This is a genomic window from Lysinibacillus sp. NPDC059133, assembly GCF_042755925.1.
GTDB lineage: Bacteria > Bacillota > Bacilli > Bacillales_A > Planococcaceae > Lysinibacillus.
The window spans coordinates 179,727-237,397 of the sequence record NZ_JBHZDH010000002.1 but is presented as its reverse complement, the minus strand read 5'-3'; the positions used below and the strand labels follow the sequence as shown (position 1 = coordinate 237,397).

Here is a 57,671-nt window from a genome sequence, read left to right as displayed (position 1 = left end):
CAGTAATAGAAGAAGAAGCTGGTGGTGGAGGCGGAGCTTTAGCATGTTTGGAGGAAGGCTTCGTAACAGAAGGGTACATTTCGACAGAGCCACATAATTTGAATATGACAATAAGTCATGGGGGGATTATGTATTTCCGAGTGTACGTAAAGGGAAGAACAGCGCATGCTGGTTTAGCGCATGAAGGCATAAATGCTATTTCAAAAATGATGAAAATCCTTAGTGCGCTGGATGAATTAAGTGAATGGCGTGCTAAAAATGTTAAGTTTGATTTATTTGAAAAGGGGTCTGGACAGTCCGTTCACTTAAACTTAGGTGTACTAAAAGCTGGGGACTGGGTATCGACAGTTCCAGGGGAAGCGATCCTCGAAGGAAGAATTGGTTTTATCCCAGGGGAAACTCGCGAAGAAATTAAGCAACTAGTACAAGAAACGATTATGAAATCTGTCTTAGGCGATGAGTGGATGGATAAAAACCCACCTGTTATAGAGTGGTTTGGATGGTCAACGGAGCCATGGTACCAAGATCCTGAGAACCCTTTTGTAAAATTATTCATCGAAAATGCAGAAGATGTTATGGGACATAAAGTAATAATGGTTGGAAGAGCTGGAGGAAATGATGCACGATTTACTCAGTATTACGGAAAACAAGGATTGTGCTTTGGGCCAATTGGAGAAAATATGCATGGACCAGATGAATGTGTTCATTTAGATAGCGTAGTAGAAGTAACTAATGTTTTGGCAAATTATATTATTAAGTGGAGCGAGAGTTAATCATCGTTAACTTTTGGGAATATCCATTTCAAACTAATATAGTGTCTCTCATAATGCTTCTAGCTTGGGTAGCTGAATGATTAGGAATGTTATGGAAAAAGGGGGTAGGCTTAATGCAATTGGTATTAGAATAAAAACAAAATCTAGCATTAAAAATGACATAAGAAATGCAACAATCTTTGCAACTTCTATAAATGTCGTCATTTGAATCGCATGACTATTTATCGGACAAAGCGATCGAAAACCATTTAATAAATATTGAGAAGATGGTACTTATGAATAATCAACCTAGCACTGTTAGTACAACCAAACGAATAAGTGAGGAGTATTTGTACACTAAAAAAACTTTTAATCGGGAAATTATTAGTGTGGAAAATTATTTGATAAAACAAATCTCTCTTAACAATTAAATCGTCGAAACAATTCCTGTATTCGAAATTGATTGAAAATTAAATTAATTTATTTCCGAGATGTAAGTAAATCACATTTTAGTAGTTGGCAAGCTTATTGTTTAAAAACATTTAAAAGAGAGGATGTATTTTTATGAAAAGAAATTATTCTGTTGAAGAACTTAAAGTGTTAGACCAAAAGCATTTTCTACACCCTACTTCACCAGTAAAGACGGAAAATGGACCGGCATTTATTTTTACAGAAGGAAAAGGTGTTTATCTGTATGATATTACAGGTAAAAAAGTTATTGATGGTATGTCTTCGCTTTGGAATGTGAATATCGGACATGGTAGAACAGAACTTGGTGAAGTAGCGAAGGAACAAATGGATAAATTAGCCTTCAGTTCTTGTTTTGCAACGTTTAGTAATGAGCCTGCTATTCTATTAGCAAAAAAGTTAGCAGAATTAGCACCTGGTGATTTAAATACTACATTTTTTACGTCCGGTGGTTCCGAATCCAATGATAGCGCCTATAAATTGGCTCGTCATTATTGGATATTAAAAGGGGAAACTTCTCGAAAAAAAATTATCTCAAGATCGAGATCTTATCACGGGGTGGCAATCGGTGCTACAAGTGCGACGGGTTTAAAAGGATTTCGTGATTTTACAAATTCTAATGCACCGGATTTTCTATTCGTAGATCATTTCTCCTTACAGGCTTTACGTGATTTGATTGAAACTGAAGGTCCAGAAACAATAGCTGCTTTTATCACCGAGCCAGTACAAGGTGCAGGGGGGGTGCATGTTGCACCGGATAATTATTTCAAAGAAATTCGTGAAATTTGCAATGAGTACGGTATTTTGATGATAACTGATGAAGTTATCACAGGATTTGGTAGGACGGGTAAGTTCTTTGCGATGGAACATTTTAATGTGGTACCGGATATGATGTGCTTTGCAAAAGGTATTACTAGTGGATATGCACAATTAGGTGGTGTAATGATCTCAGAGAAAATACACCAAGAATTTTCTGAGTTATCAGAAGGAACTATATTGCATGGATACACTTATAGTGGTCATCCAATGGCCTGTGCAATTGGGTTGAAAAACATTGAAATTATAGAGAAAGATAATTTAGTAGCAAATGCAGAAATTCGTGGTCAAGAGCTATTAGCAGGGTTAAAAGTATTACAAGCGAAGTATCCATTTATTGTAGATGCAAGAGGTTTAGGTTTAATGGCAGGCATAGAAATCTCTTATGAAGGAAGACTCCTCGCTCCGCAAATAGTGACAGAGGCAGCAAAGTTGGGATTGATATGTCGCTCTGTTGTCCTAGATGCTCAAGATATTGTTGTATTTTCACCACCATTATCAATAAGCCAAAAGGAGTTAAGAGATTTATTAGATATTCTAGAAAAAGCGATTCAAGAAGTAGAGAATCAGGTATTGGCAAGTAAGTTGTAATACGAAAGGTGAGGTAATTATAATGAGGAAAAATTTATTTATCAATGGGGATTGGGTGGAAGCAGCAGAGTATACAGAATTATGCTCTCCATATAGTAGCGAGGTCATTGCAGAAATACCGAAGGCAAATGTCGAGGAAGTAGAAGCAGCTTTAGTAGCTGCCGATGCTGCACGTAAAACGATGGCGAATATGCCTTTGTATAAGCGTGCGATTATTCTTGAAAAATTAGCTTCTTTATTAGAAGCACGTGCTGAAGAAGCAGCAGAGCTAATAGCACTAGAAGCAGCCAAGCCTATTTCAACCGCCAAAGCTGAAGTTCAGCGTACAATTCAAACGTATAAATTTGCTGCTGAAGAAGCAAAGCGAATACACGGAGAAACAATTCCTGTGGATGCTGCCCCCGGTGGAGACGGGCGCATTGCCTATACGGTTCGTGAACCATTAGGCATCGTGGCAGCTATTACACCTTTTAATTTCCCAATGAATCTAGTAGCTCATAAAGTAGGGCCAGCAATAGCATCAGGTAACACGGTTGTATTAAAACCTGCAAGTCAAACACCATTAACTTCCTATTTTATTGGTGAATTATTAGTAGAGGCAGGATTACCGAAGGGTGCGTTAAATATCGTTACTGGTGCAGGTTCTTTAATTGGTAACAAATTAGTCACGGATAATCGCGTGAAAAAGATTTCTTTTACAGGTAGCCCCGCTGTAGGTATTGGCATACGCAATCAAGCAGGTCTTAAGAAAGTAACGCTTGAATTGGGTTCTAATGCGGCTGTTATTATCGATGAAAATGTTAATATTGATAAATTAATTCCACGTGTCGTTTCCGGTGCATTTGCATTCCAAGGGCAGGTATGTATTTCAGTTCAACGAATCTATGTTCACGAAAAAATGTATGATTTGTTTGTAGATAAATTTGTAGCAGCTACAAAAGAGTTGAAACTTGGTGATCCCCTAGATCCTACAACGGATGTTTCAGCCTTAATTAGTCCACAAGATGTAAAACGAACATTAAGTTGGATTGAAGAAGCAAAGGGGCAAGGGGCAATTATTGCAACTGGTGGAGAATCTGAAGGGAATATCTTACAACCTACCGTACTATTAAATGTAAAACCGGAGCAGAAGGTTTCCTGTCAGGAGGTATTCGCACCAATCGTATCTATTATGAAGTTTACATCTATTCAAGAGGCATTTGATCAAGTAAATGACTCCAAATATGGTTTGCAAGCTGGTATTTATACAGATAATATCCATGTTGCTTTACAGGCAACGCAAAAACTCCATGTAGGTGGTGTCATTATAAATGATATTCCTACATTCCGTTTAGATCATCTACCATATGGTGGCGTAAAGGAAAGTGGTATGGGAAGAGAAGGGCTGAAGTATGCAATTGAGGAAATGACAGAAATGAAACTTGTAGTTATAAACCAAAACTAATAAAAAAATAGGTAGGAGGAAATATAATGATAATTGGTGTACCTAAAGAAATAAAAAATAATGAAAATCGAGTAGGAATTACTCCAGCAGGTGTTGTGGCTTACAAAAAAGGTGGTCATGAAGTAATAATTGAATCGAGTGCAGGGCTAGGTAGTGGATTTACAGACCAAGATTATTTAGATGTAGGCGCTCAAATTACTAAATCGACTAAGGAAGCTTGGGATGTTGATATGGTGATTAAAGTGAAGGAGCCGATTCAGGAGGAGTACAAATATTTTAAAGAGAATCTAATTCTCTACACATACCTACATTTAGCTCCAGAGCCAGAATTAACGAAAGCTTTGCTTGAAAGTAAAGTTACTGGAATTGCTTATGAAACAATTCAATTAGATTCAGGTGCCTTACCGTTGTTAACGCCAATGAGTGAAGTTGCAGGCCGAATGTCTGTACAAATTGGTGCACAGTTTTTAGAAAATTCCAAAGGAGGAAAAGGAGTTCTCTTAGGTGGTATTCCTGGTGTTGCACCTGGAAATGTAGTGATTGTAGGTGCTGGAGTTGTCGGGACGAATGCTGCGAAAATGGCAGTAGGATTAGGTGCAAACGTAACAATTTTAGACGTTAATATTACACGCTTAAGTCAAATAGATGATATGTTCCAAGGACGTGTTCGTACACTTGCATCAAATACCTACAATATCGCTGAAGCAGTGAAAACAGCAGATTTGTTAATTGGTGCTGTGCTAATTCCAGGTTCACGTGCACCACAACTAGTTTCAAAAGAAATGATTCAAACGATGCAAAAGGGGTCTGTTGTAGTGGATGTAGCGGTAGATCAAGGGGGTTCTATTGAAACAATTGATCGAATTACTACTCATAGTAATCCTACTTATGAAGTATACGGTGTTGTGCATTACGCAGTTGCAAATATGCCAGGTGCTTGCGCGCGTACCTCAACAATGGGCTTGTCAAATGTAACTGTTCCATACGGTTTGCAAATAGCTAATAAAGGCTATCGCCAAGCTGCTTTAGATAATCCTGTTTTAGCGAAGGGGATAAACGTAGTAAATGGAAAAATAGTATATAAAGCGGTAGCTGATGCACATGGATTACCATATACGGATCTACAAGTAGAATTAGCAGCAGATTCAACTTCGGCGTTAGCAGTTAAATAGAATAAGAGAAATAATGTTATTTGAAATGAAAAGAAGGTGAAAATTGGTAGGGAACGTAATCTACCAAGCTTTCACCTTCTTTTCTATTTTTAAATTTCGACCTATTAATATAGTGGTGAATAGATATTAATATTAGCCTCTTGGTGGATAAGGGTCGTTTCCATAACTATTTTTTTCACGGATTCGACCTTGTTTATTGTGAAGCAATTCAGATTTTTGGTTTATGGCGATATCTCGACCATATTGAATAGCTTCATATTGTGTGTTGAATATTTTGGTCGCTTTCGAATTGCCTGCTCCTTTAACCTGATAACCGCCATTTGGATGCGGTGTAATATGTTGATTTTTCCCCATTACAATATCTCCTTTGTTTGGTTATTGTGGGAGGGGAACATATTAATTGAAATCCAACTAGCTAGAGGTGACCCAATAAGTGCCCCTATAAGACCGATCATAATCAATTATATATACTTTATAGTGTGTGCTCGCTCTGCATTATACCCTTTCACGAACGGAATCTCGTCTAATACCCTTACCATCTGCCTTACGTCTCCACGCTCCAGCAGCTTCTCTTAGCCGTTTTGTTTCACTATCTAAATTTAATACTTAGAGAAATAAGCACTTTCGCTTATGATTCAGTTTTCCAGTACTCGGTCAGTCGAGGTTCTGTACTAATGGATTGTATGTGGAGGTGCTTTTTTTTTTGTCCAAAAAGAAGGGAATATTTGAAATACAGCTTTACTATTCCGTTTTAAAATTGATACAACCTTATCAAACTTCGCACAGAAACATTCTTCCATTGCTACTTGTTCCATGTATTGATCTAGCCATACCTTATAAAGTAACGCAGAGTGACTTAATCCGCCATGTATATAAAACAATGTGCACCTTTTCGGTACGTACGACGAATCGCTAGCTACCTGAATTTTTCTAGGATAGCTGGATATTTAATACATGTTGCCTGGATGTTTTTTGACCAAGGCATGAAAGCATTTAAAAACTTTAGTTGTCGATGAATCGGTAAACTTGTCAGTTCTGTCATTAGCTTTATTAAGTATGGGTAGAAATTACTGTCGTTTGTATTAATATCAACTTCTATTTAATAATTTGGGATCAAATTGGTATTTTGGTTTTCTTTTATCCTTAATGTTGTAAATCCGCATAAATCTGACGAGACCCTATATAGAAAAAGTTTTGATTTTTTGGGGGATGTGATGTATAGTCTTTCTAAACTCTAAGGGAGGAACATTATGTTAAAAATAAGGATTAATACCTTTATTACAACACATCATCATATGTAATAGTCTTGCTATCTTTATTAAATTTTTAATATTGCATAGGAAGACTATTTTTCGTGGAATCGTATAAATAAAGCCGAATTGAGAGCTTTATGGTTATACGGTTTTTTTATTTGCCAAAAAAATAAGGAGGCTTTTTATGATAAAAAAAATGGATTATCAAAATGTACGAGGAACGCAAGATTATTTACCAGAGCAGGAGGCACTTCGTCGTAAAATTCGGAGAACGTTTGAAGATACATTTATCGCGTATGGGTGCAAACCGCTTGAGACGCCGATTCTTAACTATACAGATTTAATGGCTTCAAAATATGCGGGAGGCGCAGAAATTTTACAGGAGATATATACGCTAACGGATCGTGGAGAAAGGGACCTAGCATTACGCTATGATTTAACGATTCCATTTGCGAAAGTGGTCGCAATGAATCCGACGATTTCTATGCCATTTAAGCGTTACGAAATAGGGAAGGTTTTTCGTGATGGTCCAATAAAAGCGGGGCGTTTCCGTGAATTTACGCAATGTGATGTTGATATTGTAGGGGTAGAATCGCAGGCAGCGGAAGCAGAGCTTATGATGATGGTAGTCGATGCTTTTAAGAAGCTAGATGTAACAGTTACGATTCAGTACAATAACCGCAAGCTTTTGTATGGCTTACTACAAACGTTCGAAGTGCCTGAAGCACAGATGAATCGGGTCATTTTGATTTTAGATAAAATGGAAAAGATTGAACGAGCAACGTTAGTGAAGGAATTGACGGAACTAGGGCTTTCCGAAAAGTCTTTGCAGGACATAGTGCAATTTTTAGATGCAATGCCAACACTGAAGTACTTTAAATCGTTTGTTTCTAAAAATGAATTTGTTAGTCAAGGGCTACAAGAATTAACAGAACTAGCCGACTATTTATTCACATTAGGAATTGAAAAACAATGTGTGTTTAATCCGTTTTTAGCACGCGGGCTCGAAATTTACACAGGTACGATTTACGAAATTTTTTTAGCGGATGGCATGATTAAATCGAGCATCGGGAGCGGTGGTCGCTATGATAATGCGATTGGTGGACTACTTGGTACAAATGATTCATTTGCAACGGTGGGGATTTCATTTGGGTTAGATGTGATTTATACAGCATTTGAGCTAACAGGGAAAGCAGAGAAGCGAGAATCAGATATCGATATTTACATCATTCCAATTAGAACAGAAAAAGAGGCACTTGTTTTGGCTACAGCACTACGTAACGAGGGCAATCGAGTAGAGGTTGAGCTAAGTGGCAAAAAAGTCCGAAAAGCAATGGATAAAGCCAATCGAGAGGATATCCAAAAGACAATTGTACTTGGCGAGAATGAAGTAACTGCGAATCGTTATAAAATGAAAGATATGAATAGTGGAGAAGAACAGCTATTTAATTTTGTGTTTGATAAATAATGAAATGCCAGGCTTTCTATTTGATAGAGGGCCAGCGTTAAGACTACCCAGCAATAATATGTGTTCAAGATTTAAAGCAATTGAACAAACAACAATTAATAAATGAGATAGATGGGTTAGCATATACAAGACAGTTAAAAGATTTCAAGCTCGAAATATTCCTCCGAGCTCGTCGTAATAACTAGAGAACTAAAAGTATTTTTAACCAAATTCAAATTATAAAACTACTTTGAAAAACAGGTTTTTAACGTTACCTATAATTCATATATATATAGTAAAAGCTAATAGGGGTAGAAATCATTGGACAAACAAAATAGCAGATATAGATGGGTTGTATTTGTTTCTGTATTATTTACTTATTTGTTAATGGCGAGTCAACGAACCGCCCCTGGACTGATTACAGACCAATTGATGCGAGATTTTAATGTAACAGCATCAACGATTGGGTTATTGACGAGTATACAATTTTTTGTATACACGAGTTTGCAAATTCCGATGGGGATTTTGGCTGATCGATTTGGGCCCAATTTTTTTCTAATTATTGGTGCTACTCTTACAGGTTTAGGGACAATTGTTTATAGTCTGGGTACACATGAATTTGTCCTGTTTTTTGCCAGAATACTAACTGGGGTAGGGGATGCGACCATATGGGTTAACATGGTGCTAATTTTGGCCCAATGGTTTCAACCAAAGGAATTTGTTCGATTAATTGGCCTGGCGGGCATGACAGGAAGTCTTGGTTTTTTATTGGCGACAGTACCTTACTCCACGTGGATACTTTTATTTGGTTGGAGGGTAACATTTTTCTCAGTAGGACTACTATTATGTTTATGTGGCATTCTCCTTTATTTTGTACTTGTAAAAAAAACAAAACAAATTTTTGGGGATGAGCAAGAAGTTGATACAGCAAAAGTGCAACGTGAAAAAACATCCGTTTTACTACGAAGAATATTTTCAAATCCGCAAGCGTGGGCTCTATTCTTTTGCCATTTTGGGGTAGTCGGCGGTTATGTAGGCTTTATCAGTTCATGGGCAGTACCATATGGGATGAATATGTATGAAATGACTCGCTCAGATGCCAGCCAGCTGATTATGATCGGTCTTATCGGGGCCCTTATTGGAGCACCTCTAGCTAGTTGGATTTCAAGTCGGTTAGAAACAATTAAAAAACCGTATATTGTCGTTCATATCATTGTTTTATTAGGGTGGTTTTCTTTCCTTTTATGTAATGGGCATCCTTCCTTGTTCTTTCTAATTATTATTTTCTTTATCATTGGCTTTGGATATGGGGCAAGTGCATTAACCTTTGCAGCTGTACGTCAATCTTTTAAACTTGAAGAATCAGGAATTGTTTCAGGGATTGCGAATACGGGCGGCTTTCTAAGTGCTGTATTGCTACCCATCATTTTTGGATATATATTGGATCATTTTCAATCAACTTCAGGAAATCTATTTGATGGATATTACTATGGCTTCATCACGCCAGTTATCTTCTCTATCGTTGGTTTGATTGGAGTGATTTTATTTAAGGAAAACGTAAATAAGAATAACAAGCAGGGGTGAAGAGCATGGAAGCAAAGCAACCGTTCTCTGCTCCTGTTTTTTATTCCTTTATCATATAAAATCAGTAAGATGTTAGGTATAATTATTATTTAAGAAAAGAAAAATTATGATTAGATTAAATCTAGTATAGAAGGGGGAGAAAACTTAAATTGACAAATAATAATAAAACGGTTATCCGTTCAATGGATATTTTAAATTTATTTATCGATCATACTGAACTGTCATTTCAAGAAGTAATTGAGTTATCAGGAATCCCTAAAACCTCTGCTTTCCGCATGTTGAAATCTTTTGAGGAAATGGAATTTTTAGAAAAGGGAACTGATGCAAAATATAGGTTAGGTATTCTCTTCCTTAAATTTGGACATCTAGTATCAACGCGCCTAGATGTGAGAAAAATTGCGGATCCAATTATGAATGAGTTACATAATGATGTAAAAGAAGCAATTAATTTAATTGTTCGTGATGGGGACGATGCTGTTTATATCGAGAAAATAGATACGAAGCAAAAAGTTCGACTCTACACAGCAATTGGTAGAAAAAGTCCTCTTTATGCAGGGGCTTGCCCTCGTGCTGTATTATCCTTTTTACCGGATGCCGACATAAAGGAATATCTTGAATCGGTAGAACTTAAATCATTTGCAATGGGGACGATTACAGAAAAGGAAAGGCTTTTTGAAACGATTGTGCAGGCTAGAGAACTTGGTTATACAATCAGCCATTCAGAATTAGAAAATTATACATCTGCTGTTGCAGCACCGATTTACGATCATAAAGGAGAAGTCGTTGCAGCAATGAGTATTGCGGGACTAGAAACCACTTATCAAGGGGAAAACGTTGAAATCTTCGTCGATAAACTAAAAAAGGCTACCGCAATGATTTCTAAACAATTAGGGTATGAACAGCTTTAAAAAATGGGTAGTCTCAAAAGTCATTTGAGATTACCCATTTTGCGCTGGAGTTGCTAATTTTCAGGAAATATTATTATCTAAATATGCTATAACCTTTTTAAACGGAGCCCAAATGCTAATTCATTTCGTTTTCTTTCTTGATGTATTAATGCCAATTGAGCTTCTTCAAGAGTGACCTCTTTAAAATAGACTCGACCATTTGCTTGCATTTGTGCTAATGATGGTAAATCGGCAGAAATCACTTGAGCTATTTTAGGATATCCACCAGTTGTTTGACGATCTGCCATTAAAATAATAGGTTGCCCATTGGAGGGCACTTGAATCGTTCCAAATGTAACCCCTTCGGATAATAATTCAAATGGCTCTTTTAATTGAATAGCCTCTCCTTCTAATCGATAGCCCATTCGATCTGCGTATGTTGTGATGGTGTAAGGCGTTGAAAGGAATTTTTTTAAACTCTCCTCATCGAAATGCTCATATTCAGAGCCTCTTATAAAGCGGATTGTTTGCGTTTTTTTAAATGTAACAAAGGATGTGTAATCAGCTGACCAAGGAAGGTACGTTGGTTCTTTTTTTAATTGTTCAAAAAGAGCCTCTCCTAACTCTGATCGTCTATCTAATTCAAAGACATCATTCTTCAGCAATTTTCTTCCTTGAAATCCTCCAATTCCAGCACGTATGTAGGTGCTTTTACTGTTCATCACTTTGGGCACTTGAATTCCCCCACTAAACGATACGTAGGCTCGGCAACCACTAATTGCAGTAGTAAATTTTAAAACAGATCCTTTTTGAATTAAAAGTGGTCGCCACATGGGTGCTTCTTTTCCGTCTATTGAAGGTTGTAAATTGCCACCTGTAATTGCGATCAATTCATCAGTTTCAAATAAAAGGGTTGTTCCATAAAGTGTCACCTCAAGAGCGCCTTCTCCTTCCGAATTTCCAACAAGTAAATTCGCAATTCGTAAGGAAATTGAATCCATTGCTCCTCCGACGATAACACCAAACTTTTGTAGCCCATATCTTCCTAGGTCTTGTATGGTTGCCAGCACACCAGGCTGTAATACCTTTATGCCCATGTTTCCATCCCCCAATCGTTCTTATATTCTTCCAACGAGATTGGTACAAACTGAATTCGATCACCCGGTTGTAATAAGGTTGGAGGAGATTGTTCAGGCAGAAACAAACGAGAAGGTGTTCGTCCGATGATTTGCCATCCACCTGGAGTTTCTAATGGGTAAATCCCTGTTTGATTTCCCGCAATTCCAACAGATCCCGGAGTAATCGATAACCGTGGAGTTTCTTTACGAGGTGTTGCAATTTGTCTGTCCATTCCTCCCATAAACGGAAAACCTGGAGCAAAGCCTATCATGTAAACAAGATATTCTACAGAAGAGTGAATTTTAATGACTTCATTAGGTGTTAAACCATGATAAGAGGCTACAAAATCTAGATCTGGTCCCATTTCACCACCATATACTACAGGGATTTTTACGACACGTTCCTTCGTTGTTTCAACTATGTGAGATTGATTCATTAAAGAAAGAATTGTTGCTTTCACCTTTTCGTAAGGGATTTCGCCTCCTTTTCCTATATTTGAAAAGTATACTTCAATCGGATTGTAATAAACTGTCACATTATTATAGGCAGGCACAACCTCGATGAATCCTTCAAATGGATTTCTCTCTAATAAATTCAATATATTTTTAACTTTGTTGTGAATTGCCTCACTGATTCCTTCACCTACATGAATGACTAGTGCAGAATCACTCAAAGGTCTGATCTGTACATTCTCTTTTAAATTCAGCATAAAAACCATCTCCTGAAGTTTCATAATTCGGTATATAAGTTTTAAATAACGGATTATTAATATTATATTTAAACAATAAACGAAAATAAGTTTAATTTAAATGAAAATTTCAAAAAAAAATTTTTTTCTCAAAATTTTAAATTCACACTTTTCAGTAACAATAAAATATGTTAAGATTTTTTTAAATTTCAAAACTTAAGTTCCGAATATCGGTACAAACTATTTGTAAACGTATTCATTACTACTACTTTAGTGGGAAGAAAATGGGGGAAGAAGATGTTTCGAGTTGATTTAAACTGTGATTTAGGGGAAAGTTTTGGTCGTTATCGACTTGGAGAGCAAGAAGAAATCTTAAAATATGTAACCTCTGCTAATATTGCTTGTGGATTCCATGCTGGTGATCCAACAGTCATGCGAGAGACAGTTAAGCTAGCCATTGCTAATGGTGTGAAAATCGGGGCACATCCAGGATTACCGGATTTAAATGGCTTTGGACGACGTGAGATGAACATCACACCACAGGAAGCTTATGATATGGTTATTTATCAAGTTGGAGCATTGCAAGGTTTTCTAACGACTTACAATGAAACCATGCAGCATGTTAAGCCACATGGAGCACTTTATAATATGGCTGCTAAAAATCTAGCGATTGCTGAGGCAATCGCACAAGCCATTTATGATATTTCACCTTCGCTTGTGTTATTCGGTCTCTCAGGTAGTGAATTAACAAAAGCCGGAGAAAAAGTAGGGCTTCAAACAGCCCATGAAGTGTTTGCAGATCGTACTTATCAGAAGGATGGTTCTTTAACATCTCGTAAACAACCTGATGCATTGATTACCGATAAGGAACAAGCTGTGAATCAGGTTGTGAGAATGGTGAAAGAGGGAATTGTGCTGTCACAACAGCAAATCGAAATCCCATTACAGGCAAATACTATTTGTATTCATGGGGACGGGGAACATGCTGTAGAATTTGCAGAATATATTCATTCAAGATTAGCAGAACATCAAATATCAGTACGTGCAATCAAGGAGGGGTAAGCCAATGGTAGCAAAAAAATCAGAAGTTAGTGAAGCGGGAATTGAGCAAGAGAAAAAAGGTGAATTTGTTAAGAAAACAGCAAGTAAAAGTGTGTTAATAGGAGCTGCCTTTTTAATGGCTACCTCATCTATCGGACCAGGTTTTTTAACACAAACGACAGTATTTACACAGCAATTAGCGGCTAGCTTTGGATTTGTCATTTTAATTTCATTAATTCTAGATATTGTCGCACAGGTAAACGTTTGGCGAATCATTGCTGTTTCTGGCTTGCGAGGGCAAGAAATTGCCAATAAGGTGTTACCTGGATTAGGTGTTCTCCTTGCAATAATGATTGTTATAGGTGGTTTAGCATTCAATATTGGGAACGTTGCTGGAGCTGGATTAGGGTTAAATGCAATGCTTGGCGTAGATCCAATTATGGGTGCCATTGTAAGTGCACTTTTTGCTATTTTTATATTTATCTATAAAGAAGCAGGAAAGGCAATGGACAAGGTTGCGCAAATTGCTGGCGGTATCATGATTTTACTCATGCTATTCGTTGCTTTTAAAACTTCACCACCCGTAGGAGAAGCGATTGTGAACACCGTTTGGCCTAAAGAAATTAGCTGGTTTGCGATTGTAACTTTGGTTGGTGGATCAGTTGGAGGTTACATTACTTTTGCTGGTGGTCACCGCCTTTTGGACGCTGGCATCAAAGGACAAGAATCCTTGCCAGAAGTAACAAAAAGCTCTGTGACAGGGATTTTGATTACTGGCGTAATGCGTATTGCTTTATTTTTAGCGGTTCTTGGTGTTGTTACAAAAGGACTAGTCATTGATCCTGCCAATCCACCTGCATCTGTTTTCCAACTAGCTGCGGGTAATATTGGTTATCGCATGTTTGGTATGATTATGTGGGCTGCGGCGATTACTTCTGTTGTAGGTGCAGCTTATACATCCGTTTCATTTATTCGTTCATTCCACCCTAACATTGAGAAATATCATAATTGGGTGATTATAGCGTTTATCGTCATTTCAACAACAACTTTTACCTTGGTTGGAAAGCCTGTTAATGTGTTAATTTTAGTAGGTGCATTAAATGCACTGGTTTTACCATTAGCACTTGGCATTATATTAGTTGCTGCACACAAAAAAGAAATTGTTGGTACATATAAGCATCCACGTTGGTTAACTGTAACTGGAGCAATTGTGGTTGTACTTATGGGATATCTCAGCATTATTACATTAATTGAAGAAATTCCAAAAATTTTTAGTTAATCTAACAACCAACCATCCGTGAGCATCTTTTCATGGATGGTTATTTTATAAGGAGTGGATTGATGATGACAACGTATAGTGCTTTAGAGCCGAATGAAATCCGTAAACTTATTCGCAATCAAGAAATTTCTGGACCAACTTCTGGCATGTCGATTGGGTTTACACAAGCAAATTTAGTAATTTTGAAGAAGGAGCATGCCTTTGACTTTCTACTATTTTGTCAGCGAAATCCAAAGCCATGCCCATTATTAGACGTGACAGAACCTGGATCATTTATCCCTTCAAAAATTGCTAAAAATGCAGATATTCGCAAGGACATTCCGAAGTATCGTATTTACCGGAATGGTATTTTAACTGAAGAAGTATTAGATATTACAGAGTATTGGGAAGAGGATATGGTAGGTTTTTTAATAGGATGTAGCTTTACATTTGAAACACCGCTTCTTGAAGCAGGTATTCCAATAAGACATATTCAAGAAAACTGTAATGTGCCAATGTATAAAACAAATATCGCGTGTGAAAAAGCAGGTGTGTTTGAAGGACCAACTGTTGTCAGTATGCGCCCTATGACATCAGAGGATGCGATTCGTGCAATCCAAATTACTTCACGCTTTCCAAATGTACACGGTGCACCAATTCATATTGGTAGTCCAGAACAAATAGGGATTACGGATATTTCAAAACCAGATTTCGGTGATGCCGTGTCCATTAAGCCAGGAGAAATACCGGTATTTTGGGCTTGTGGCGTAACCCCTCAGGCAGTAGCGATGGAAAGTAAACCCTCTATTATAATGACCCATGCACCGGGTCATATGCTAATCACTGATATAAAGGAAACAAGCTTGAGCATACTTTAAGGTATGTTCGAAGACATCTATTTATTTTCTTCATAAGTAAGCGTCAAGAGGTTGGGACAAAACCAATCTCTGAAATCTAAAAAGCTGGTGAAATTTTACGACGAGTAAAATTTCACCAGCTTTGATTTTTTTCAAAAAAAAGGACTTACTTGGGACACCACAAAAACAAAAAAATGCCACGATGTCGTTCAATTCGTGGATCTTTAAGGTAAAGAAATACGTGTCGTGACAAGTTTAATGGATATCACTGCTGAAGAAATTGCCAACATGTATAAGTATTTGTTAGGTGATTGAAAGTTTTTTCCTTTGGATTAAACAAAGCTTGAACGTGCCTATTCTATTCAGGACAATAAAAAATGCAGTGTTCAATCAAAACTGTTCACAGCGCTTATTGCCTATGTTTGTTTGAAATTTCTTCATACACAAGGAATTAAGAAAAATAACACAAAACCTCTATCATTCGCAGGTTTCACACGCCGCATGTTGATGCCAGGCGTGAAACCTTAAATTATACTCGACCTCATACACGTAGCGATTGCCCATTAGATAATGATAGCGTGTGTTTAGGCTATAGATATACTAATCTTCAAGAATCAGTTGCAACATATAAGACGTTTCATTCTTTTTTTGAAAAAATACATAAATTTAGTATATGTTCATGTATAATTTTATTGTAAACATATCTACGAAATTTAAGTATTTTTTATTGGGAAGTGACGGTTAATGGTTAAAAATTTTTATGAAGGAATAAACGAAGAATATATATATGAATCAGCTGAAAGATTTAATAAATATGAAAATAAAAAAAAGTATAATACTGATAAAAATAATGCAATTAAGACTTTCGGGATAATAATTATAATCTTGGCTTTATTTAATTATTTTGGATTATATATTAAAAATGATTTATACAAGATGAAATTTCTGTTAGAACCAAATTTGTTTAATATAATTTTGTTATTAGCAACTAGTTTGCTTGTAATTTTCACATACATTATTATTACAGTATATATAAAAGGGAATCAAATAAAGGAAATATTAGGAGAAGATTATGAAGATAAGTTGTTTAAAATACAACATATATTTAAAAATAAAGAATTTCTATTATTTTTATCTTCCCCAGATTATTTTTACTCAAAAAAAAGTAAAGAATGTATTTTAAATTATGTAAAAAAAAATAGGAATACGAAATATAAAAGTAGCAAATATGAAATTGTAGATGAAAATGAGATTGAATTATCAAATCATGATTGGGTTAGAATTCAAATAGATAGAAAATTTTTAATTGAATGGTCCAATTGGTCAAATGTAAGTTTTAGTTTTATGAACTTCCTTTTTGTATTTTTTTTATATTTAATACAACTCTTTTTAGAAGATATAGTTAAATTATCCGTATTAAATTATATAATGCTGTATTTTTGGATAATATTATCGTTTTTTATAGCATATAGAATAATTTCTAGAAGTATTGAAATTATTATAGCTTTTTATAAGGATGTTGTAAGAGTGAGTGGAAAAGCGTTTTACAGTAAAAAGCAAAAAAGTAATAATAAATTTGAAATAATAATAAACTCTTCTGAATACTACAATGGATTCAAATATTCATTATTAAGACCGCAGGGAAGGTTATCGTTAGCCATACATACTTTAGTTGAGTTTTTTATTTTGTTTGCATCAATATATACTATTTTTTCTATAACTATTACTGGTTTTTTGGGGGAGCATAGTAAAATAAATATTTTGCAAACTATTATCTATAGTTTTTCTTTAGGAGTTTTTAATGTCTCATTTGATAAAAGTTTTATTCTTTTACAAAGTATTTTTCATTCATTGCAACTTATCTCAAGTTGTATTTTGATTTTATTGTCAGTTTCCCATTATTTGAATGGTAGTAGTGAATTAAAAGAAGAGTCTTTTGAATATAAGTTTTATAAGGCATTATTTAGGATTAAAGTTCAAAAAAACTTCGAAGAAAAATTAGATAATACCGTTACAAGTTGTATAAATTTAGATGGATTGAAAATTTATTATTATGAAAAAGATTTCATTTATGACAAGCAAAAAAAAGCATTTAAGTATAACGACGATAATATAGAACAGAGAATTATTATAAAAATAAGAAAAGTTGGGCATAAAATAAAAATAGACAATTATGATAATAATAATGTTAAATATATAAATGAAAATTGTATATATCTTTTTAAAGATAGTTCCACATAGTTATAAAAAGTTGTAAAAGAAGCGAATGGAAAGTATGTAAAACATATGTTAGTTATTGGTGAAATTGTATAAGCGAATAAAACACTATGTATATATGAACCCTGTAAAAGTTAGACACCAATCTAACTTTTACGGTTTTTTTATGGCAAAAATATGTGTTGAGCAACGTTTCAAGCGGTTCAGCAATACTTAAATGTGATGAATCTATGAAATTGAGAAAGATATAGGTGGCACAAATTGAGTTGTCAGTGAATGGGTTCGCCGTTATCAAAAACTGTAAAGAGAATTTCTTAAAGTCATATACAAAATATTCCGCTGAATACAAAATGAATGTACTACATTATATGAACGAAACAAGTCATCTTCAATTAACGCCGTTGAACTATTTAACATTTCATCTCATGGCATGATTCGAAATTGGAAAATGAAGTTTGAGGTGGATGGTTATGATGCTCTTGTTTCTAAGAAAAAGGGGCGCCCATCCATGTTAAAGAAAAGTGTTTGGACAACGAAGTCATTGAAAACTTCTTTGGCTATTAACACCTGTATCCTTCAAGAATTTCAATCCATGGCGTTTTTAAACAGGAGCTTAAAGACTATATTCACTATTCCAATCACAAACACCTAAGCCTGGTGGAAGACCGAACTCTGGTCTTAGAAGTTGCTTAACTAAATATGTCTAACTTTATTGGGTCAGATCAATAAGCATTTTGTATACTCTGTTTTTTTGTTGCTTTAGATTTTGTTTAGCAACAATCTTTAAGAAAACAGCCTATTATTTTGCAAAATACTTAAAGTACAACTCTACTAGTTCTTTTTCTTTAAAATTAGAAATTAATATTTGTTTCTTGATTTTATCTTGTATAAATTTATAAAAAGAACCCTTAAATTTATTTAGCTGATTATCAGTTAAGTAATACAACCATTTAATTTCTAAAGGATTATTCTTATAATCATAATTCTCTAGTTCAACTAAGAAGGTAAAAAATTGATTAATGTTCTTTATACATTTCATAATGCCCTTTGATTTGTTTTTTGAAAGAACAACAAAGTCAATTATATTTTGTCTATCATAATTATTAATATTCTTTAAAGAGTTTGAGAATACATTTAAAATAGCTTTTTCAGGAATAATAATATTTAAATCGACGGCTTTTAAAAATAAATCTATTTTAAAATCTTCTTCATGAATTTTTTTATTCTTTTTTTAAATATTTTTTTGAAACTATCATCAGATATTAAATAAAATTCAGAAAATATCAAATAGAGTTCCCGTCTATAATTATTCAGGTAGCTATAATCTATCTCTTTTAATAAAGTATCTAATTCCCATTGAACATTTTTTAGATTTTTTATTGAAGTTATGTCAAACAATAAATTAGTAAAGTTAAATTTTTTTAATAAGTTTATTTCAAAGCCTGTTTCTCTGTTCCATTTATTGGCTAGTTTTTTTAAATAATTTTCTAAAAAAGTTTTAAATAAATAAGGATTTATATCTTTGATTTTAGATTGTGATAAAATGAAATTTATATATGTCTCGTAAACTGAATCTCTTATAGGTCGTAATAATATTATTTTATTAAATTTTTTAAAAATTTCTTCTAAAAATTCAGCGGGAAATTCAATGTAAGATTGTATGTATAAATGTAGAATAAACATTCTTTCATTTTCACTCTACTCATTTTTTACACATCCTAATTGAAAACCCAGTAAAACTCTTTGGTACTTCGATAGAATAATAGAGGAATGTAGTCTATGAAATAGAAGTTTAATTCACGCTCATGAAACATTGGTTATAAAATAGAAAATGAGAATTGATTTTTATTTGGATGGCTAAAATAACAATAAAGTGGCTGGTTAATTACAATTGAAATAATATTAATATATTATCTTTTACAAGGAGTAACACTGCTAAAAGAAGAAAGCAAGATTTTAAGCAAGTTTGAAGGACATAATGAGGTGTGTATATGGATTGGAAACCTGATAGAAAAGCGAAAAAAGCTATCTATAAACAACTCGCAGAATATATTGAAAAGGGAATTGCAGATGGTACATTTCCACCTGATAAACCATTGCCGTCAGAGAGATATTTAGCGAGTACTCTAAATTTAAATAGAAGTACTGTCGTTCATGCATATGACGAATTAGAATCGATGGGGCTAATTGAAAGAAATAGAGGAAGCGGTACTACCATTAGTAAAGATATATGGGGTATAACAAAAAAGCGGATTCCTAGCTGGAATCGGTATATTGAGGCGGGTTCTTTTTTACCTAGTCAACCTGTAACGCTAAAAATAAGAAAAGAAGCGGTTGAACATAAATTAATAAATTTAGCTTCCGGTGAATTGTCAGAAGAACTTTTCCCAAAAAGATTTTTAAGCGAGATAACGTCAACACGTTCTTTTATTGGAAGTCTCGGATACGATCATCCACAGGGGAATGAAATCTTTAGAACTACCATTGCAAAACACGTAAAAGAAAGTCGGGGAATCGAAACAGATCCTTCTTCAATACTGATAACATCAGGAGCGCAACAGGCACTACATTTAATTGTACAATGTTTGTTAAAGCCTGGTGATGCTATAGCGATAGAAGATCCTTCCTACAATTTTAATCTTCCAATTTTCAAATCGGTAGGTATACAAATACATTATCTACCTGTCGATAAGGATGGAATAAACCCAGAAGATTTGCAGTCATTATATAAAAAGCACCGAATTAAAATGGTTTTTTTAAATCCATGTTTTCAAAATCCAACGGGCTCCTTATTGAACAAAAAGAAAAAGGAAGCGATTTTAGACATATCCTCAAAACTTGGAATTCCAGTAGTAGAAGATGATCCATATAGTTTAACAGCTTTTTCGGGAGATAAAATTTCTACCCTAAAATCAATGGATAGGAATGGCAACGTCTTATACATTAGTTCTTTGTCTAAAATTGTTGCCTCAGGATTACGAATAGGGTGGATAATTGGCCCAACATCGGTGATTGAAAGGTTATCTGATGCGAAACAGCAAATCGACTTCGGTCATTCTAGCTATACACAATGGGTAGCGAATGATTTTTTAGAATCAGAAAATTTTCATATTCATATAAAAAGTTTAATGAAGGAATTAGAAAAAAGGAGAGATAAAATTATAAAAAGCCTTGATACTTATTTAAAAGATCAGGTGGAATATTCTATTCCTCAAGGTGGTATTCATATATGGTGTAAAATACTTAAAAATTATAATGAAATCCAATTGCTTGAAGAATCCATTAAAAGAGGGGTCATTTATGTTCCTGGTTCTACACTGGGATCCAAAGATGGTTTTGTTCGTTTTACTTTCGCAAAGGAAGATGAAAATTCAATAGATGAAGGAATCAAAAGGTTTGCAGAAGCTATTAATAGTTTATAGACAATTGGATGACTAAAAGTGGATTAGATTGGATGGTCAAAAAAGCATCGAATTGGATGGTTATAAAAAATATAAATCCCTTATCATTGAGAGGTAGATGATAAAACATCGATATAGCCTAATTACTAATTATTTATTATGAAACAATGCGCAATGTAGGTAATACTATAGTAATTGCTACTAAAATGATTAAATTATTGAAAGAGTTGATATGATATGACAACGGGTTTGATTATTACGCTAGTGATTGGATCTATTATTAAATTGTTAATGAGCCCTCCCAGTATAGCTGTGGCATGGGGAGTTAGTAAATTTGAACTTCATAAAAAACTTGATTCAAAAGATGTTACGGTAACATTTAATGGAAAGAATTTAGAAGAGGAAGAAAAAAATAGATTTACAGACTATTTTAATAAAGCTTCCTTTTTGAAAAAACACTATATATTTCCAGGTAATGAAAAATTATTTTTACAGCCAGAGACTAATGTTACTCCATTTGTCATGAACGTAAAAAGAGGCAAAAAAGATGTTAATTTCTTTGTTTTTAGTTACGACAATCATGTTGATGTAGTCAAGAAGTGCGAGGAGAAGGTTGTTTCATATAGTATTAGTTCTGAATATCTACAAAATTTTACCGTTTTAACTACAAATGAAAACCATTGAAAAAAGTTTTCGAAAATTGGGGATTCGGTCACTGACGTAGAATCCCTTTTTATTACGCTAAAAGCATAGAAATTATCTTCCAATTCAATTGAATGGAGGATTTTTTTATGACCAAAAAGTCGGGATTATATTGCTACTCACCCCAGCAACTCAATACTTGATGAACGACTTCCTTTAACTTCTTTCAACACGTGTTCTATGTAACGTAAGTGAAACGTCAGCTACAAATGTCTTTTAGTCTGTTTCTACTATTATAAAACCCGAAGCTTTATCGCTTCGGGTTTTATTTTTCAAAAAATAAACATGATTTTATTCCAGTTATAAATTTCTATGTTTTAGAGAAACTCAGAAGTTGTTTTTGCTTGCATGTGTAATTGTAAGTAGTCTGGACCGCCTGCTTTTGAGTCTGTTCCCGACATGTTGAAGCCTCCGAATGGTTGGTAGCCTACAATTGCACCTGTACAGCCACGGTTGAAGTATAAGTTACCTACATGGAAATCTTCACGAGCTTTTTCTAAGTTCATACGATTATTTGTAATAACCGCACCAGTTAAACCGTATTCAGTATCGTTTGCAATATCAATTGCTTGATCGAAATCTTTAGCTTTTGCAATCGCTACAACTGGCCCAAAGATTTCTTCTTTCATAATACGCGCAGAAGGATCTACGTCTGCAAATACTGTTGGTTGGATGAAGTAACCAACTGAATCATCAGCTGTACCTCCTGCAACAAGGCGACCTTCTCCTTTACCAATTTCAATGTAATCTGTCACTTTATTGAATGCTGCTTGGTCAATAACTGTTGCCATAAAGTTTTTGAAGTCTGTTGGATCACCAACTGTTAACGTGTTAGTAAGCTCCATTACACGATTAACAACTGTGTCATATACATCTTCAACGATAATAGCACGAGAACATGCTGAACATTTTTGACCAGAGAAGCCGAATGCTGATTTCACAATTGATTGAGCAGCTAATTCAAGATCAGCTTCTTTATCAACTACGATTGTATCTTTACCGCCCATTTCAGCGATAACACGTTTAATCCAAATTTGACCATCATTTAATACAGATGCACGTTGGTTAATACGTAAACCTACATCACGAGATCCAGTGAAGCTGATGAAGCGTGTTTTTGGATGATCAACTAAGTAGTCACCTACTTCTGCACCAGAACCTGGTACAAAGTTCACCGCACCTGCTGGAAGACCAGCTTGCTCTAACACTTCGATAAATTTATAAGCAACTACAGGTGTTGTTGAAGCTGGTTTTAATAATACAGTGTTACCTGTTACTAAAGCAGCAACCGTTGTCCCTGCCATAATTGCGAATGGGAAGTTCCATGGTGAAATGACAATACCAATACCTAATGGAATATAGTCATAACGGTTGTATTCACCAGGACGGCTTTCTACAGGTTGACCTTCTTTAACACGTAGCATTTGACGACCATAGTATTCTAAGAAATCAATTGCTTCTGCAGTATCTGCATCAGCTTCAGCCCATGGTTTACCCGCTTCTTTTGTTAAAAGTGCAGAGAATTCGTGTTTATGACGACGGATAATTGCCGCTGCTTTGAATAGTACGTCTGCACGAATAGCTGGATCTACTTTTTTCCAAGTTTTAAATGTTTCGTCTGCAGCTTGCATCGCTTTTTCAGCTAGTTCTTTGTTTGCTTTTGATACGCGACCAATTACTTCTGTTTTCTTTGCAGGATTATATGAAACGATTTTATCTTCTGTTGTAATACGTTCGCCACCGATAATAAGTGGGTAGTCTTGACCTAAATAACTCTCTACTTTATTTAACGCTTCTAAATATGCGTTGTAATTTGCCTCTTGAGTAAAATCTGTGAATGGTTCGTGTTTGTATGTAATCATATTAATTTCCTCCTGTGAACAAAAGTGCCAAATGATTATGCACTATTTGGAATATTATTAATTCTATAATGCAATATAGTTTGGCATTAATCAACAATAATTTTCGGAATTTTTTAATTTTCATGTCTGCCCTTCATACATAATGCTAAAATATAGAGAGGGATAGGAGTATACAGGAGGACAAGATGGAAGATCATATTTTATTAACTATTTATAAATACGTTATTGAAAAAGGGGACATGGGCATTTGTGTTGTGGATACAGAGGGCAAATTGCTAATCTATAATAAAAAAATGCGAGAATTAGAAGGTGTAAATGAAGATGAGTTCGAGAAGAGACGAGCACACGAAATTATTGATTTTGAAGCGGAGAAAAGTGATATTTATAAAGTTTTAAGCTCTGAATCGCCAATTCCCAATGTGAAAAAAACGTATTGGAATAAAAAAAATCAAGAAGTCACCTACATTAGTAATATTTATCCATTGCACTATGAGGGAGCTTTAATAGGTGCTGTGGAATTTGCACGAGATATTACACAGCTTGAATATATGATGTACCAGCCATTAAGAAGATATGGTGCTCCGCTGACCTTTGATATTATTACTGCAGTATCAGAAGTGATGCGAGATGTTATTGAAAAAGCAAAAATTGTGGCGTTGAGTCGGATGCCCGCTGTGTTAATAGGGGAATCGGGTACAGGAATTGATATGATTGCCGAGGGAATTCATCATGACTTAAGGGTGCAAAACGATCTGTTTATTACATTGATTTGCCGCAGAGATGAAAACACCATTTTAAAGCAATTTGAAAAAAACATTGCTGGAAAAGAAAATATTACGTTCTTCGCAGAGCGGATTGAGTATTTATCCTTAGCGGCGCAACAAAAAATTGTAGAATTGTTTAACAATCATTCGAATCATCAGCATATGTTGATTGCTAGTGTGGGCAAAGACCCGATCGATTTAATTCAAGAACAAAAGTTATCTAAGGAGTTATATCGATTGTTTTCAGGGATTACGATTTATGTACCCCCATTACGAGAAAGAAAAGAAGATATCATGCCGTTTATTGATGATTACTTCCAGCGCCATCGTGATAGCTTTGGCTCATCCATTCAGGGGTTATCGGAAGAAGTCAAAGAGATCTTTTTGAAATATGATTGGCCTGGAAATTTAAAGGAGTTAGAAGTGTTACTTGATGAAATTTCCTCCCTTTTGACTAATGAAACCGTCATAGATTTACATATACTACCAGCTTATTTTAGATGGAAAATCCAGCAGATTTATGATGATGGAATGGAAGAGAATGCGGATTTATTTATTATTAAAGATCCAAATGATATTCGACCACTTGATGTCTACATGAAAGAGGTGGAAGAGTATTATATTTCCAAAGCATTAGATTTTCACCAAGGAAATATCTCGAAAACTGCGGCTACATTAGGCATACGGCGACAAAGTTTACAGTATCGTGTGAAAAACTATAAACTCAATAAAAAGAGCGAAAACATTGATTCATAATGTTTTCGCTTTTTCATTTAGTTTATGTGTTAAATTATTTGACCTTTTTAGATAGACGACCAAGAGCAAAGGCTGTAACACCTAGACCAATGGCTGTATTTGTTTTTTTAGTAAACACTTGTTTTGTGACAAGTGTTAGATTTTGAGGGCGCTCTGCTAGACGACGCATGAAATAACCATACCAATCACTACCGAATGGTAAATATGTACAGAAGTTATAGCCTTCTTTCGCTAATTCATATTGCATATCTTTGCGGAAGCCATACAACATTTGGAATTCGAATTTATCATTCGGAATATTATGACTTTTGACAAATTGCTTCACATGATTAATTACATTGTGGTCATGTGTTGCAATCGATGTGAACTTACCGTTTAGCAAATGTTGCTCGATTAGTTTTAAATAATTGCGGTCAATATCACCTTTTGATTGATAAGCCACTCTATCATCTTCTTTGTAGGCCCCTTTTACGATACGGAGGCGGAAGTTTTTGAATTTCTCAATATTTTCCTCTGACTCAAAGAAGTAAGCTTGAATAACCGTACCCACATTATCGTACTCTTGGTGTAGCTTTTCTAGTAAGTCAAATGAGCTGTGGAGGCGTGCGTAGTTTTCCATATCGAAATTTACAAAAATATCGTATTTATGTGCAAGTGCCAAGATTTCTCTTAAATTTTCATAGCAAAAGTCGATATCAATATCTTGACCTAGCTGTGAAGGCTTAAGTGAAATATGTGCATCCAATTGTTCATCATGAATAGCTTGTATCACGGCTAAAATATTTTGTTTTGCTGCTGTTGCCGCGGATTTCTCAAAGACGAATTCTCCAAGATTATCAACTGTACAAGAAATGTTTGCTTTGTTTAATTCTTTAATCGTTTGAACGACCTCTGGAATTGTTGTGCCTGCTACAACGCTTTGTGCGCCCATTCGTAAACCATATCTTTGAGCTGCACCATTAAGCATTTGGTTCTCTGATAAGTAAATAAAAAAGTCACGTAATGCCATATAAAATCCCCCTAAAATAATGAATTTAAATTTCTTGGCGATTATAACACTAAAAAAAGAAAACTGTAAAATTTCAAAAAATTATTTTACAAAGCGTTTTCGGGTCATGGATTATTGTGTTTATTGCATTTCTACAGACTTGAAAATAAGTAAAAATATTTTTTGACGAAAAAAAAACTTTTCAAACGAGTGATTATGCTTTATGTTGTGATGTATAGATTTATTAGAAAATTCCAAAAGAGGTGAATAGTTTTTAAAAATAGAATTTTTGTTAAATTTACTATTTTGCATATTTTATTATTATTTTAATAGTATTTTTAGATTTTTGGGGAGGGAATTATATGAGTCGTTATAAGTATGAAATCAAAACAATTGATACACATACTGTAGGGGAAGCAACACGTATTGTAGTGGATGGATTTCCAAAAATTTTTGGCGAAACAATGATGGAAAAGAAAAACTTCGTAAAGGAAAATTATGACCATTTACGAATGTTACTAATGAATGAACCTCGTGGGCACAAAGATATGTTTGGATCTATTCTAGTTGAGCCTATTAATCAACAGTGTGATATTGGCGTTATTTTCATGGATAGTGGCGCTTATTTGAACATGTGTGGACATGGAACCATTGGTACAGTCACTATGTGTATTAATACAGGACTTATTGAAAAGAAAGATAAAGTATTAGTGGATACACCATCAGGTATTGTGGAATGCTCTATTTATTATAACGGAGATGAAGTTGAAGCAGTTGAATTTAAAAATGTACCAGCCTTTGTGCTACATAAGGATTTAAAAATTGAATTGAATGAGCTAGGTACAGTTCAGCTTGATATTGCTTTCGGAGGAAGTTTTTTCGCTATAGTAAATGCAAGTGAGTTAAAGATAGTCGTTGATTTGCAAAATAAACAAGAAATATTAAAATACGCCAAAAATATAAGAGATTATATCAATGCGAACATTGATATTCAACATCCGTCAATTGACGCCATCAAGTCCGTGGACTTAGTAGAGATTTCAGAAAAAATTACAAATAGCCACTATAAAAATGTAGTTGTCTTTGGGAATGAACAAATTGACCGCTCTCCTTGTGGAACAGGCACATGCGCAAAAATGGCAACGCTTTCATTGGAAGAAGGAGAGGCCATTATTCAGGAAAGTATTATTGGTTCACAGTTTACAGGCAGAATTTTAGGCAAAACGAATGTAGGAGATTATGAGGCAATCATTCCAGCTATTCGCGGGGCAGCTTGGATTACTGGAGAGCATAAATTCATACTTCAAAATAAAGATATTTATCCAGAAGGCTTTGTTGTTTAAATAATATCAGGAAAAGGGGCGGTTATATGGGTAATAAGATATCCTTTGTTCAAATTCTAGTCATTGGATTCATGTTGTTTGCCATGTTTTTAGGTGCAGGAAATGTTATCTTTGCACCGATTGTAGGACAACAGGCAGGAAACCATACACCAATTGCAATGGCGGGCTTCTTAATTACAGGGGTAGGCTTAGTTCTTTTAGCAATCGTTGCATTAAATAAAGGTGGCGGTACAGTAGAAAGTTTAGCGAATCGCGTTTCGCCAAAGTTTGCAGTCGTTTTTTCTATTTTATTATTCCTTGCATTAGGACCGTTCTATGTGATACCACGTACAACATCGGTTGTTTATGAAATTGCATTAAAACAATTGTTCCCAAGTGATGCGAACCATACATTATTTTTACTCATTTTTTCAGTTGCCTTTATCGCGATGACAATCTATTTATCTTGGGAAACATCTAAGCTTGTTGAACGTTTAGGGAAAATTGCAACACCTATTTTTACAGTGCTTTTAGTTATTATTGTTACAAAATCAATTATTACACCAATGGGTTCTGCACAAGCGCCTGTAGAGTCTGCTGGCTATGAAACAACGATGACTGCTTTTTTAAAGGGCTTTACACAAGGCTATTACACAATGGATGTACTTGCAGCCTTCGTTTTTGGTGGAATTTTTATTAAATCAATTGAATCGTTGAATTTGAAGTCACAAAAAGACGTTTCCAAAGTATTTTTTCAAGCAGGGATTATTACGGTTGTTGGTTTAGTTGCTTTACAGGTATCTATGGCTTGGATTGGTGTATCGAGTGTGGATTCGGTTGGTTATGTATCAAATGGCGGAGAGCTTATTGCCTTAGCAGCGAAAACTTTATTTGGTCAAATCGGAATTTATTTAATTGGAATCGTGATTTTCTTAACAGGAATTACAACAAACGTCGCTTGTTTAGCTGCAACTGCTGAATATTTTGGCCGCATTATGCCAAGTATTTCATATAAAAAGTGGTTAATTGTTTTCTCATTACTAGGTGTGGTATTTACAAACTTTGGTTTAACAAAGATCTTATCGATGGCTTCACCAGTATTAATGCTTTTATATCCAATTGCTATTACTTTAATCATCCTTATTTTTACAGAAAAATGGTTCGGAGGTGCACAAAGTGTATATGTAGGCACGATGATAGGTACTGTATTTATAGCAATATTGGATGCATTAAAGGATGCTAATGTTATGGTAGAACAAATTAACTCTACATTTGCCTTTATTCCATTATTCACATCAGGTGCAGGTTGGCTAATTACTGGTCTGTTAGGTGCAATTATTGGCTATCTTTTTAGCAAGAAAAATGTTGTGCAGAGTAGTAGTAATAGTGTATCAAATTAAGAAAAACGATCGTATTATAACACTCTCATTTAATATGTTATTGAATGTGCCTTTTTATTTAAAAAGGCACATTTTTAATCTAAGATTCTTTAGCTTTTATATACTAAAGAATCTTAGATTAAAATTATATTAAAAAACTTTTATACTTTATAATATTTGTTCTAAATAAAAACAATAAATAGTAATTTTCTGTTATTAACGAATTTGTAAATTACGATTTCAATAGGGTAATAAGTAACTAAGATGTAACCTTGGAGATTCTATTTATGAGAAAGCTATGTTAAATAATACTGTTGATTTATTAAAATAAATAATGGGAACTCCGTTGTCGGGAATTCCTATTTTTAATTAAAGCTCCCTTATGTGGAATAAGTCTAACAATTCTTTATACCGAGCTTTACTGATAAACTTAATTTTTCTTTAAACTCTCCAGAGTTAGAAATATCAAGCAGGGCTTCTCTAAGCTCACGTTCAAATAGCTCGATGTTATTTCCAAGAAAACGTTTAGACCCATAGGATGTGGAATATAGATTTCCGAGTATTGACTCGATGGTCCAAGTTATTTCGTATGTAGGTAAATTGTGTATCTCAACACTAAATTTTGAATTTGACATTACTTCTTCATGACTCATAATAGGATGAGTATAGGTAGCCTTACCAGCTCTTCTATCTTTTCCGTACCATTTTTCTACGATTTCATTTATTTTTTCTTGCCATTGAGCTAACGATTGGTTTGGGTCATAGTTATCAATAATAGCTATTCCACCACCATCAGTTACCATATTGAATAGTTCATCTAAAACCTTTGGTCTATCCATCCAATGAAAGGCTTTTGCTATGGTTACGAGATTAAATTGTTCATTGTGTTCTGCTTTATATTGTTCTAATTTTCCATTAAACCAATGTATTTGCCCCATTCTTACCTCTTGATGAAGACGTTTTGCTTCTTTAATCATTTCTGGCTCAGTGTCTATTCCAACTATTTTATTACACCAATCCGAAAATCTCATTGTAAGTTGTCCTGTACCACATCCTAAATCAAGTAGGTTCTGCTCCCCATTCAAAGAGAATTTTTCTACCAAGAACCTTATTAGAGAAGAAGGATACATAGGTCTGTATTTAGAATAATAGATTGCTGAGCCTTTAAATAAATCCTGACCATACTTATTCAAATTACTTATCCTCCAATAATTTAATTTTAGGCTTCCAAGTCCGTTAAGCTACCCTTTAAAGGAAAATCGCTTTGACAACCAATTGTAAAATTCTGATAACTTGAGTTTATCATAGGTCACATCGGTTGAGAACAGACAGCTCACAATAATCATCTTGCTAATCGTTGTGTCATCATTCAGATGTCTAATTTGGTCTAGAAATTGAAACCAACTCAAATAATGGTAAAGGTACTTTGTTGCCACGCCATTAAACCGATTTATCCAACCCTATCTGTTATGATAATTATTCATATTTTGAATATGGTACACACCTCGAACACGTTCCTTACCATCTGATTTAAATCTATAATGCTCAAGTCCTTTTTCTCTTGCGTAAGTCATAAATGCTCGCCAAGCATCAGTACAAAGAACATTGGATGGAGAAAGTTTAGAGCCAACAGCTTCCTCTAATCGAGTTTTTACAATTCGTCTCTGACCAACCACTTTTGAGTATGTTACTTTCTGACGGTCTCTTGCAACTAGGACACGGTCCCGCTCTTTACTGATGCCTCTTTGTGAAGATGAACCACCACGTTGACGAGCCTTTCGACCTTCCACTTTGCGTTTTCCCTTTTCCGAGAACAGCAAATAAGTCTCGTCCATTTCCATGATACCTACGAATTGCTCAAAGTCCAGTATATCAACAGAATTGTTTAACATAGCTTATGAGAAAGAGCACATATTAGGCTAGTTAAAAACTGTCGACAAAAGGAATTTAGAATGAACTTCGCAATTCCTTTTTTCATTTTTTCTGTTTTGGTAGGGTAATCAATGACCAGATATTTGTTGGTCTAAAGCCCCGGCGGAATAGAAACAGAAATAGAAGTAAATTACTAATTTTTAGGAAATTACACGATTCATTATTCATCTCCCTAAAGGCTGGTAGTATAATTGTAGAATCATACATTCGTAAAGGGGAGAAATTAATGACAGCTCAACAACAAGCAGCAATGCAATCCATGATTGATTGGCTTGCAGATGAACGAGAACTTGGGCAACAACCTAGGAAAATAGAAATTGCAGGAGAGTTTGATTTACATGATATGCACTACTACATATTCAAGTATAAAAAAACAATGCTCGGAAAATGGCTCCTTGGCGTATGCGGTGGGTATGAGGACCCGTCTGACACCGAGCATTGCGGCCATATATTTAGCGAGATGCAACCTTATGACCCTGCGACTGCAGAGCAAGAAGCTGTAAAGATGGTAGAGTTAATCCGAGAATACTGGATGCAGCAGGCTGCAGGATATGAAGCTACTCAATCCATGGAGGACGAGGCGGAAACGCAAGACAATGGTTCTGGTATTTTTAACGGATTCGTTCTGCTTAACTCTGCAGAATGTGATATTGATCAGATAAAGGCCAACCTTTTGAATGATTGGAACATCACCTGCTCGTCAGTAGAAGATGAGGAAAACGCCGAAGAAACAGAGGAAGGAACCTTGGTCTTTGAAGTGGACGACTGCATGTTAGCGGTTAGTTTTGTCGAGGCTCCCGTACCAGATGGTGAGGCTGAGCATTATGCACAAGGAAACTACATGTGGAAGGAAGCCGTGGAGGTTACGCAAACGCATGTAGCTCAAATCATCCTGGCTGCATTTACCCGCTCCGGCTCACCATTGGACAGTGGCAGGCTATACACAAAGCTGGCAGCCAGTTGTTTAAAGCTTCCTAACGCAATAGGAATCTATACATCTGGCACCGTATTCCAGCCTGAACTTTTTCAGGATATGGCTGAAGTCATGAAGGATGACGACATGTTTCCTTTACTGAATCTTGTTTATTTCGGCCTGGTCGGAACGGAGAACGGGGTAGATGGATATACTTATGGTTTAAAAGCCTTTGGCAAGGATGAAATTGAAATTCTGGACAGTCAAGCAACTCCTGCCGAGCTGCGTGACTTTTTGATTACTATTTCCGGATATATTGTAGAGGAGAACGTCACTTTAAGGGATGGAGAAACGATCGGCTTCTCAGCAGAGCAAAAGCTGCTCATTTCCCGTTCCGAGGGAGTTTATGTCGATGGGGATACTCTCAAAATCAAATATTAGTCTCAGCAAAAAGACACCGTAGCAGGTGTCTTTTTATGCTGCATAATCAAAAATACTTTGTTTCACTAATAGCGAATTTCCAACCGTAAGTGAGGGGAGTAATACAATTTTTTTAGTCTTTAAGTAATAATGTTATAAAACCCTTGAATTCTCTAGTATCAAGGTATGACTGACTATATTTTCTTTCTATAACTCATTGCCATTCTGAACGGTCTCCGAACTTCCTCTTTAGCATCCTGAACTTCCAAACTCATTTATAATAATGGGGATACAAATCTTTATGCTGCCATATCCAGTTTTTCATCTCAAGGATCATGTCTTCATAGCTAGGAACAATAAATGAAAAATCTTTTCGTGTGTTGACTAGTGTTTTATCAATGTTTACGAGGGGATATGGCTGGATCGTACCTTTATTTTCCTTGAAATGCGTATTGAATAATTGCAGTAGCTCAAATTTTGAAATACTGCTATTGTTGACGAGGTGGTAGAGGCCAGTTGTACCTTCAATTGCTGCACGTTCAATTGCTTTTGCTAACGTTAGGGTAGTAACTCCGGTCCATATTGCACCAGTATAGCCCTGAATAGTATCATGTTGCTTCATAAACCAATTAAAGAGACCAATGCCATCCTTCTTCAGATCAGGACCGATGATAGAGTTACGAAATGTTAGGTGTTGAGTGCTTTCAATTTCTCCTAGTCCCTTCGTACGATCGTAAAAGGTTTCCCCGTCGCGAAGGCTTTTTTCATGATAGGGAGCTGCTTTTCCTGAGAATACACAATCTGTACTTAAATGAATAAGCTTAGTGTTACTGTTTTTTAATAAAGATTCAATGGCATGAGGCAAATAACTATTGAGATATATGCTTTTCTCGCGGTCTGTTTCACAGGCGTCATTTAAAACACCGATACAATTGACCACGATATCATAGTCGCAATCTAGTAATAGTGACCTTAAAAAATTTGTCTCTGTAATATCTCCGGTAATATTATTTCCACATGAAAAGGCTGTTCGTGAATAGGTTGTTACATTATGTCCTTGGGCGTACAAGTAGAGTGAAATTGTGTGACCAGCCATTCCAGTAGCTCCAAGTATTAAAAATTTCAAGATTTTCCTCCCATCCAATTTTGTAATTCCTCTTGAATGAGAGGAAGTTTTAATAATTTTTCTTTTATTTCAGCGACAGACAGTATTTTCGTGTTAGTAGAATTGTATTCATCCGTTAAAGTAATTTTAGGAGAGCCCTCATCAAGATATTTTCCGTAATTTAAATCTCGATTATCTGCAGGGATTCTATAAAAATTCCCCATATCAATGGCCTTTGCAGCTTCTTCTTTTGTTAATAACACTTCGTAAATCTTTTCACCATGCCGTGTTCCGATAATTTGTATTTTATTTTGAGCTTGAAAAATTTCTAGTAAAGCCTGGGCTAAATCTTCAATATAAGCAGCTGGGGATTTTTGTACCATAATGTCCCCGTTATCAGCGTGTGAGAAGGCGTATAAAACTAGTTCAACTGCCTCGTCAAGACTCATCATAAAGCGTGTCATTTTTGGATCTGTAATCGTTAAAGGCTTACCAGCTTTAATTTGTTCGATAAATAAAGGAATAACAGAGCCCCTTGAAGCCATGACATTTCCGTATCGTGTCCCGCAAATCAATGTTTTATCGGGATGAACCATTCTTGATTTAGCAATAAACGTTTTTTCCATCATGGCCTTTGAAATTCCCATTGCATTTACTGGGTAAGCAGCCTTATCAGTGGAAAGGCAAATAACTTTTTTCACACCTGCTTGAATAGCAGCCGTTAAAACATGATCAGTGCCAAGGATGTTCGTCTTAACTGCTTCCAGTGGGAAAAATTCACAAGAAGGGACTTGCTTAAGAGCGGCAGCATGAAAAACAAAATCGACATCATACATCGCATTATGAATGCTTTGGATGTCGCGTACATCGCCTATAAAAAATTTGATTTTTGGATGTTGATAGAGTTTACGCATATCATCCTGCTTTTTTTCATCTCTTGAAAAGATGCGTATTTCCTTAATGTCGGTATTCAAAAATTTCTTTAATACTGCATTACCAAAAGAGCCAGTGCCGCCTGTAATGAGAAGAACTTTATCTTTAAACATGTATTGTCAATTACACCTCCTGCATGCATGGAAATAATGGCGTTATTTTAATCCTCTACGATGTAAATCATATTCAGAATTTTCCCTTGGGAAGTTATACCAGTATGCCAATTCATTTGTATATTTACTTGTCGGGTTTTTATCCATTAAGGCACAATTAAAATCCCAATCCCCAGCAATATCTTTTCTTATAGTAAAGGTTGCATCACCTATAAAACTTCTTCGAATAATTTTAAATTGTCCCGGTAATGTGTATTGGTTCGATTCATCTTTTAAAAATGCATAGCCAGCCTTTGTTAGCATGTTGTAGTAGTAAATATCAAACTGACCATCTACTTGGGCTAAGACGTTTCGAATAGCGGGTAAGTAGTGATCATCACTATCAATGATTGCTACATAATCACCAGTAGCTTCTGCGATACATCGATTATAGGCTACACTAGCACCCAAATTAGTTGGATGATTAATTATTTTTAAAGCGGGGCAGTTTTTTTGATAGTCCTTTAATAGGGCTACAGTATTGTCGGTTGAGCCATCATCGCAAACGATAATTTCATAGGCGTATTCTTTCGGGATACTATCTAACATTGTCAATATCCATTCTTCACTATTGTAGGCAGGTGATAAAAAGCTAATTTTCATGTAAAACCTCGATTCTTTGTATAGTTATTAGAAATAGGCGTAAGTAGAAGTTTTATAAAGTCTATACTGTTTACTTTGATTGACATGAAGGATTCTTTATTACAATATGCGTTGCAAGAGTTGTTCTGTAGGCAATTGCTTACAATCGTTAGTTATTTAAAAGAGAGTACACTTTATAAATAAAGTAATTTTACTAGTGTATTCATGGTATTTATACTATTCTTTTCACGTTATTCAACGAGAAAACATAATTTAATGAAAGTACAGACTTTAAAAAGGGGGATGTTATGTCAAAAAAGATAGCCTTCATATGTAGTGTGGAATCGTATAAGCTCTCCGACTCACATATTTTCAAAGATTTGTGCCTTGTTCCTGTTTTGTTAGGTGAATATTTAGGCTACGATGTTAGTATTTTAACGACGGAAATGAATGAAGCATTATTGAAACAAACCTTTCCTTCTGTCACTTTTCAACATATTCCGTTTGAGGATGACTATGTTGCTAATATGAATAGTTATTTAATAGAGCATGCGAAGGACATCGATATTGCATTTGCGATAGGGCCGTATCCATCGTATTTGTCGATCTTAAAAACCTATAAAAAATATAATCCGAACGGGAAAATTTATATGAAGCTAGATGTTAATCGGTTTTGGTTAAATCGATTGAAAACTTATCCTTATTTTTTGGAGTTACTCCAGCTTTGTGATGTACTTTCATCTGAATGTGAATCCGTTCAAAACTCTATTCATGAATTTGCGAATTTAGATATTAGACGTATTCCTAACGGTTTTTATGAGCAGTTTCACACAGAGCCAGTTTCATTTAACGAGAAAGAAAATAGAATACTAACAGTTGGCCGTTTAGATGCTCCTGAAAAACAAATTCTTTTAGCAGTAAAAGCATTTTTAGCTGCACAGCTTTCAGATTGGGAGTTTCGGTTAGTAGGTCCAATGTCAGAGGCGTTTAGACAGGAGCTGTTGAACGTACTTGATGGAAATCCGTTCGCAGTACAGGTCGTTATTTTAGGACCGATTTATGATAAGGTACGATTGGAGGAGGAGTATAGAAAGGCTAAAATTTTTTGCCTAACCTCTTTAGTAGAGTGCTATGCTCATGTATTTGCTGAGGCCGCAAAGAATGGTTGTTATATCGTTACGACTGATGTCGATGGGGCTGCAGATATTACCCATAATCAGCGCTTCGGGACAATTCATCCGACACATGATTGGCAAAGTGTTGGACGGACATTACAGCAAGTAACGAAACAGGAAGCTTTATTGGCTAATACATGCGAACACCTCCAAGCTTTTGCAAAAACGGAATTAAATTGGAGATATATTGTGCAAAAAGTGGCCGAATATTTAGGGGAAAAGCCGAACGAATAAGAGGAGTATCATTTGCCATTCTATAACTTGATTGGAATGAAGGCAGGGCGAATACTTTTATATCAGTGTCATTAGTAGGGGAATAAAAGTTAAAAGTATCACGCGCCATCATGACTAGTATTGGCCTGAGAGTTTAATAAAAACCATTGAAAAAGTGCTTAGTTGGAACGGAAATAAACGCCGCGTTATAGTGAATAAAACACGAATACTTCAATAAAAAATCCCCTAGATTTTTCATCATCTAGGGGATAATTCTTTTACACCTTCAACCGAAAATTCTATCTTTCTACTACGTTTATTTTTCAGTCCAAGGGGTTGATATTTTATTTTATTTCTAGTGTATATGGTTGAGTACTAGCTTTGCCGTAGTATTCACTTACTTCAATAAAGTAAGTTCCTTTATCCAATGTGACTGTACCTACTTCAGCATCTCCAGCTCCGTAATAATCTAAAGTTTGTACTGTTTTTCCTTTTGCATCAATAATACGGATGACGCCATCTAGTGCTTTTTCTGTTTTAAGAGAGAAGGACACATCACGTTTGCTGTCGTTTTTAAACTCAAAATAGTCTTTATCACCAAACGGAATACCTGCATTTAGATATTGCTTAGCTACCCATTTACCGTCTTTTTTCGTAAGTACAGTTGGTTTTGTCGGCACACCGTTAACTAACTTGGAATCGGCATCTTCATCTGCATTTTTATGATCAAACAAAGTTAAAGTATACGGTTGGATTGATAATTGCCCAACATTGCTTCCGTTAAGGACAATAAAATATCCATGACCCTGTTTGGCTTTAAAAGAAGTATTCACATCTGTTGTCCCACCAAGACCCATTAGTATTTGAAGGAGATCTTCACCTTGTCCAAATTGTATTTCTGTTGCCATTTCTTTTGGATCAATTTTTCTATTGCCATTTGTATCTTCTATAATGGAGCCTGAAAACTTCAAGTCATTTTGAAGTTCTTTAGGTAATTGATCTAGCTGTTCTTTTGTATATGGTACAGAAGAAATAAGAAGGCTCATGACTGCATCTTTGTCATATTGTTTAAAATAGTAGAAATCTGTATCATCTTGATAAATGAGATGATCTTTGTAAGTAGTACCTGGTTGAATCTTCATAGCAGTTTTTGGTGTATTATGATTTGTTTTATCCTCTTGTGGAATAGCTGCCATTTTACTTGTTTTAAGTGTATACGGTTCAGAAGAACGGTCACCAAGATTCATTACTTTTACAACATAGGTTTTATCCTTTTTCAATGCAACTGTCTTAGCTTCGTTTTCATCAATTTTTGAACCAAGAAGTAGACTAAGTAACCCCATATCGTTAGTTAATGAAGAAACTGGTATTAGTTCCTTTGTTTCCTCATCGTATTCGAATATATTACCAGCTGGTGATTGATTTATACCTTTTTGAATGTTGAAACCATAAACGGCATTTTCTTTAGCTGTAAATGTGAAGTAATCTTCATCATCTTCAGTTTGGAAGTATGCTTTTTGATCTTGACCAATATTAAAACGAATCGCTTGCTCCATAATTTGCTCAACGTTTTCCGGTTGTTCCATAGCACCTGGATTCATGAACATATTCATAAAATCATTCATTTGATTACGTTTTTTTGTTTTATATTCATTAAAAGATGAAAGATCCTCTTGTACGTTGTTTTCTAGCATTCCTACTGATGTAAGGCCGTCTTCATCTTCAGGAAGGGTAACGACTTCACCTTTTAATGTGTAAGGAATGATGGATTCACTAACAGTTGCTTCAGTATCAATACCGCCGTTAAAGAACATTTCAAGTGTAGAATTGTTACTGTTTTCATTAGAGACGCCGATGACATACTTTTCATTAGGCAGTGCATCGACAACCAAACTTACTCCTTCGCCTTTATCTGTGCCGTAAGATGCTCGGATTGGATATGCCTCATCTAATCCTTCATCATTGACTATCTCTGTTGGTAGGTCTTCTTTTAAATAAAGCTCCATGGATGCAGTAACACCTGGAATCCCAGTTAAATCAAATTTCAGTGTCGTTGGTTCATTTACTGAAAATGTGAAATAATCTTTGTCACCTAGATGATCTTCAGAAAGTAGGGTATAGTTTTTCCCTTCTGTACTGAATGGGAATTTTTCAATATTCTCCATATGCTCCATATCTAATGAATCAATTGGTAATTCTTTAGTCGTTTGAGCTGTGAAGATATAGTTAGAATCGCCCTTTGAGCTATAGTTGCCATTATGATCTTTAACTCCAATAAGAAGGGTTCCTTTTTGATCTGCACTATATAGGTATCCTTCTTGCTTGCCTACGCGAACATCATTGACGTTAATTGGTTCTACTTTTTTATTAGAACCTTCAGGGTAGAAGTACAAATCAAATGCATAATCATATTTGTCTGCACCTTTTAATGTCATTTGAGCATATTCATTTGCATCTAGATCAACCTTGTACCATTTCTTTTCGTCCGGTTGGTTGAATACACCTTTTTCAGTATTTAATGTATCCTTTTTAAGGACTTTAGCGTTTTTCAAGCGCTCTTCTTTTGTTTCTGAATACTGTTTTGGTAAATCTTTTATATTAAACTGTAATGCTTTCACAGGATCTACAAGTCCATGTCCATATGTAAGGTCATAGCCTTCATCACCTAAATCCTTTGCGGTCATTTCAAGAATAGCCTCTATTTCATATGGCTTTAAATCTGGGTATTTTGATTTTAAAAGGGAAGCCACACCTGCAACAACAGGAGATGCCATCGATGTTCCACTAAATTTTACAAAGGATGATCCTTTTTTCTCATCATGAACGGTACTGTAAATTTCTTCACCTGGCGCTACTAGGTCAACTGATGGACCATAATTTGAATAGCTTGATAGTTTGTTTCGATCATTCGTAGAACCAACACTTATAACGCCTTCGTAAGAAGCAGGGAAGGAGTAATTATCTGTCGATTCATTTCCGGCAGCAGCTACAACGGTAACTCCTTTTTCAATCGCTTTCTGAACGGCTTCCTCCATTAATGGGTTATCACCATAGCCGCCAAGACTCATATTGATAACATCAGCGCCTTGCTCGATAGCGTAAAGGATTCCTTGTGCAATGATGAAATCATTAGCACCATCTTTTCCGTTGAATACATCAATTGGAAGAATCTTGGCATTTGGATTAATCCCATGTCCTCCAATCCCATTATCTTTTGCAGCGCCAATAATTCCTGCAACATGTGTTCCATGATCACCAGGATAAGAAGTATTGGCAGGTGCTACAGCATTATATGGAGGTAGCACTTGAGATTTTAAATCTGGATGTTTAAAGTCCACACCAGAATCGATAACTGCCACTTTTACATCATTGTTACCTGCTAATTGTAGAGCTTTATCAATTTCAAGTAGGTTTAAATGATACATATCCTGTTTCTTTGGATCTGTTTTCGTGCCAAAGGAATGATACAAATAGCTTGGGGATACATTTTTAACCCCTTTTTGTTTAGCATAAAAGGAAACTGCTTTTTCTAAATCTGTTCCTTTGTTCAGTTGGATAACATCGTAACCTAATGAAGGAATAGAGCGGATCACTTTTGCGCCAATTTTGTTATGTACATTCTTATCAAGACCTGAATGTTTGACGATAATCGTATCCTTACTAATCCATTCTTTTTGATTTTTGACTGTTTGGTCCTTATTGCTAGCAACTTTCACTAAATCTTGGTTCTTTGCTGTTTTTTGTGGAGCTTCCGCAAATGCAGAAGTTGTAGGAACCATTAGTGCTGCAGATGCTACTAAAGCGATTGATTTCTTCTTCCAGTTCTTCAACTGTTTTCCCTCCTCGGGTAGGTTATTATTTGTGACATCTATACTATTACGAATGAGTGATAGAAAAGTTTCATAAATGAGGATATATTTTTCAAAGATACCATTCTATATTTTACCATCATAGTTTACCCATCGTAAAGATTTGTAGAAAGGAGAAGTAAAATCCACATCTTTCTAAATAATGGCTGCCATTCACAATTAAAAATTCCAACTACGGATAAATTGTCTTATAGCTGCTCAATAAGTCTGTGTAAATCTTCCTTAGAACGAGGCATTTTGATGTTTTTCTCAAATAGCTTTTTGTTTTGTAAAGCAATGGCCGTTTCGAAGACCCATGGGCGTTCAAGATGGGCTCTTTCAAGCAAATCCTCTTGAAAGAACAGTTCAACGGGATCGCCATTATAAATAATTCTTCCGGCTTCCATTACGATTATTTGATCTGCCCATTCATAGGCTAACGGGATATCATGCGTCGCTAATAAAATGGTTCGTTCACCGTTTTCTAACGTAGCTAAATACTGTAAAACTTGTGCACTATAATAATTATCTAGTCCAGCTGTCGGTTCATCTAGTAATAAAACGGAAGGTTCCATTGCAAGTACTCCTGCCATTGCGACACGTTTTTTCTGTCCAACACTTAAGAAATGTATCGGTTTATTAAGCAATGCTTCAACTTCGGTTTGAGCGATCGCCCACGCAATTTTTTCTTCAATTTTTTCAGTTGTCCAGCCAAGGTTCAAAGGTCCAAATGCAATATCTTGCTTAACAGTGCCAGAAAAAAGCTGGTTGTCTGCATCCTGAAATACAATTCCAACCTGTTGACGTAATTCCTTTAATGCTTTTCTACTATAGTTAAGTGCTTTGCCTTGAAAGGTTATACTTCCTGCTGTAGGCTTCAAAATACCATTTAAATGCTGAAATAATGTTGATTTTCCAGCCCCATTATGACCAAGTAAAGCGATTTTTTTCCCTTTTGGAATCTCAAGTGTAATGTCTGTTAAGGCATGAGTTCCATCTGCATAAGCGTAAGATAAATGTGTTAATTCAAAGTATAAGTCTGTCATTAGAAAAAACCTCCATAAATGATGAGGAGTATAAAAATTGCAGCAATGCCTAGCCAATTTTTTGTGTTATAAGTAACATTCTCCTGCCAATAGACCGTTTCGCCACCACGTGCTTCTATCGCATTGTTTAGCTCACGGCTTCGTTGGAACATCTCGACAAATAAAGCAACAATCAGCAGTGAAACCGAGCGAAGCCACTGCATAGGGGAGCTGTAACCTAGTCGAGCCTGTTGAGCAAGATGAATTTTTTGCATACTGTCTAAAAAGATAAAAATAAAACGATACGTTAGCTCTACTAGCTCTACAAATAGAGTAGGCAGTCTCCATTGTCGTAGGACGTAACAAATAGATTGGACTGATGTTGTGAGAATTAAAAAATACAAACAGCTTATACTGCCAAGGACGATGAAAAAAAGCTGTTGCGCTGTAAATAAGCTCGTACTGCCGATAAAAATTGTCCAATGATGAAGAGAAAATGACCAAATGTTTGTAGGCAGCGTGCTTGTTGCCGGCACTATAGAAATTAAAATGGATACTAGACTTGATAGTAAAAAAAACCCGGGTAGCAATAGTAATTTTGCATAATATGTAGCAGGGATTTTTGCACCTAAAATGATAAAAGCACTCATCACAATAAATGTAATGAGTGAAATTCGTTCATCTCTCATGATAAGTGACAATAGAAGCAGTCCAAGGGAAAACGTCATTTTTTCTAGCGGATGAACAGACGCTAGTTTATTCATATAAGCATACTTATCAATGAGTAACATCGCTTAACCCTCTTTATGTTTGCCGCGCATTAAGCCGATGAAATAGCCGATAAATGCAGCGCCAATAGCAGCTTGTAGTGCGAATAATAAGCTTTCTATTTCACCACTTGGTGGCTCCCAAAAACTTTCAAACCATGGCTCGTAGTTAACATCTATTTCACCAATTGCTGCCTCCGCTTCGCCATCAGCACCCTCGAATTCGGCGCCTTTTTGAATAAAAAGTGGGAAGATTGCTAGCAACACAACAATTGCTAAGAGCAGTAAATTTTTTTTCATGTTAGTGAGCCTCCTTTGCTGAGAAAACACGTAAAGCTTTTAATTCACTCACATTGTATTTCTTCAAGAAGTTCATAACGATCACTGTTAAAATGCCTTCACTAACAGCAAGAGGAATTTGCGTTAACGCGAAAATACCAGCAAACTTTGTGAAAGAAGCCATAAAGCCTCCGATTTCAGAAGGGAAGGCAAGAGCTAATTGTACAGAAGTGACAACATATGTACCTAAGTCACCAAGCATTGCTGCTAAAAAGACGGCTACTGAAAATGATAACCCCATTTTTTGTGAGCCCTTAAAAACATAATAAGCAATAATAGGCCCAGCAATTGCCATAGAAAAGGCATTAGCACCTAAAGTTGTAAGTCCGCCATGGGCTAAAAGTAAAGATTGGAATAATAATACGATTGTTCCGATAACACTCATCGCTAATGGTCCAAAAAGAACTGTCCCAAGCCCAACTCCTGTAGGATGCGAGCAACTTCCCGTTACAGAAGGGATTTTTAAAGCTGATAGCACAAAGGCGAAAGCACCCGATAGCCCTAATATCATTTTTGTTTCAGGATTTTCATCAATAGTTTTACGAATAGAACGTAATCCTAAAATAATAAATGGAATCGATAAGACCCACCAAAAAATCGCCCATTCGATTGGCAAAAAGCCCTCCATAATATGCATCGCAAATGCACGATTTGGCACGAATAAAAATGCCAATAAGAAATAACTAAGCTTCCAACCTGAGAATTTCAAATATCTCTCCTCCTCACATTAAAATTTTTCGAATTAGTATGCGAACTAAACAATTTCGCCTTGGCGTAATTGCATCAGGATTTTGAATTGTGCCAGCACATTTCATTCCTTTGAAAATCCGTGACATCCGCCGGAGGCTTTATTTTCATTCAGTAGATGTTTTGACCAAGCCGGAACCATATCTGTACTCATCTGCCACCTTGAGATGGGGTCTCTTTTGAATGAAAATAAAAAACACTTCTCCGTTTGTGGAAAAGTGCATAGCTAAAAATGCAAATAAAATTCTAATCTGCTCAGCCGCACACCTATCCTCGTAGGTTGAAACGATCACATATTTTTCGGCAGGTCTCCTGGCTTTAGTTCAACGTTTTATAGGCCTTCCCATCCTTTGGACAGTGACGTTCTCTATAAAACTCCCTAGTACAGTGGCGGGACCGCGCCGGACTTGAACCGGCTTCCCTTTTAAGCGAAATGATGAACAATTCGCACCGAAAAAAGATGAAGTTGTGAGATTTCACGACAAAGTGTAACATGATTTTCCATATATATGCTATACTTTTTATGAAAAAATTTTAAATTGAGATTCTATGTCGAAAATTCTGATAAATAGATAAAGATTTCACATATTGCTATGAAATATTAAAAAAATTGTCACAAATTAAAAAAGAAATATTGAATTTTTTAAATAATAAGATATGATAGAAACAGTTTTCTATTACATTAAACTTCTTTCAGCAGAAGTCTCCCACCTCTATAGGTAGTGAGATGAATGCAGATTTAAGTTACTTTTCAGCGGGTTCCAAACACCTGCTGAAAGAAGTTAAAGCCTCCGGCGGATGTCACGGAATCGGAAATGAGTTCTTTGTACAAGCACAAAGCCGATTCCGGACGCAATTATGCCGAGGCATAATTGATATAATATAAATTCATATAAAACATCCATAAGTGCTTGAATATTTTCAAGATAATAGGGAAATCGGTGAGAATCCGATACAGCCCCCGCTACTGTAATAGCTGATGAAATCGCGGATGCCACTAGTGAAAACTAGGAAGGCGCGAAAGTAAAAGGAAGCTTAAGTCAGGAAACCTGCTTATGTGATAATGCATGCAAACTTTTCGGAGGGAGAAGTTGAAGCGAGAGCGAGTACCCGTATATTCGTTTTTATTTGGCTTCTACTAAACCTTTACTCTTCGACTAGAGTAAAGGTTTTTCTTTTTCCTAAAAGCAAATGAGGGGAGAACAACTATGACAACTTGGAATTTAGAGGGGATGAAAACACATCTTTTTATATGCAATGGTAGTAGTTGTATGAAAAAAGATGCTGAAGATATTACACAGGCAATTCGTGATGAAATACAGTTGCTAGCGCTTGATCAGGAAATACATACAACAAGGACCCGCTGTAATGGTAGGTGTAAGGATGCTTGTGTTGTCATCGCTTATCCTCAGGGGAATTGGTACCGTGTGTCGACAACGGAGCATGCGAAGGCACTCGTACAAGATTTAAATCATGAATCGTTACATAATGAGCATGTTTTTACATTGCGTGAAGGTTTGTTGCAGCGTACAGCGCAAACAACAGCCATTAAAGGTATTGAAAAGGTGAAAGAGGGGTAACAAAATGGCTCAAAAAGGTAAGATTTTCGTAGTTGGCTTTGGCCCTGGAGACTTTAAACATATTACGACTCGTGCTGTGGAAGCACTACAACAAAGTCATATGATTATAGGCTATAAAACTTATGTTGAACTGATTCAGGATTTAGTTAGTGCAAAGTCGATTATTAGTACTGGTATGACAGAGGAAGTTTCACGTGCTCAAGAAGCGGTGCGTCAAGCAGAGGCTGGAAGTATCGTATCGGTCATTTCCAGTGGGGATGCCGGGGTTTATGGAATGGCAGGATTAGTGTATGAGGTATTAATCGAGCTAGGCTGGACAGAAGCAACTGGTATCGAGGTAGAAATTGTTCCAGGTATTTCAGCTATTAATTCATGTGCCAGTTTACTAGGTGCTCCCATTATGCATGACGCCTGTACCATTAGTTTAAGTGACCACTTAACACCTTGGAATTTAATTGCAAAACGAGTAGAAGCGGCAGCAATGGCGGATTTTGTTATTGCTCTTTATAACCCGAAAAGTGGACGTCGTACGAGACAAATTGTAGAGGCACAACGAATTTTATTGGAATATCGTTCTCCAGATACGCCGGTTGGACTTGTGAAAAGCGCGTATCGTGACCGTCAGGAGATTACGATGACTACTTTAGCAGAAATGCTTGAACATGATATAGGTATGTTAACAACGGTTATTATCGGTAATTCAACAACATTCTTTTACGACAATAAAATGATTACGCCACGTGGTTATCAGCGTAAATATACACTTGGTGAGGAAAAACAACCGTTACGACCACATCAACGACTTAAAGAAGAAAATGAACCATGGGCGATGAATCAAGAAACAGGAGCAGCACGTAATGATTTTGCGACAGATCCTAATGCCAATCGTATTAAGCCCAGTTTAGCCATAACACCACAACCAAAGCTTAAAAAATCGTCACTTGAAATGGCGACAGCTGCTCTTACTATGGTAAAGGGAACGAGCGCTGTGAAAAGTTCACCTAAGCTTGTTCAACAAAAAATCGAATCCATTTTTGAATTAGCTGTAAGTCCAGGGGTAGCCAATAAATTCTTTACTCCTCAACAAATGATGACGTTAGCTGAGGTCGTTGGTGAGGAAGGGACGATGGAGTATACACCAGACCATCAAATTCATTTGAAAATTCCAACGTCTGAGCCTGAAGAAATTACAGCAAAGCTTCGTAAAGTGGGCTTTTTACTAACACCAATTGGTGACGTACTTTCGTTAAAGGCTTGTGATTTCTGTTACGGAGAAAAAACCGATTCGATTCCATATGCAGAAGAGATTCAAGAAAAGCTTGGTGGTATGGCGTTACCGAAAACTTTAAATATTGGCTTTAATGGCTGTGGTATGGCGTGTTATCGAGCCGTATTTGATGATATTGGCATTGTTTATCGTAAAAGTAAATTTGATGTTTTTATTGGTGCCAAGCCGGTTGGTCGGACAGCACATGCGGCCCAGCCTGTTGTTGAGGGATTAGAACCTGAACAGCTAATACCGCTGATCACCGACATTATCGAAGAATATAAAGCAAATGCACATCCAAATGAACGTTTGTTTAAATACTTCAAGCGTGTGAAAAAGATCCTACATTTTACGTATCAGGATATGTCTTCAAAAATAAAAGTTGAGCCAGCTCCATGCGGCGACTAGTGAGGGGTAATGAGATGAAAGCAATTTTATTTGTCGGCCACGGGAGCCGTTTAGCAGCAGGGAATGACGAGGTACGCACGTTTATCGAGCAAATGACACCTCGTATTGATGATAGCTTTTTAGTAGAAACATGTTTTTTAGAATTCGCTTCGCCAAACATTGAAGAAGGTATTACGAACTGTGTGAAAAAGGGTGCTACAGAGGTGCATGTTATTCCGATTATCCTTCTTCATGCTGGACATTCAAAAATGCATATTCCAGCAGAAATCGAACATGCGCGTGAGCATTATCCGAATATAACGTTCACATATGGTCAAACAATCGGTATCCATGAAGAAATATTTGCGATTTTAGAAGATCGTTTAGCAGAAATCGGCTTTAATGCGGAAGAAGAACATAAGGATACTGCCATTTTATTAATTGCACGAGGCGGTAGTGACCCATATGCAAATGGTGATTTTTATAAAATTACACGTTTGTTATGGGAAAAACTCCCGGTTCAGTATGTAGAAAGCGCGTTTATGGGCGTAACAGATCCTCGTGTTGAAGAAGGAATAGAGCGCTGTGTGAAGCTGGGTGCTAAAAAAGTCATTATGCTACCATACTTTTTATTCACGGGTATCCTAATGGAACGAATGAATGGTATGTGTAAGCAATTTAACGAAAAATATCCTGATTGTGCTATTCAAATTGCCAACTATTTTGGCTATCATGAGCGTTTACAAAATGTGCTATTGGAGCGTATTGAGCAAGCTGTGAATGGCACATCAACAGGTATGCAAGATTTAGAAAATTATCGTGCTTATGCGGCAGTGCACGGACCTGCGCATCATCATCACCATCATGACCACGATCATGAACATGACCACCACCAACACGACCATGACCATGACCATGACCATGACCATCATCACCATGAAGAGGAGCCAGTGAAATGATTTTCATGTTAGCGGGGACGAGCGATGCCAGAAATCTAGCACTTGAACTACAGTCAGCAGGTTATGCTGTGACTGCAACGGTCGTCACTGATTCAGCCGCTTCAAGCCTTGCAGAAGTAGGTCTTCCTCATTTAGTCGGTCGATTAACGGCGGAGGAAATGGCGACGATTATCACGGAGCGAGGATACCATTTAGTTGTAGATGCCTCTCATCCATTTGCTGAAGAAGCTTCAAAAAATGCGATGGCGGCAACTGAGCAAGCAAATGTTCCGTATATTCGCTATGAACGTGCACATGAGCATTATGCCCATCCACTAATTACGGTTGTGAAAGATTATGAGGAGGCTGCCCATGTAGCAGCGGAAAAACGTGGAGTCATTATGCTAACGACGGGCAGTAAAACGCTGGCTACCTTTACAAAGGTGTTACATGGCTTAGAAAATACGCGGGTGATTGCACGTATGCTTCCTCGACTCGATAATATGGAAAAGTGTGAAGCACTTGGTGTGGCACAAAGAGATATTGTTGCCATACAGGGCCCTTTTTCTAAGGAATTAAACGAAGCACTGTTTCGTCAATATGATGTGACATTGATGATTACAAAAGAAAGCGGCAAGGTTGGCTCGGTGGATGAAAAGCTAGACGCTGCCCTTGCATGTGGCATTGAAACGATTTTAATTGCAAGACCAAATATCAAATACGGACAGCAATATTCTACATTTGAAGATGTATTACGAGCTGTACAGAACACACTTTAGGAGGCCATTCAGATGGATTTTAAAACAGATTTCAAACCTTTAACAGTAGACCCAGATAAAATTTACGATTACAGTTTTTCAATTATTGCAGAGGAAATGGGCGAGCATAACTTCTCAGAGGATGAGTGGAAAGTTGTACGTCGCATTATTCACGCTTCTGCTGACTTTGAATTAGGACGTAGCGTTATTATTACACCAGGAGCACTTGAGGCCGGTATTAAATCAATCCTTGCTGGCCGCCATGTCATTGCAGATGTGCAAATGATCGAAAGTGGTTCAGGGAAAAAACGCTTCCAAAAGCATGGTGGCGATTTACACTGCTATATTGCAGATGAAGACGTTTCGATTGAAGCGAAAAAACAAAATACTACGCGTGCGATTATCTCTATGCAAAAGGCATCTAAATTACATGAAGGTGGCATTTATGCAATTGGGAATGCACCGACAGCATTACTAGAATTAATTCGTTTAATTAAAGAAGGCTTAGCGAAACCAGATTTAATTATCGGTATGCCAGTTGGCTTCGTATCAGCTGCTGAGTCGAAAGAAGAGCTACTAAAACTAGAAGGTATTCCGTATATAACAAATGTTGGTCGTAAAGGCGGTAGTACAGTGACGGTTGCCGCATTGAATGCTGTCTCACTTTTAGCGGATGAACAGGCGAAAAAATAGTGGAGCGGAAGCCTAAAAAGGATCCCAAAGACATGCGTCACGGTTATACAACGGGATCCTGTGCAACTGCAGTAACGAAGGCCGCATTACTTGCTTTAATTACAAATGAAGAGCAAGAAACAAGTACTATTCATTTACCGATTGGGCGAGATGCGACCTTTACGATAGAAAAATGTACATTTCAAAATAATGCTGTTAGCTGTGAAACGATTAAAGATGCTGGTGATGACCCGGACGCAACACATAAAGCACTCATTATCGGCACGGTGAGTTGGTCAGATATACCAGGCATTCATCTGGACGGTGGAATTGGTGTCGGGCGTGTAACAAAGCCCGGCTTACCAGTACCTGTCGGAGAAGCAGCCATCAATCCTGTACCACGGAAGATGATTCATAGTACTGTACAAGGCGTACTTGATGAATTTCAAATTAAACGAGGCGTTAACGTAGTTATTTCCGTCCCTAAAGGTGAGGAAATAGCTAAAAAAACCTTAAATGGGCGTCTTGGTATTATTGGGGGCATCTCCATTTTAGGCACAAGGGGAACCGTCGTGCCTTTTTCAAGTTCCGCCTATATGGCCAGCATTGTCCAAGCAATTAGTGTTGCAAAAGAGGCTGGTTGTGAGCATTTAGTTGTCACTACAGGTGGCCGCAGTGAAAAGTATGCGATGGCACAGTACCCTCATTTGCCAGAGGAAGCGTTCATAGAGATGGGCGATTTTGTTGGCTTTACATTAAAGCATTGTAAGCGACTTGGTATGAAGCAAGTATCGCTTGTTGGTATGATGGGGAAATTTTCAAAGGTGGCACAAGGTGTCATGATGGTGCACTCCAAAAGTGCCCCTATCGATTTTAACTTTTTAGCGCAATTAGCAGTGGATATAGGTGCAGGTGAAGAAACCGTTACAAACGTACGAGAGGCAAACACTGCTTCACAGGTCGGAGAAATTATGGCAGAAAAGGGCTATGATGCATTTTTCAACCACTTATGTGAAGCTTGCTGTTATTCTTCATTACATCATATTAAGGGCGGTTTAACGCTTTCCACATCGATCTATTCGATGCAGGGACAATTATTAGGAAGGGCTGATGACATTGCATCGATCGATGAAATTGATTGGGATCGGGGATAACGGACAAGAAAGCTTACTACCGCAATATGTACAGTGGATTGAAGACTGTGAGGTGCTTGTTGGTGGAGAGCGTGTTCTAGAATTTTTCCCGAATTTCACTGGAGAAAAAATGTTGATTAAAGGTGGTCTTTCAGCGCTTGTCGAAAGATTATCTGCAGAAACAAGAAATACAGTTATTTTAGCGTCAGGTGATCCATTATTTTACGGAATCGGTGGTTATTTAGCGAAAAAGCTAGACATTGACGTTTATCCATATATGAGCTCTGTGCAGCTTGCTTTTTCAAAGATGGGGGACAGCTGGCAGGATGCTTATGTTACAAGTATTCATGGGCGCTCCATGAAAGGCTTAGCACAACGAATTGATGGTAAAAAGAAAGTGGCATTGCTAACAGATGCAGAGAATAATCCGAATGAGTTGGCACGTTATTTAAAGCATTTTGGCATGACAGAATACCGTGCATTTGTCGCAGAAAATTTACAGGGCACAAATGAAAAATTCGGCTGGTACTCACTTGATGAATTAGAAAAGGTTGATTTTTCTCCTTTAAATGTAGTCATTTTACAGCAAACTTCAGTACCGAATCGCTATGCACTCGGTATCGATGATGAAGAATTCTCGCAGCGCAAGCCAGACAAAGGGCTGATTACGAAAAAAGAAATTCGTATTTTAAGTTTACAAGCGATGCAGCTACAAAAGGATAGCGTCGTTTGGGACGTTGGCACATGTACGGGTTCGATGGCGATTGAGGCAGGCAAGCTTGCGCCAGAAGGTCAAATATTTGCCGTGGAGAAAAACGCTCCAGATTTAGAAAATTGCCTGCAAAATCAGCAAAAGTTCCGTGTAGATATTACTGCTATTCATAGTAAAGCACCAGCAGGACTTGAAAACTTCCCTGATCCGGATGCGATTTTTATCGGCGGTACAGGTGGAGAAATGGTGGAGCTTTTACAATTATGCTGTTCACGCTTAAAGCCAAACGGTCGTATTGTCTTGAATGCTGCAACCATTGAAAATTTATATAAGGCTGTCGAAGCGTTTAAGTCTTGTGGCTTTGCTGTTGACATCTTGCAGGCACAGCTTGCGCGCAGTAAACCAATATTAGATATGACACGTTTTGTCCCATTAAATCCGATTTACATTATTTCTGCATATCGAAAGGAAGAAAATCATGAGTAATCTTGGTATTTTATATGGCTTGGGCGTAGGTCCTGGCGACCCAGAGTTAATTACAGTTAAGGCATTCCGTATCATTCAAGAATCGCCTGTTATTGCCTATCCGAAAAAACTAAAAGGCAGTAAAAGCTATGCACATCGTATCGTAGATGTCTACATTAACCCAGAAGAAAAGGACATGCTTGGCCTAGTATTTCCAATGACAAAGGATGAAGCTGTATTAGAACGCGAATGGACGAAATCAGTGGAACTTGTCTATGGAAAATTAAAAGAAGGTAAGGATGTCGCATTTGTTACAGAAGGTGACCCATTATTATATAGTACGTTCATCCATATGATGAAGCTTATGCAGGACATGCACCCGGACGTTGAAATTCAAACAGTTCCTGGTATTTCTTCGTTCAACGGTTCAGCATCACGACTTGGCATTGCGCTGGCAGATGGCGATGATCGTGTTGCCATTGTCCCTGCCCATGATAACTATGAGGCGATGCGTGAAGCGATTGAAAGTCACGATGCAGTGGTGTTCATAAAAGTAGCGAAGGTTATTGATTTAATGCTTGAGGTGCTACGTGATTTAGATTTACTTGATAAGGCATCAGTCGTAACAAAGGTAACATCTGACGAGGAAATTATTTGGGATGTGCGCGAGCTAGACGGTGTCGATTTAGAATATTTAACGTTAATGGTGGTGCGTAAATAATGAAAAAAATATATATTGTCGGCGCTGGTCCTGGTGATCCAGATTTAATTACAGTGAAAGGCTTACATATGCTACAAACAGCAGACGTTGTGATGTATACAGATTCTTTAGTGAGTGAGGACCTTATTGCAAAGGCGAGACCAGATGCAGAGGTTATTCGTACGGCAGGTATGCATTTAGAGGAAATGGTAGCGACCATGGTAGATCGTGTCAATGCGGGGAAAGTGGTAGCTCGTATGCATACAGGAGACCCTGCTATGTATGGAGCCATCATGGAGCAGGTGGCACTATTAAAAAAAGAAGGCATCGGCTATGAGGTCATTCCTGGTGTTAGCTCTGTCTTCGCTTCTGCAGCGGCAATCGGAGCAGAATTAACAATTCCTGACTTAACACAAACACTTATTTTAACGCGTGCCGAAGGACGTACACCTGTACCAGAATTTGAAAAGCTACGCGATTTAGCGAGTCACCACTGTACAATCGCCTTATTCCTGAGCGCAACATTAACAAAGAAAATAGTAAAAGAACTACAGAATGCTGGCTGGGCTGATGATACACCAGTAGCTGTTATTCAACGAGCTTCTTGGCCAGATCAAAAAATCGTACGTACAACATTAATTGAACTGGATGAAGCTATGCGTGTAAACGGTATTCGTAAGCATGCGATGATTTTAGCTGGATGGGCATTAGATCCGGATATTCATGATAAAGATCAATATCGTTCGAAATTATATGATGCTACTTTTACACATGGCTTTAGAAAAGGCGTGAAGACAAGTGATTGAGCTACAAGAGGGCGTATTGCCCGAGGTTGACCAACGAAATCCTTATGCAGTTGTAGCCATCACAAAGCACGGTGTTCAAATTGGGCGTCGCTTGCAGCAAACCTTTACTGCGAGCGACTTATATTACATGAGTAAATTCGAGCAGGGTGATGAAGCAGAAAAGCATATTCAGATGTTTACAGGTACTGTGCGTTTACTGTTGCCTACTCTTTTTAAGCAATATAAAGGCTTAATTTTAATCATTTCACTCGGTGCAGTTGTACGCATGATAGCACCGATTTTAAAGGATAAAAAGACAGATCCAGGTGTTGTTGTCATTGACGACCGTGGTGAAAACGTGATTAGCGTCTTATCAGGACATTTAGGTGGTGCCAATGAGCTGACACATGAAGTAGCTGCAGCGCTTGGAGCAAATCCAATTATTACGACGGCTTCAGATGTGCAAAAGACCATTCCGGTTGATTTATTTGGAGCACGTTTTGGCTGGGTATGGGATAGTGCCGATAAACTGACACCTGTCAGTGCCTCTGTTGTTAACGAGGAGCACGTCGCAATCGTTCAGGAAACGGGGGAACGTGACTGGTGGATGCGTGACACACCGATGCCAGAACAAATTAAAATTTATCCGACAACATATGCAGCGATTGAAGCGAAACCACATGCGACATTGCTCATTACTGACCGCATCATTGACGCAGAAGAAGAAGTGCTACTTGAAAATGGGGTCATTTATCGACCAAAATCGGTCGTGCTTGGCATGGGCTGTAATCGTGGGACATCTGTGGAAGAAATTGAGCAAATCATTGATGAAACCATGGCGGAGCTGAAGCTTTCGAAAAAAAGTGTGAAAGCGCTATGCACGATTGATTTAAAGAAGGACGAGCAATGCTTCCTAGAAATAACAAAGAAATACGATTGGGAATTTGTTACATATTCACCGGCAGAATTAAATGAAATTGATTTCCCATCACCTTCGGAAACCGTTTTTAAATATACAGGGGCATATGGGGTGAGTGAGCCTGCTGCGATGCGTTATGCGCAGGTGGAGTCGCTTGTGCTAGAAAAGAAAAAATCGGGCAATGCTACAATCTCTGTTGCTAGATTAACATTTTAAGGAGGAAGCCTATGCAAACGAATCGCTTTGTACTTGCAGGTACTGGCAGTGGGGTTGGTAAAACAACCTTTACCATTGGACTTATGAAAGCGTTACAAGAAAAGGGCAAAATTGTGCAGGGCTTTAAATGTGGTCCCGATTATATTGACCCTACCTATCATACTGCCGTTACAGGACGGAAATCGCGCAATATCGATAGCTGGATGTTTTCACATGAAGCAGTGTGTGATATTGTTGCGCGCGCAAGCAAGGATGCGGATGTTTCCATTATTGAAGGAGTGATGGGCTTTTATGATGGTAAAAGTCCGTTATCGGATGCTGGCTCTGCTGCAGACATTAGTGTTGTAACAAAGAGTCCTGTTATTTTAATTGTCAATTGTGCGAGTATGGCACGAAGTGTAGCAGCAGTTGTGAAAGGCTTTCAATTGTTGTCGGATCAACCGAATATCGTTGGTGTCATTGCCAACCAAGTCGGTAGTGTTGGCCATTATGAAATTGCGAAAGCTGCTATTGAGCAGGAGTGCGGTATTCCTGTAATCGGCTATTTGAAGCGTGAGGAAGGAATTGATATTCCTAGTCGCCATTTAGGATTAGTGCCAGCGATTGAACGAGGAGAACTCGATACATTTTTTGATAAGCTAGGGTCTTTAATGGCAGAGACGATTGACTTAGATCAATTGCTTGCATTAACAAAGGCTCCTGTTTTACAAGAATCCGGGCAACTATTTGTGGAACAACCATCACAAAATATTTGCATTGCCGTAGCAAAGGATGCCGCGTTTAACTTCTATTATGAAGAAAATTTGGCGCTGCTACGTGCAAAAGGAGCAGAGCTACAATTTTTCTCACCACTTGCGAATGAGCCTGTTCCCGCAGAAGCTGATGGTATGTATATAGGTGGGGGCTTTCCAGAGGAGTTTTCAGATATATTAGCGGAAAACTCCGATGTGAAAAAATCTATTCGTGAAGCAATCGCCAAAGGTCTACCGACATTAGCTGAGTGTGGAGGCTTTATGTATTTGACGGAGGCTATTACGAATAGTAATGGTGACCGTTATGACATGGTTGGTGTTATTCCAGGAGAAGTAGCGATGCAAACAAAACTGGCGGCTCTCGGCTACCGAGAAATTTTTGGCACACAACATAATTTTTTAATTGGTACGGATGAAGAAGCAAAGGGACATGAATTCCACTATTCAAAATATAGCGGCACACATAATACGCCAGCCTATGAAACGAAGGGACGTTTTGGAAACAAACAAGAGGGCTACCAAGCAGGAAATTTAGTAGCTGGCTATACGCATTTTCATTTCGTATCGAACCCAAAGCTTGTTGACAATTGGTTAACAGCTTGTAAGAAGGTGAAAAATCATGACTAATTATTTTCCTATTCACATCAATATTGAATATAAAACCGTAGTAATTGTTGGTGGGGGGCACGTAGCAACACAGAAGGTAGCGTCATTGCTACCAGCTAAAGCCAATATTGTCGTTGTAAGTCCAACTCTAGATGACTCATTGATGCCACTCGCGGAATCTGGGCAAATTACGTGGCATGAAAAAGAATTTGAACCGCGTGACTTAGATGATGCATCACTCATTATTGCGGCAACAAATGATACGTCAGTAAATGAGGCTGTCCAAGAAGCAGCCCAGCATTGGCAGCTTATCAACCGCGCTGATGCGCAGGCTGAAAGCGACTTTATAACGCCTGCAACAGTGCGCCGTGGTCCTTTAGTATTAACTGTTTCAACATCAGGTGCCAGTCCAGCACTAGCACGTAAAATCAAAGCGGATCTCGAAGTGCAATTTGATGAGGTTTATGATGATTATGTATGCTTCCTACAGCAAGCACGTTTAATGATTGCTGCGAAGTTTGAAAAAGGTCCAGAAAGACGTACCGCTTTACAAGCATTACTGGAACCAAGCTTATTAGAATGGACACGCAATGGAGACATTGATAGACGTGAAGCATTTTTACAACAAATACTGATGGGAGTAGCGCGATGAAAGACGGAAAAGTGTATTTAGTTGGAGCCGGACCAGGTGATCCAAAGCTCATTACAGTGTATGGGCTCGAATGTATTCAAAAGGCGGATGTCATTGCTTATGACCGTCTTGTGAACCCGAAATTGCTAGAATTTGCGAAAAAAGATGCCGAGCTTGTGTACTGTGGTAAATTACCTGGTAAGCATCACTTGATTCAAGATGAGATTCATACATTACTTGTCGAAAAAGCGCAGGAAGGGAAGATTGTCACACGTTTAAAGGGTGGCGATCCATTCGTTTTTGGTCGTGGCGCAGAGGAAGCGGAAATCTTAAAAAATCATGGTATTGCTTATGAAATCGTACCTGGTATTACAGCAGGAATTGCTGCTCCGGCGTATGCTGGTATTCCTGTAACACACCGTGATTTTGCAACAAGCTTTGCCCTTGTAACAGGGCACGGTCGTGAGGAAAAAGGACAGGACTTTTTAAATTGGCCAGCACTTGCAACAGGTATCGATACAGTCGCCTTTTATATGAGTGTTGGTAATATAGCTTATATTTCTAAAAAGCTCATCGAAAATGGTCGTAAGGCTACTACTCCAGTCGCCGTTATTGAGTGGGGAACAACAGAGCAACAGCGTACCATTACAGGTCAGCTTGATGAAATAGCTACCGTTATTGAACGAGAAGGCTACCATAACCCTTCCATGATTGTCGTTGGCGAGGTCGTCAATGTACGCGAGAAAATTCAATGGTTTGAAGAGCAAGGACTAGCCTTTACATAAAGGAATAAAACCTATTTGCGCATAAGGAGGAAATACATCATGACAGTAATCGAGGCTTTAAAAAATCGTCGAGCGATTCGCAATTACACGACACAGCCTGTTGAAAAAGAGAAAATCGAGCAAATTTTACAAGCAGCCACTTATGCTCCAAATGATCGTATGCGTGAGCCTTGGCATTTTTATGTTATTCAAGACGATGCGATGAAACGCTATGAGGAGATGGCAAGTGTTTATTTACAGGAGCGATTCCCTACAAAGCCCAATTTAGTAGAAAGCTCGCTAAAGGTTGTTCAAACAACGCCAGTTGCCATTGTTGTTACAGCAGATATTGTAGAAGATGATACTGATGCAACAGCAGATAATGTCTTTGCCGTATGTAGTGCCATCATGTCCATGTGGCTTGCGGCAGAGGAGCTAGGACTTGGCTTTGTATGGCGTACACGCGGGGTAGGGCTTGTTCATGATCCACGTATGCATACATTCATAGGCGCACATGAATCACAAAAAGTAGTAGGAACAATCTTTATTGGCTATCCAGAAGAGCAGGAGCTTAAAGACAAGAAACGTACCCCAATTGAAGAAAAAACAACATGGCTTTAAGGGAGGCTTGAAGAATGGCTAGAAAAGGCTTGTTTTTAGTTTATACAGGTGAAGGGAAGGGCAAAACAACAGCTTCTCTTGGTGTCACATTACGCGCAGTTGGTCGTGGCCTAAATGTACGATACATGCAATTTATTAAATCACCCGAGCGTACATACGGAGAGCAAATTGCTCTTCGTAAACTTGGCGTAGAAATGGAGCAAATGGGAATCGGCTTTACTTGGACAAAAACACCCGAGGAGCATCGTGCCGCTTTAGCAAAGGCATGGAAAAAAACAAAGGCCGCCCTACAAGACGACAGCATTGATTTACTCGTATTAGACGAGCTCAACAACGCGCTTGCTATTACAAAATTCCCAATCGATGATGTGCTTCCATTAGCCGAAGTCATTGAAGCTATTCAGCAGCGCCCATCTACAATGCATTTAGTTGTAACAGGACGTAGCGCCAATCCAGCGCTTATTGCAATGGCCGATTTAGTATCAACCATTGATGCGACAAAGCATTATTATGACGAAGGAATACCAGCTGTTAAAGGCCTAGAATTCTAATAGATTCCCGCGCGACGGAGGAATACCCACGCTTTGAGGGGAAATACCAGCGGAACGGGGTGGAATACCCGCGCTTTGAGGGGAAATACCAGCGGAACGGGGTGGAATACCCGCGCTTTGGAGGGAAATACCCGCGGAACGAGGCAGAATACCCGCGCTTTGGAGTGAAATACCAGCGGAACGAAGCAGAATACCCGCGCTTTGAAGTGAAATACCCGCGGAACGAGTAGAACACCCGCGAAGCAAGCAGCCCCCCTTCGCGACGGAGGAATACCCGCGCTTTGAGGAGAAATAC

At 37.2% G+C, this 57,671-nt stretch carries 49 protein-coding genes, 1 pseudogene and 2 riboswitches (1 of these 52 only partly in view); of the genes and pseudogenes, 34 read left to right on the top strand and 16 right to left on the bottom strand.

Annotation, left to right across the window (positions count from 1 at the left end; genetic code table 11):
* The 4 genes from ACFXN8_RS02455 to ald all read left to right on the top strand — a co-directional run.
* Positions 1 to 773 carry the 3' portion of an ArgE/DapE family deacylase gene (locus tag ACFXN8_RS02455; protein ID WP_376077175.1) on the top strand. It extends 481 nt beyond the left edge of the window, so 773 of the gene's 1,254 nt are visible here — the last part of the coding sequence; the start codon falls outside the window, past its left edge; it ends in the stop codon at positions 771 to 773.
* A gap of 543 nt (positions 774 to 1,316) precedes the next feature.
* Positions 1,317 to 2,627 (top strand): aminotransferase family protein, encoded by a 1,311-nt coding sequence (locus tag ACFXN8_RS02450; protein ID WP_376077173.1) that lies wholly within the window; start codon positions 1,317 to 1,319, stop codon positions 2,625 to 2,627.
* A gap of 22 nt (positions 2,628 to 2,649) precedes the next feature.
* Positions 2,650 to 4,071 (top strand): aldehyde dehydrogenase family protein, encoded by a 1,422-nt coding sequence (locus ACFXN8_RS02445; RefSeq protein WP_376077170.1) that lies wholly within the window; start codon positions 2,650 to 2,652, stop codon positions 4,069 to 4,071.
* A 26-nt stretch (positions 4,072 to 4,097) separates the two neighbouring features.
* Positions 4,098 to 5,243 carry an alanine dehydrogenase gene (gene ald / locus ACFXN8_RS02440; protein WP_376077168.1) on the top strand — a complete coding sequence of 382 codons (1,146 nt, stop codon included), beginning with the start codon at positions 4,098 to 4,100 and terminating at the stop codon, positions 5,241 to 5,243.
* A gap of 132 nt (positions 5,244 to 5,375) precedes the next feature.
* On the opposite strand, the gene ACFXN8_RS02435 is transcribed toward ald, so the two are convergent.
* Positions 5,376 to 5,597 (bottom strand): DUF2188 domain-containing protein, encoded by a 222-nt coding sequence (locus ACFXN8_RS02435; protein ID WP_386842516.1) that lies wholly within the window; start codon positions 5,595 to 5,597, stop codon positions 5,376 to 5,378.
* A gap of 1,086 nt (positions 5,598 to 6,683) precedes the next feature.
* Here ACFXN8_RS02435 and ACFXN8_RS02430 point away from each other — a divergent pair.
* The 3 genes from ACFXN8_RS02430 to ACFXN8_RS02420 all read left to right on the top strand — a co-directional run bounded on the left by ACFXN8_RS02430 (position 6,684) and on the right by ACFXN8_RS02420 (position 10,435).
* Positions 6,684 to 7,964 (top strand): histidine--tRNA ligase, encoded by a 1,281-nt coding sequence (locus tag ACFXN8_RS02430; RefSeq protein ID WP_386842538.1) that lies wholly within the window; start codon positions 6,684 to 6,686, stop codon positions 7,962 to 7,964.
* A 300-nt stretch (positions 7,965 to 8,264) separates the two neighbouring features.
* Entirely contained in the window at positions 8,265 to 9,527 is a 1,263-nt protein-coding gene (locus tag ACFXN8_RS02425) for an MFS transporter (RefSeq protein ID WP_386842514.1), read from the top strand.
* A 149-nt stretch (positions 9,528 to 9,676) separates the two neighbouring features.
* Positions 9,677 to 10,435, top strand: a complete 759-nt coding sequence (locus ACFXN8_RS02420) for an IclR family transcriptional regulator (protein ID WP_386842512.1) — start codon at positions 9,677 to 9,679, stop codon at positions 10,433 to 10,435.
* An 86-nt stretch (positions 10,436 to 10,521) separates the two neighbouring features.
* Here ACFXN8_RS02420 and ACFXN8_RS02415 read toward each other — a convergent pair whose 3' ends face one another.
* Both ACFXN8_RS02415 and pxpB read right to left on the bottom strand, forming a co-directional pair.
* Positions 10,522 to 11,511, bottom strand: a complete 990-nt coding sequence (locus tag ACFXN8_RS02415) for a 5-oxoprolinase subunit C family protein (RefSeq protein ID WP_386842510.1) — start codon at positions 11,509 to 11,511, stop codon at positions 10,522 to 10,524.
* On the bottom strand, positions 11,502 to 12,242 hold the full coding sequence (pxpB, locus tag ACFXN8_RS02410; RefSeq protein ID WP_386842508.1) for a 5-oxoprolinase subunit PxpB: 741 nt from the start codon (positions 12,240 to 12,242) through the stop codon (positions 11,502 to 11,504). The genes ACFXN8_RS02415 and pxpB overlap by 10 nt, the downstream gene beginning before the upstream one ends.
* 276 nt (positions 12,243 to 12,518) lie before the next feature.
* On the opposite strand from pxpB, the gene ACFXN8_RS02405 reads away from it, so the two are divergent.
* The 4 genes from ACFXN8_RS02405 (at position 12,519) to ACFXN8_RS02390 (ending at position 17,618) form a co-directional block, all read left to right on the top strand.
* Positions 12,519 to 13,283 carry a LamB/YcsF family protein gene (locus ACFXN8_RS02405; protein ID WP_386842506.1) on the top strand — a complete coding sequence of 255 codons (765 nt, stop codon included), beginning with the start codon at positions 12,519 to 12,521 and terminating at the stop codon, positions 13,281 to 13,283.
* A gap of 4 nt (positions 13,284 to 13,287) precedes the next feature.
* The gene (locus tag ACFXN8_RS02400) at positions 13,288 to 14,541 is read left to right on the top strand and encodes an NRAMP family divalent metal transporter (protein ID WP_386842504.1); all 1,254 of its coding nucleotides are present in this window, start codon (positions 13,288 to 13,290) and stop codon (positions 14,539 to 14,541) included.
* A 65-nt stretch (positions 14,542 to 14,606) separates the two neighbouring features.
* Complete coding sequence (locus ACFXN8_RS02395) at positions 14,607 to 15,398, top strand: putative hydro-lyase (protein ID WP_386842536.1); 792 nt, start codon at positions 14,607 to 14,609, stop codon at positions 15,396 to 15,398.
* 723 nt (positions 15,399 to 16,121) lie between these two features.
* A complete protein-coding gene (locus ACFXN8_RS02390; RefSeq protein WP_386842502.1) occupies positions 16,122 to 17,618 on the top strand; it encodes a hypothetical protein in 1,497 nt (498 codons plus the stop codon).
* Positions 17,619 to 18,785: 1,167 nt separating this feature from the next.
* Here the strand turns inward: ACFXN8_RS02390 and ACFXN8_RS02385 are convergent.
* On the bottom strand, positions 18,786 to 19,277 hold the full coding sequence (locus ACFXN8_RS02385; protein WP_386842500.1) for a hypothetical protein: 492 nt from the start codon (positions 19,275 to 19,277) through the stop codon (positions 18,786 to 18,788).
* Positions 19,278 to 19,585: 308 nt separating this feature from the next.
* On the opposite strand from ACFXN8_RS02385, the gene pdxR reads away from it, so the two are divergent.
* Together pdxR and ACFXN8_RS02375 are read left to right on the top strand one after the other, a co-directional pair.
* On the top strand, positions 19,586 to 21,016 hold the full coding sequence (gene pdxR / locus ACFXN8_RS02380) for a MocR-like pyridoxine biosynthesis transcription factor PdxR (RefSeq protein ID WP_386842498.1): 1,431 nt from the start codon (positions 19,586 to 19,588) through the stop codon (positions 21,014 to 21,016).
* Between the two features lie 216 nt (positions 21,017 to 21,232).
* Complete coding sequence (locus ACFXN8_RS02375) at positions 21,233 to 21,679, top strand: YfmQ family protein (protein ID WP_386842496.1); 447 nt, start codon at positions 21,233 to 21,235, stop codon at positions 21,677 to 21,679.
* Between the two features lie 335 nt (positions 21,680 to 22,014).
* On the opposite strand, the gene pruA is transcribed toward ACFXN8_RS02375, so the two are convergent.
* Positions 22,015 to 23,559 carry an L-glutamate gamma-semialdehyde dehydrogenase gene (gene pruA, locus ACFXN8_RS02370; RefSeq protein ID WP_386842494.1) on the bottom strand — a complete coding sequence of 515 codons (1,545 nt, stop codon included), beginning with the start codon at positions 23,557 to 23,559 and terminating at the stop codon, positions 22,015 to 22,017.
* Positions 23,560 to 23,744: 185 nt separating this feature from the next.
* On the opposite strand from pruA, the gene ACFXN8_RS02365 reads away from it, so the two are divergent.
* Complete coding sequence (locus tag ACFXN8_RS02365) at positions 23,745 to 25,079, top strand: AAA-type ATPase lid domain-containing protein (protein WP_376070672.1); 1,335 nt, start codon at positions 23,745 to 23,747, stop codon at positions 25,077 to 25,079.
* A 34-nt stretch (positions 25,080 to 25,113) separates the two neighbouring features.
* On the opposite strand, the gene ACFXN8_RS02360 is transcribed toward ACFXN8_RS02365, so the two are convergent.
* A complete protein-coding gene (locus ACFXN8_RS02360; RefSeq protein WP_386842492.1) occupies positions 25,114 to 26,088 on the bottom strand; it encodes a proline dehydrogenase family protein in 975 nt (324 codons plus the stop codon).
* Positions 26,089 to 26,429: 341 nt separating this feature from the next.
* On the opposite strand from ACFXN8_RS02360, the gene ACFXN8_RS02355 reads away from it, so the two are divergent.
* On the top strand, positions 26,430 to 27,410 hold the full coding sequence (locus ACFXN8_RS02355) for a proline racemase family protein (RefSeq protein WP_376070677.1): 981 nt from the start codon (positions 26,430 to 26,432) through the stop codon (positions 27,408 to 27,410).
* Between the two features lie 26 nt (positions 27,411 to 27,436).
* Positions 27,437 to 28,789 carry a branched-chain amino acid transport system II carrier protein gene (gene brnQ / locus ACFXN8_RS02350; RefSeq protein ID WP_386842489.1) on the top strand — a complete coding sequence of 451 codons (1,353 nt, stop codon included), beginning with the start codon at positions 27,437 to 27,439 and terminating at the stop codon, positions 28,787 to 28,789.
* A 374-nt stretch (positions 28,790 to 29,163) separates the two neighbouring features.
* Here the strand turns inward: brnQ and ACFXN8_RS02345 are convergent, their stop codons facing one another.
* Both ACFXN8_RS02345 and ACFXN8_RS02340 read right to left on the bottom strand, forming a co-directional pair.
* Entirely contained in the window at positions 29,164 to 29,961 is a 798-nt protein-coding gene (locus tag ACFXN8_RS02345) for a class I SAM-dependent methyltransferase (RefSeq protein WP_386842487.1), read from the bottom strand.
* A 48-nt stretch (positions 29,962 to 30,009) separates the two neighbouring features.
* Positions 30,010 to 30,621: pseudogene (locus ACFXN8_RS02340) on the bottom strand (IS1595 family transposase); the annotation flags it as partial.
* A 305-nt stretch (positions 30,622 to 30,926) separates the two neighbouring features.
* Here ACFXN8_RS02340 and ACFXN8_RS02335 point away from each other — a divergent pair.
* Positions 30,927 to 32,054 carry a DUF4261 domain-containing protein gene (locus ACFXN8_RS02335; RefSeq protein ID WP_386842485.1) on the top strand — a complete coding sequence of 376 codons (1,128 nt, stop codon included), beginning with the start codon at positions 30,927 to 30,929 and terminating at the stop codon, positions 32,052 to 32,054.
* 250 nt (positions 32,055 to 32,304) lie between these two features.
* Here the strand turns inward: ACFXN8_RS02335 and ACFXN8_RS02330 are convergent, their stop codons facing one another.
* The 3 genes from ACFXN8_RS02330 to ACFXN8_RS02320 are packed head-to-tail and all read right to left on the bottom strand — an operon-like array spanning position 32,305 to position 34,826.
* Complete coding sequence (locus ACFXN8_RS02330; RefSeq protein ID WP_386842483.1) at positions 32,305 to 33,159, bottom strand: SDR family oxidoreductase; 855 nt, start codon at positions 33,157 to 33,159, stop codon at positions 32,305 to 32,307.
* Entirely contained in the window at positions 33,156 to 34,184 is a 1,029-nt protein-coding gene (locus tag ACFXN8_RS02325) for a polysaccharide biosynthesis protein (protein WP_376070697.1), read from the bottom strand. The genes ACFXN8_RS02330 and ACFXN8_RS02325 overlap by 4 nt, the downstream gene beginning before the upstream one ends.
* A 42-nt stretch (positions 34,185 to 34,226) precedes the next feature.
* Positions 34,227 to 34,826: a glycosyltransferase family 2 protein gene (locus tag ACFXN8_RS02320; protein ID WP_386842481.1), complete on the bottom strand. Its 600-nt coding sequence runs from the start codon at positions 34,824 to 34,826 to the stop codon at positions 34,227 to 34,229.
* 287 nt (positions 34,827 to 35,113) lie between these two features.
* On the opposite strand from ACFXN8_RS02320, the gene ACFXN8_RS02315 reads away from it, so the two are divergent.
* On the top strand, positions 35,114 to 36,214 hold the full coding sequence (locus tag ACFXN8_RS02315; RefSeq protein ID WP_386842479.1) for a glycosyltransferase family 4 protein: 1,101 nt from the start codon (positions 35,114 to 35,116) through the stop codon (positions 36,212 to 36,214).
* 323 nt (positions 36,215 to 36,537) lie between these two features.
* Here the strand turns inward: ACFXN8_RS02315 and ACFXN8_RS02310 are convergent, their stop codons facing one another.
* The 5 genes from ACFXN8_RS02310 to ACFXN8_RS02290 form a co-directional block, all read right to left on the bottom strand.
* The gene (locus ACFXN8_RS02310) at positions 36,538 to 40,023 is read right to left on the bottom strand and encodes a S8 family peptidase (RefSeq protein ID WP_386842477.1); all 3,486 of its coding nucleotides are present in this window, start codon (positions 40,021 to 40,023) and stop codon (positions 36,538 to 36,540) included.
* A 227-nt stretch (positions 40,024 to 40,250) separates the two neighbouring features.
* Positions 40,251 to 41,087 carry an energy-coupling factor ABC transporter ATP-binding protein gene (locus tag ACFXN8_RS02305; protein WP_386842475.1) on the bottom strand — a complete coding sequence of 279 codons (837 nt, stop codon included), beginning with the start codon at positions 41,085 to 41,087 and terminating at the stop codon, positions 40,251 to 40,253.
* Complete coding sequence (gene cbiQ, locus ACFXN8_RS02300) at positions 41,087 to 41,857, bottom strand: cobalt ECF transporter T component CbiQ (RefSeq protein ID WP_376070712.1); 771 nt, start codon at positions 41,855 to 41,857, stop codon at positions 41,087 to 41,089. Before cbiQ ends, ACFXN8_RS02305 begins: the two co-directional genes overlap by 1 nt.
* A 3-nt stretch (positions 41,858 to 41,860) precedes the next feature.
* Positions 41,861 to 42,133 (bottom strand): energy-coupling factor ABC transporter substrate-binding protein, encoded by a 273-nt coding sequence (locus ACFXN8_RS02295; RefSeq protein ID WP_386842472.1) that lies wholly within the window; start codon positions 42,131 to 42,133, stop codon positions 41,861 to 41,863.
* 1 nt (position 42,134) lies between these two features.
* Positions 42,135 to 42,881, bottom strand: a complete 747-nt coding sequence (locus ACFXN8_RS02290) for an energy-coupling factor ABC transporter permease (protein ID WP_376070718.1) — start codon at positions 42,879 to 42,881, stop codon at positions 42,135 to 42,137.
* A 323-nt stretch (positions 42,882 to 43,204) separates the two neighbouring features.
* Positions 43,205 to 43,389, bottom strand: a riboswitch (cobalamin riboswitch).
* A 418-nt stretch (positions 43,390 to 43,807) separates the two neighbouring features.
* Positions 43,808 to 43,990, top strand: a riboswitch (cobalamin riboswitch).
* A 137-nt stretch (positions 43,991 to 44,127) separates the two neighbouring features.
* Here ACFXN8_RS02290 and ACFXN8_RS02285 point away from each other — a divergent pair.
* From ACFXN8_RS02285 to ACFXN8_RS02210, 16 genes are read left to right on the top strand one after another with little or no spacing between them, the layout of a single operon-like run.
* Positions 44,128 to 44,499, top strand: a complete 372-nt coding sequence (locus tag ACFXN8_RS02285; protein WP_386842470.1) for a (2Fe-2S) ferredoxin domain-containing protein — start codon at positions 44,128 to 44,130, stop codon at positions 44,497 to 44,499.
* Positions 44,500 to 44,503: 4 nt separating this feature from the next.
* Positions 44,504 to 46,174, top strand: coding sequence for a precorrin-3B C(17)-methyltransferase (cobJ, locus tag ACFXN8_RS02280; RefSeq protein ID WP_386842468.1), 1,671 nt, complete (start codon positions 44,504 to 44,506; stop codon positions 46,172 to 46,174).
* 14 nt (positions 46,175 to 46,188) lie between these two features.
* Positions 46,189 to 47,112: a sirohydrochlorin chelatase gene (locus tag ACFXN8_RS02275; protein WP_386842466.1), complete on the top strand. Its 924-nt coding sequence runs from the start codon at positions 46,189 to 46,191 to the stop codon at positions 47,110 to 47,112.
* Positions 47,109 to 47,870 carry a precorrin-6A reductase gene (gene cobK, locus ACFXN8_RS02270; RefSeq protein ID WP_386842464.1) on the top strand — a complete coding sequence of 254 codons (762 nt, stop codon included), beginning with the start codon at positions 47,109 to 47,111 and terminating at the stop codon, positions 47,868 to 47,870. Before ACFXN8_RS02275 ends, cobK begins: the two co-directional genes overlap by 4 nt.
* 12 nt (positions 47,871 to 47,882) lie before the next feature.
* Positions 47,883 to 48,542 carry a precorrin-8X methylmutase gene (locus ACFXN8_RS02265; RefSeq protein WP_376070730.1) on the top strand — a complete coding sequence of 220 codons (660 nt, stop codon included), beginning with the start codon at positions 47,883 to 47,885 and terminating at the stop codon, positions 48,540 to 48,542.
* Between the two features lie 32 nt (positions 48,543 to 48,574).
* Positions 48,575 to 49,675, top strand: a complete 1,101-nt coding sequence (locus tag ACFXN8_RS02260) for a cobalt-precorrin-5B (C(1))-methyltransferase (RefSeq protein ID WP_386842462.1) — start codon at positions 48,575 to 48,577, stop codon at positions 49,673 to 49,675.
* A complete protein-coding gene (gene cbiE, locus ACFXN8_RS02255; protein ID WP_386842460.1) occupies positions 49,632 to 50,852 on the top strand; it encodes a precorrin-6y C5,15-methyltransferase (decarboxylating) subunit CbiE in 1,221 nt (406 codons plus the stop codon). The genes ACFXN8_RS02260 and cbiE overlap by 44 nt, the downstream gene beginning before the upstream one ends.
* Complete coding sequence (gene cobI / locus ACFXN8_RS02250) at positions 50,845 to 51,552, top strand: precorrin-2 C(20)-methyltransferase (RefSeq protein WP_370081257.1); 708 nt, start codon at positions 50,845 to 50,847, stop codon at positions 51,550 to 51,552. Before cbiE ends, cobI begins: the two co-directional genes overlap by 8 nt.
* Positions 51,552 to 52,337, top strand: a complete 786-nt coding sequence (cobM, locus tag ACFXN8_RS02245; RefSeq protein WP_370081255.1) for a precorrin-4 C(11)-methyltransferase — start codon at positions 51,552 to 51,554, stop codon at positions 52,335 to 52,337. Before cobI ends, cobM begins: the two co-directional genes overlap by 1 nt.
* Positions 52,330 to 53,451, top strand: a complete 1,122-nt coding sequence (locus ACFXN8_RS02240) for a cobalt-precorrin 5A hydrolase (RefSeq protein ID WP_386842457.1) — start codon at positions 52,330 to 52,332, stop codon at positions 53,449 to 53,451. Before cobM ends, ACFXN8_RS02240 begins: the two co-directional genes overlap by 8 nt.
* 11 nt (positions 53,452 to 53,462) lie before the next feature.
* On the top strand, positions 53,463 to 54,830 hold the full coding sequence (locus ACFXN8_RS02235) for a cobyrinic acid a,c-diamide synthase CobB (protein ID WP_376070743.1): 1,368 nt from the start codon (positions 53,463 to 53,465) through the stop codon (positions 54,828 to 54,830).
* The gene (locus ACFXN8_RS02230; protein ID WP_376070745.1) at positions 54,823 to 55,461 is read left to right on the top strand and encodes a precorrin-2 dehydrogenase/sirohydrochlorin ferrochelatase family protein; all 639 of its coding nucleotides are present in this window, start codon (positions 54,823 to 54,825) and stop codon (positions 55,459 to 55,461) included. Before ACFXN8_RS02235 ends, ACFXN8_RS02230 begins: the two co-directional genes overlap by 8 nt.
* Positions 55,458 to 56,225: a uroporphyrinogen-III C-methyltransferase gene (cobA, locus tag ACFXN8_RS02225; protein ID WP_376070747.1), complete on the top strand. Its 768-nt coding sequence runs from the start codon at positions 55,458 to 55,460 to the stop codon at positions 56,223 to 56,225. Before ACFXN8_RS02230 ends, cobA begins: the two co-directional genes overlap by 4 nt.
* 39 nt (positions 56,226 to 56,264) lie before the next feature.
* Entirely contained in the window at positions 56,265 to 56,825 is a 561-nt protein-coding gene (locus tag ACFXN8_RS02220; protein WP_376070750.1) for a nitroreductase family protein, read from the top strand.
* A gap of 14 nt (positions 56,826 to 56,839) precedes the next feature.
* Positions 56,840 to 57,376, top strand: a complete 537-nt coding sequence (locus ACFXN8_RS02215; protein ID WP_370048066.1) for a cob(I)yrinic acid a,c-diamide adenosyltransferase — start codon at positions 56,840 to 56,842, stop codon at positions 57,374 to 57,376.
* 59 nt (positions 57,377 to 57,435) lie between these two features.
* Positions 57,436 to 57,606 (top strand): hypothetical protein, encoded by a 171-nt coding sequence (locus tag ACFXN8_RS02210; RefSeq protein ID WP_386842453.1) that lies wholly within the window; start codon positions 57,436 to 57,438, stop codon positions 57,604 to 57,606.
* Positions 57,607 to 57,671 lie beyond the last annotated feature (65 nt).

Excerpts from the sequence above, each read along its gene's own strand:
- ACFXN8_RS02450 (WP_376077173.1), top strand. The coding sequence starts at position 1,317 with ATGAAAAGAAATTATTCTGTTGAAGAACTTAAAGTGTTAGACCAAAAG.
- ACFXN8_RS02445 (WP_376077170.1), top strand. The coding sequence starts at position 2,650 with ATGAGGAAAAATTTATTTATCAATGGGGATTGGGTGGAAGCAGCAGAG.
- ald (WP_376077168.1), top strand. The coding sequence starts at position 4,098 with ATGATAATTGGTGTACCTAAAGAAATAAAAAATAATGAAAATCGAGTA.
- ACFXN8_RS02435 (WP_386842516.1), bottom strand. The coding sequence starts at position 5,597 with ATGGGGAAAAATCAACATATTACACCGCATCCAAATGGCGGTTATCAG.
- ACFXN8_RS02415 (WP_386842510.1), bottom strand. The coding sequence starts at position 11,511 with ATGGGCATAAAGGTATTACAGCCTGGTGTGCTGGCAACCATACAAGAC.
- pxpB (WP_386842508.1), bottom strand. The coding sequence starts at position 12,242 with ATGCTGAATTTAAAAGAGAATGTACAGATCAGACCTTTGAGTGATTCT.
- ACFXN8_RS02405 (WP_386842506.1), top strand. The coding sequence starts at position 12,519 with ATGTTTCGAGTTGATTTAAACTGTGATTTAGGGGAAAGTTTTGGTCGT.
- ACFXN8_RS02400 (WP_386842504.1), top strand. The coding sequence starts at position 13,288 with ATGGTAGCAAAAAAATCAGAAGTTAGTGAAGCGGGAATTGAGCAAGAG.
- ACFXN8_RS02395 (WP_386842536.1), top strand. The coding sequence starts at position 14,607 with ATGACAACGTATAGTGCTTTAGAGCCGAATGAAATCCGTAAACTTATT.
- ACFXN8_RS02390 (WP_386842502.1), top strand. The coding sequence starts at position 16,122 with ATGGTTAAAAATTTTTATGAAGGAATAAACGAAGAATATATATATGAA.
- ACFXN8_RS02385 (WP_386842500.1), bottom strand. The coding sequence starts at position 19,277 with ATGTTTATTCTACATTTATACATACAATCTTACATTGAATTTCCCGCT.
- pdxR (WP_386842498.1), top strand. The coding sequence starts at position 19,586 with ATGGATTGGAAACCTGATAGAAAAGCGAAAAAAGCTATCTATAAACAA.
- ACFXN8_RS02375 (WP_386842496.1), top strand. The coding sequence starts at position 21,233 with ATGACAACGGGTTTGATTATTACGCTAGTGATTGGATCTATTATTAAA.
- pruA (WP_386842494.1), bottom strand. The coding sequence starts at position 23,559 with ATGATTACATACAAACACGAACCATTCACAGATTTTACTCAAGAGGCA.
- ACFXN8_RS02365 (WP_376070672.1), top strand. The coding sequence starts at position 23,745 with ATGGAAGATCATATTTTATTAACTATTTATAAATACGTTATTGAAAAA.
- ACFXN8_RS02360 (WP_386842492.1), bottom strand. The coding sequence starts at position 26,088 with ATGGCATTACGTGACTTTTTTATTTACTTATCAGAGAACCAAATGCTT.
- ACFXN8_RS02355 (WP_376070677.1), top strand. The coding sequence starts at position 26,430 with ATGAGTCGTTATAAGTATGAAATCAAAACAATTGATACACATACTGTA.
- brnQ (WP_386842489.1), top strand. The coding sequence starts at position 27,437 with ATGGGTAATAAGATATCCTTTGTTCAAATTCTAGTCATTGGATTCATG.
- ACFXN8_RS02335 (WP_386842485.1), top strand. The coding sequence starts at position 30,927 with ATGACAGCTCAACAACAAGCAGCAATGCAATCCATGATTGATTGGCTT.
- ACFXN8_RS02325 (WP_376070697.1), bottom strand. The coding sequence starts at position 34,184 with ATGTTTAAAGATAAAGTTCTTCTCATTACAGGCGGCACTGGCTCTTTT.
- ACFXN8_RS02320 (WP_386842481.1), bottom strand. The coding sequence starts at position 34,826 with ATGAAAATTAGCTTTTTATCACCTGCCTACAATAGTGAAGAATGGATA.
- ACFXN8_RS02315 (WP_386842479.1), top strand. The coding sequence starts at position 35,114 with ATGTCAAAAAAGATAGCCTTCATATGTAGTGTGGAATCGTATAAGCTC.
- ACFXN8_RS02305 (WP_386842475.1), bottom strand. The coding sequence starts at position 41,087 with ATGACAGACTTATACTTTGAATTAACACATTTATCTTACGCTTATGCA.
- cbiQ (WP_376070712.1), bottom strand. The coding sequence starts at position 41,857 with ATGTTACTCATTGATAAGTATGCTTATATGAATAAACTAGCGTCTGTT.
- ACFXN8_RS02295 (WP_386842472.1), bottom strand. The coding sequence starts at position 42,133 with ATGAAAAAAAATTTACTGCTCTTAGCAATTGTTGTGTTGCTAGCAATC.
- ACFXN8_RS02285 (WP_386842470.1), top strand. The coding sequence starts at position 44,128 with ATGACAACTTGGAATTTAGAGGGGATGAAAACACATCTTTTTATATGC.
- cobJ (WP_386842468.1), top strand. The coding sequence starts at position 44,504 with ATGGCTCAAAAAGGTAAGATTTTCGTAGTTGGCTTTGGCCCTGGAGAC.
- ACFXN8_RS02275 (WP_386842466.1), top strand. The coding sequence starts at position 46,189 with ATGAAAGCAATTTTATTTGTCGGCCACGGGAGCCGTTTAGCAGCAGGG.
- cobK (WP_386842464.1), top strand. The coding sequence starts at position 47,109 with ATGATTTTCATGTTAGCGGGGACGAGCGATGCCAGAAATCTAGCACTT.
- ACFXN8_RS02265 (WP_376070730.1), top strand. The coding sequence starts at position 47,883 with ATGGATTTTAAAACAGATTTCAAACCTTTAACAGTAGACCCAGATAAA.
- ACFXN8_RS02260 (WP_386842462.1), top strand. The coding sequence starts at position 48,575 with ATGCGTCACGGTTATACAACGGGATCCTGTGCAACTGCAGTAACGAAG.
- cbiE (WP_386842460.1), top strand. The coding sequence starts at position 49,632 with ATGACATTGCATCGATCGATGAAATTGATTGGGATCGGGGATAACGGA.
- cobI (WP_370081257.1), top strand. The coding sequence starts at position 50,845 with ATGAGTAATCTTGGTATTTTATATGGCTTGGGCGTAGGTCCTGGCGAC.
- cobM (WP_370081255.1), top strand. The coding sequence starts at position 51,552 with ATGAAAAAAATATATATTGTCGGCGCTGGTCCTGGTGATCCAGATTTA.
- ACFXN8_RS02235 (WP_376070743.1), top strand. The coding sequence starts at position 53,463 with ATGCAAACGAATCGCTTTGTACTTGCAGGTACTGGCAGTGGGGTTGGT.
- ACFXN8_RS02230 (WP_376070745.1), top strand. The coding sequence starts at position 54,823 with ATGACTAATTATTTTCCTATTCACATCAATATTGAATATAAAACCGTA.
- cobA (WP_376070747.1), top strand. The coding sequence starts at position 55,458 with ATGAAAGACGGAAAAGTGTATTTAGTTGGAGCCGGACCAGGTGATCCA.
- ACFXN8_RS02220 (WP_376070750.1), top strand. The coding sequence starts at position 56,265 with ATGACAGTAATCGAGGCTTTAAAAAATCGTCGAGCGATTCGCAATTAC.
- ACFXN8_RS02215 (WP_370048066.1), top strand. The coding sequence starts at position 56,840 with ATGGCTAGAAAAGGCTTGTTTTTAGTTTATACAGGTGAAGGGAAGGGC.